At 72.0% G+C, this 57,671-nt stretch carries 38 protein-coding genes and 2 pseudogenes (1 of these 40 only partly in view); 14 read left to right on the top strand and 26 right to left on the bottom strand.

Translation table 11 applies throughout. The annotated features are described in order from the left end of the window. Both ACIRU3_RS34990 and ACIRU3_RS34985 read right to left on the bottom strand, forming a co-directional pair. Window positions 1-12,075 carry the 5' portion of an SDR family NAD(P)-dependent oxidoreductase gene (locus tag ACIRU3_RS34990; RefSeq protein ID WP_404065188.1) on the bottom strand. The gene continues 1,674 nt to the left of window position 1, outside the view, so the window shows 12,075 of its 13,749 coding nt (coding positions 1-12,075); it begins with the start codon at window positions 12,073-12,075; the stop codon falls past the left edge of the window. A gap of 165 nt (window positions 12,076-12,240) precedes the next feature. Further along, the gene (locus tag ACIRU3_RS34985) at window positions 12,241-13,965 is read right to left on the bottom strand and encodes a fatty acyl-AMP ligase (protein ID WP_404065185.1); all 1,725 of its coding nucleotides are present in this window, start codon (window positions 13,963-13,965) and stop codon (window positions 12,241-12,243) included. Window positions 13,966-14,399: 434 nt separating this feature from the next. Here ACIRU3_RS34985 and ACIRU3_RS34980 point away from each other — a divergent pair, with 434 nt between their 5' ends. After that, entirely contained in the window at window positions 14,400-15,494 is a 1,095-nt protein-coding gene (locus ACIRU3_RS34980) for a chemotaxis protein (RefSeq protein WP_404065183.1), read from the top strand. Window positions 15,495-15,564: 70 nt separating this feature from the next. Next, complete coding sequence (locus ACIRU3_RS34975) at window positions 15,565-16,590, top strand: Gfo/Idh/MocA family protein (protein ID WP_404065180.1); 1,026 nt, start codon at window positions 15,565-15,567, stop codon at window positions 16,588-16,590. On the opposite strand, the gene ACIRU3_RS34970 is transcribed toward ACIRU3_RS34975, so the two are convergent. Continuing rightward, window positions 16,580-18,601 (bottom strand): phosphocholine-specific phospholipase C, encoded by a 2,022-nt coding sequence (locus ACIRU3_RS34970; RefSeq protein WP_404065178.1) that lies wholly within the window; start codon window positions 18,599-18,601, stop codon window positions 16,580-16,582. The two genes, ACIRU3_RS34975 and ACIRU3_RS34970, sit on opposite strands and share 11 nt — an antisense overlap. A gap of 139 nt (window positions 18,602-18,740) precedes the next feature. Continuing rightward, entirely contained in the window at window positions 18,741-19,154 is a 414-nt protein-coding gene (locus tag ACIRU3_RS34965; RefSeq protein WP_404065175.1) for an SsgA family sporulation/cell division regulator, read from the bottom strand. Between the two features lie 346 nt (window positions 19,155-19,500). On the opposite strand from ACIRU3_RS34965, the gene ACIRU3_RS34960 reads away from it, so the two are divergent. Further along, window positions 19,501-20,934: a PP2C family protein-serine/threonine phosphatase gene (locus ACIRU3_RS34960; protein ID WP_404065173.1), complete on the top strand. Its 1,434-nt coding sequence runs from the start codon at window positions 19,501-19,503 to the stop codon at window positions 20,932-20,934. 116 nt (window positions 20,935-21,050) lie between these two features. On the opposite strand, the gene ACIRU3_RS34955 is transcribed toward ACIRU3_RS34960, so the two are convergent. Then, window positions 21,051-22,544: a hypothetical protein gene (locus tag ACIRU3_RS34955; protein ID WP_404065170.1), complete on the bottom strand. Its 1,494-nt coding sequence runs from the start codon at window positions 22,542-22,544 to the stop codon at window positions 21,051-21,053. Between the two features lie 282 nt (window positions 22,545-22,826). Between ACIRU3_RS34955 and ACIRU3_RS34950 the strand changes: the two genes are divergently transcribed. Together ACIRU3_RS34950 and ACIRU3_RS34945 are read left to right on the top strand one after the other, a co-directional pair. Further along, window positions 22,827-23,972, top strand: a complete 1,146-nt coding sequence (locus tag ACIRU3_RS34950; RefSeq protein ID WP_404065168.1) for an aminoglycoside phosphotransferase family protein — start codon at window positions 22,827-22,829, stop codon at window positions 23,970-23,972. Window positions 23,973-24,258: 286 nt separating this feature from the next. Beyond that, complete coding sequence (locus tag ACIRU3_RS34945; protein WP_404065165.1) at window positions 24,259-26,229, top strand: N-acetylmuramoyl-L-alanine amidase; 1,971 nt, start codon at window positions 24,259-24,261, stop codon at window positions 26,227-26,229. 17 nt (window positions 26,230-26,246) lie between these two features. Here the strand turns inward: ACIRU3_RS34945 and ACIRU3_RS34940 are convergent, their stop codons facing one another. The 7 genes from ACIRU3_RS34940 to ACIRU3_RS34910 form a co-directional block, all read right to left on the bottom strand. Next, the gene (locus ACIRU3_RS34940) at window positions 26,247-26,744 is read right to left on the bottom strand and encodes a hypothetical protein (RefSeq protein WP_404065162.1); all 498 of its coding nucleotides are present in this window, start codon (window positions 26,742-26,744) and stop codon (window positions 26,247-26,249) included. Window positions 26,745-26,853: 109 nt separating this feature from the next. Continuing rightward, window positions 26,854-27,756, bottom strand: a complete 903-nt coding sequence (locus ACIRU3_RS34935; protein WP_404065160.1) for a universal stress protein — start codon at window positions 27,754-27,756, stop codon at window positions 26,854-26,856. Between the two features lie 166 nt (window positions 27,757-27,922). Next, complete coding sequence (locus tag ACIRU3_RS34930; protein ID WP_404065157.1) at window positions 27,923-28,165, bottom strand: DUF397 domain-containing protein; 243 nt, start codon at window positions 28,163-28,165, stop codon at window positions 27,923-27,925. Window positions 28,166-28,247: 82 nt separating this feature from the next. Next, the gene (locus tag ACIRU3_RS34925; protein WP_404065155.1) at window positions 28,248-29,414 is read right to left on the bottom strand and encodes a thiolase domain-containing protein; all 1,167 of its coding nucleotides are present in this window, start codon (window positions 29,412-29,414) and stop codon (window positions 28,248-28,250) included. Beyond that, window positions 29,411-30,460: a thiolase domain-containing protein gene (locus ACIRU3_RS34920; protein ID WP_404065152.1), complete on the bottom strand. Its 1,050-nt coding sequence runs from the start codon at window positions 30,458-30,460 to the stop codon at window positions 29,411-29,413. The genes ACIRU3_RS34925 and ACIRU3_RS34920 overlap by 4 nt, the downstream gene beginning before the upstream one ends. Then, on the bottom strand, window positions 30,457-31,398 hold the full coding sequence (locus tag ACIRU3_RS34915; RefSeq protein WP_404065149.1) for a Zn-ribbon domain-containing OB-fold protein: 942 nt from the start codon (window positions 31,396-31,398) through the stop codon (window positions 30,457-30,459). The genes ACIRU3_RS34920 and ACIRU3_RS34915 overlap by 4 nt, the downstream gene beginning before the upstream one ends. A 15-nt stretch (window positions 31,399-31,413) precedes the next feature. Beyond that, window positions 31,414-32,214, bottom strand: a complete 801-nt coding sequence (locus ACIRU3_RS34910; RefSeq protein WP_404065146.1) for a crotonase/enoyl-CoA hydratase family protein — start codon at window positions 32,212-32,214, stop codon at window positions 31,414-31,416. Between the two features lie 181 nt (window positions 32,215-32,395). On the opposite strand from ACIRU3_RS34910, the gene ACIRU3_RS34905 reads away from it, so the two are divergent. Together ACIRU3_RS34905 and ACIRU3_RS34900 are read left to right on the top strand one after the other, a co-directional pair. Next, complete coding sequence (locus tag ACIRU3_RS34905; RefSeq protein WP_404065144.1) at window positions 32,396-34,006, top strand: acyl-CoA synthetase; 1,611 nt, start codon at window positions 32,396-32,398, stop codon at window positions 34,004-34,006. A gap of 174 nt (window positions 34,007-34,180) precedes the next feature. Next, a complete protein-coding gene (locus ACIRU3_RS34900; protein WP_404065142.1) occupies window positions 34,181-35,929 on the top strand; it encodes a sulfatase in 1,749 nt (582 codons plus the stop codon). On the opposite strand, the gene ACIRU3_RS34895 is transcribed toward ACIRU3_RS34900, so the two are convergent. Both ACIRU3_RS34895 and ACIRU3_RS34890 read right to left on the bottom strand, forming a co-directional pair. Next, the gene (locus ACIRU3_RS34895; RefSeq protein WP_404065140.1) at window positions 35,898-36,791 is read right to left on the bottom strand and encodes an alpha/beta fold hydrolase; all 894 of its coding nucleotides are present in this window, start codon (window positions 36,789-36,791) and stop codon (window positions 35,898-35,900) included. The two genes, ACIRU3_RS34900 and ACIRU3_RS34895, sit on opposite strands and share 32 nt — an antisense overlap. 68 nt (window positions 36,792-36,859) lie before the next feature. Then, on the bottom strand, window positions 36,860-37,315 hold the full coding sequence (locus ACIRU3_RS34890) for a bacteriocin immunity protein (RefSeq protein WP_404065138.1): 456 nt from the start codon (window positions 37,313-37,315) through the stop codon (window positions 36,860-36,862). A 142-nt stretch (window positions 37,316-37,457) separates the two neighbouring features. Here ACIRU3_RS34890 and paaK point away from each other — a divergent pair, with 142 nt between their 5' ends. Beyond that, on the top strand, window positions 37,458-38,753 hold the full coding sequence (gene paaK, locus ACIRU3_RS34885; RefSeq protein WP_404065135.1) for a phenylacetate--CoA ligase PaaK: 1,296 nt from the start codon (window positions 37,458-37,460) through the stop codon (window positions 38,751-38,753). A 21-nt stretch (window positions 38,754-38,774) separates the two neighbouring features. On the opposite strand, the gene ACIRU3_RS34880 is transcribed toward paaK, so the two are convergent. Continuing rightward, a complete protein-coding gene (locus ACIRU3_RS34880; RefSeq protein WP_404065131.1) occupies window positions 38,775-38,936 on the bottom strand; it encodes a hypothetical protein in 162 nt (53 codons plus the stop codon). A gap of 118 nt (window positions 38,937-39,054) precedes the next feature. Here ACIRU3_RS34880 and ACIRU3_RS34875 point away from each other — a divergent pair, with 118 nt between their 5' ends. Next, window positions 39,055-39,387 (top strand): ArsR/SmtB family transcription factor, encoded by a 333-nt coding sequence (locus ACIRU3_RS34875; protein ID WP_404065128.1) that lies wholly within the window; start codon window positions 39,055-39,057, stop codon window positions 39,385-39,387. Window positions 39,388-39,504: 117 nt separating this feature from the next. Then, window positions 39,505-40,398: a TIGR03620 family F420-dependent LLM class oxidoreductase gene (locus tag ACIRU3_RS34870; protein WP_404065125.1), complete on the top strand. Its 894-nt coding sequence runs from the start codon at window positions 39,505-39,507 to the stop codon at window positions 40,396-40,398. Here ACIRU3_RS34870 and ACIRU3_RS34865 read toward each other — a convergent pair. The 4 genes and pseudogenes from ACIRU3_RS34865 to ACIRU3_RS34850 form a co-directional block, all read right to left on the bottom strand. Continuing rightward, window positions 40,395-41,891 carry an acyl-CoA synthetase gene (locus tag ACIRU3_RS34865; protein ID WP_404065123.1) on the bottom strand — a complete coding sequence of 499 codons (1,497 nt, stop codon included), beginning with the start codon at window positions 41,889-41,891 and terminating at the stop codon, window positions 40,395-40,397. The two genes, ACIRU3_RS34870 and ACIRU3_RS34865, sit on opposite strands and share 4 nt — an antisense overlap. A 70-nt stretch (window positions 41,892-41,961) precedes the next feature. Further along, window positions 41,962-43,512, bottom strand: coding sequence for an acyl-CoA synthetase (locus ACIRU3_RS34860; RefSeq protein WP_404065120.1), 1,551 nt, complete (start codon window positions 43,510-43,512; stop codon window positions 41,962-41,964). After that, window positions 43,509-44,618 carry an NAD(P)H-dependent flavin oxidoreductase gene (locus ACIRU3_RS34855; protein ID WP_404065117.1) on the bottom strand — a complete coding sequence of 370 codons (1,110 nt, stop codon included), beginning with the start codon at window positions 44,616-44,618 and terminating at the stop codon, window positions 43,509-43,511. The genes ACIRU3_RS34860 and ACIRU3_RS34855 overlap by 4 nt, the downstream gene beginning before the upstream one ends. A 54-nt stretch (window positions 44,619-44,672) precedes the next feature. Further along, window positions 44,673-45,097 (bottom strand): annotated as a pseudogene (locus ACIRU3_RS34850) (transcriptional regulator); the annotation flags it as partial. Here ACIRU3_RS34850 and ACIRU3_RS34845 point away from each other — a divergent pair. Further along, a pseudogene (locus tag ACIRU3_RS34845) lies at window positions 45,096-45,317 on the top strand (SDR family oxidoreductase); the annotation flags it as partial. The pseudogenes ACIRU3_RS34850 and ACIRU3_RS34845 sit on opposite strands and share 2 nt — an antisense overlap. A 101-nt stretch (window positions 45,318-45,418) precedes the next feature. On the opposite strand, the gene ACIRU3_RS34840 reads toward ACIRU3_RS34845, so the two are convergent. The 6 genes from ACIRU3_RS34840 to ACIRU3_RS34815 form a co-directional block, all read right to left on the bottom strand. Then, on the bottom strand, window positions 45,419-46,987 hold the full coding sequence (locus tag ACIRU3_RS34840) for a phytoene desaturase family protein (RefSeq protein ID WP_404065114.1): 1,569 nt from the start codon (window positions 46,985-46,987) through the stop codon (window positions 45,419-45,421). Window positions 46,988-47,302: 315 nt separating this feature from the next. Beyond that, window positions 47,303-49,525, bottom strand: coding sequence for a tetratricopeptide repeat protein (locus tag ACIRU3_RS34835; RefSeq protein ID WP_404065112.1), 2,223 nt, complete (start codon window positions 49,523-49,525; stop codon window positions 47,303-47,305). A 120-nt stretch (window positions 49,526-49,645) separates the two neighbouring features. After that, window positions 49,646-50,494 (bottom strand): oxygenase MpaB family protein, encoded by an 849-nt coding sequence (locus ACIRU3_RS34830; RefSeq protein WP_404065109.1) that lies wholly within the window; start codon window positions 50,492-50,494, stop codon window positions 49,646-49,648. 389 nt (window positions 50,495-50,883) lie between these two features. Then, window positions 50,884-51,318 carry a septal ring lytic transglycosylase RlpA family protein gene (locus ACIRU3_RS34825; RefSeq protein WP_404065106.1) on the bottom strand — a complete coding sequence of 145 codons (435 nt, stop codon included), beginning with the start codon at window positions 51,316-51,318 and terminating at the stop codon, window positions 50,884-50,886. 101 nt (window positions 51,319-51,419) lie between these two features. After that, window positions 51,420-52,274, bottom strand: a complete 855-nt coding sequence (locus ACIRU3_RS34820; RefSeq protein ID WP_404065105.1) for a glycoside hydrolase family protein — start codon at window positions 52,272-52,274, stop codon at window positions 51,420-51,422. Between the two features lie 354 nt (window positions 52,275-52,628). After that, the gene (locus tag ACIRU3_RS34815) at window positions 52,629-53,351 is read right to left on the bottom strand and encodes a chitinase (protein WP_404065102.1); all 723 of its coding nucleotides are present in this window, start codon (window positions 53,349-53,351) and stop codon (window positions 52,629-52,631) included. A gap of 602 nt (window positions 53,352-53,953) precedes the next feature. On the opposite strand from ACIRU3_RS34815, the gene ACIRU3_RS34810 reads away from it, so the two are divergent. Then, on the top strand, window positions 53,954-54,328 hold the full coding sequence (locus ACIRU3_RS34810) for a hypothetical protein (RefSeq protein ID WP_404065099.1): 375 nt from the start codon (window positions 53,954-53,956) through the stop codon (window positions 54,326-54,328). 80 nt (window positions 54,329-54,408) lie between these two features. Here ACIRU3_RS34810 and ACIRU3_RS34805 read toward each other — a convergent pair whose 3' ends face one another. After that, entirely contained in the window at window positions 54,409-54,813 is a 405-nt protein-coding gene (locus tag ACIRU3_RS34805; protein ID WP_404065097.1) for a winged helix-turn-helix transcriptional regulator, read from the bottom strand. Between the two features lie 262 nt (window positions 54,814-55,075). Here ACIRU3_RS34805 and ACIRU3_RS34800 point away from each other — a divergent pair, with 262 nt between their 5' ends. Then, complete coding sequence (locus ACIRU3_RS34800; protein WP_404065095.1) at window positions 55,076-56,407, top strand: FAD-dependent oxidoreductase; 1,332 nt, start codon at window positions 55,076-55,078, stop codon at window positions 56,405-56,407. A gap of 217 nt (window positions 56,408-56,624) precedes the next feature. Then, the gene (locus ACIRU3_RS34795; protein WP_404065093.1) at window positions 56,625-57,485 is read left to right on the top strand and encodes an SDR family oxidoreductase; all 861 of its coding nucleotides are present in this window, start codon (window positions 56,625-56,627) and stop codon (window positions 57,483-57,485) included. Window positions 57,486-57,671 lie beyond the last annotated feature (186 nt).

Raw genomic sequence — 57,671 nt, 5'->3', positions numbered from 1 at the left:
TTCGGTCGCGGTCTGCGCGTCCAGGATGTCGAGGTTGTGGTCGAGCCGGACGGTTCCCGAGTCCGGGGTCATGGTGATCATCAGGTCCAGGTCGGTGTGGCCGACACCGGCGGGCAGCACCTCCAGACGGGTCAGCCGGCCCGAGAAGCGGACGTAGTTGAAGTACACCTCGACGAGCGGGGCGTTGGCGCGGTGCAGGCCCTGCCGGGCGAGCGTGGCGAGGACGTCGGAGAACATCGCTCCCCTCGCCAGGATCTGCCGCAGCCGGTGGTCGGTGCGGGCCAGCACGTCCGCGACCCGGTCCCCCGCCGCCGCCTGGGCGGGGAAGGGCACGGGGACACCGAAGAAGCCCACCGCGCCGGACGCGTCGGCGTGGATGCGGGTGTCCACAGGCACGGCGAGCGCGAACCGCTCCCGTTCCCGCTTCCTGGCCAGCAGCACCGTGAGGGTGCCGAGGCAGAATGCGGCAGGGGTGACGGCCATCCCGCTCGCGGCGGCCGAGATCCGCTCCATGAGCCCGTCGGGGACGCTCACGGTGACGCTTCCGGAGCGGTAGGAGCGGGTTTCCGGACGCGGGCGCGCAAGGGTCAGGTCGAGCCGTGCGCTGCCCTGGAAGGCCGCGCGCCAGTCGTCCCCCGGGCCGTCGCCGCCATCGTGCTGGGCTTCGATCAGCAGGTCGATGTCCCGGTTGGTGACGGTGCCGTCCAGCGGGGTGCCGGCCAGTTCGGCGTCGATCTCGGCGGCCACGAGGAGCAGGGACTGCAGGTCACTGACGGAGTGGTGGGCGCCGAACACCAGGATCTGGCCGCGCGGGCCGCCGTCGGCGAGCTCGAACCGCCACAGCGGCGGTACAGCCAGATCGAACGGCGGCTCCAGGAGCAGCCGCAGCCGTTCGGCGGGGTCCGCCTCCGTGGCCTCGGTCCACCGCAGCAGCGGCGCGGGGGGCCGCCGGTCCACCCGCAGCTGCCGGCCGCCCTCGGCACCGCTCACGACGGCCGTGCGCAGGGCGGCGTGGCGGGCGGCGAGCCGGTCGAGGATGCCGGTGAGGGCTTCGCGGGTGGTCGGCGCGGTGAGCCGTACGGCCAGGCCGACGCCGTGAGCGGCGTGGGGCATCCCCGGCTGGGCGCTGCGCAGGAGGCGTACGACATCCCGGGTCGCGGGCCGCAGTTCGGTCTCGGGCACCTCCCGCGCCGGTGCGCTCTCGGCCCGCTCGGCCGGCGCGGCACGCTCGGGCAGGGACTCGCCGAGGGCGCGGGCGAGGCCGCGGAGGTCGGCGGCCGAGAACATGTCGGCGGCCGGGAGGTCGACGCCCAGTTCGCGGGCGAAAGTGTTGCGCAGCCTGACCAGCATCAGCGAGTCCAGGCCGAGTTCCTTCAGGGCCGTGGTGGCGTACACGTCCACCGCACCGCCGGAGACCTCGCCGACCCGGGCCCGCACATAGGTCTCGAGCCACTGGTCGCGCTCCTGCCCGGTGGCGGCCGCGAACACCTTCTGCACGAGGTCGTCGGTGCCCCCGCCTGCGGCCGGGGCGGTGACCAGGTCGGCGAGCAGCGGGCGGCTGCGTGCCGCGTCCGGGTCGAGGGCGAGCAGGTCCCAGTCGAGGGCGATCGGGGCGAGCTGGCGGCGCGCGGTGGTCAGCACCCGTTCGAACATCTCGCCGCCGTCCTGCGGGGAGAAGGCGACCAGGCCCGAGCGGCTGGTCTCGGCGGCCCGGGTGCCGGACCCGGCGACCATGCCGACGCCCGCCCAGGCGCCCCAGTCCAGGCTCAGCGCCCGCCGGCCGGATCGGGAGAGGTGGTGCGCCCAGGCGTCGAGGAAGGCGTTCGCCGCCGCGTACGGGCTCTGGCCTGCCGAGCCCAGCAGACCGGCCGCGGAGGCGAACAGGACCAGGTTCCCGGCCTCCGGGACCAGTTCGGTGAGCAGGGCGGTGCCGAGCACCTTGGGCGCGAGGACGCGCCGGACGCGCTCCTCGGTGAGGTTCGCCAGGGTGGCGTCGTCGAGGACACCGGCGGCGTGGACCACGGTGACGACGGGGCCGGCTTCGCGGCGTACGGCGTCCAGGGCGGCGGAGAGGCCGGCGCGGTCGGCGACGTCGGCGCGGGGAAGGTGGACGCTGACACCGCGCTGTTCGAGGCCCCGGATCCAGTCGGTGGCGGCGGCGTCGGGCGTGCCGCGGCTCAGCAGGGCGAGCCGCCGGGCGCCCCGGCGCACCAGCCGTTCGGCGACGACCCGGCCGAGGCCGCCCAGGCCACCCGTGATCAGGTGCACACCGTCCGGCAGTTCGGGGTGGTCGCCGTCGTCGGGGCGGGTGCGGGCCAGGCGCGGGACGAGGCGGGCGGCGCCGCGCAGCGCGACGAGGCGTTCGTCGTCCGCGTGCCACAGCTGCGTCCACAGGGCCTCGGTACCGCCCTCTGCGGGGAGGTCGACCAGCGTGGTGGCGAGTTCCGGGTGTTCCTGGGCCACGGTGAGTCCGAAGCCCCAGGCGAGGGCTTGCTGCGGATGGGTCACCGCTGTGCTGTCACCGGCGGCCTGGCTGCCGCGGACGACGACGAACAGGCGCGTCGTCCGGCCTGCGGGCCGCTCTCGTTCGGTGAGGGCCCGGACCAGGTGGAGGGTGGTCAGGCAGCAGAGCCGGGCGGCCTCTTCGGCGCTGCGGTCGTCGGAGACCGGCGGGGCGTCGAGCGCGGACAGCTGGACCACACGCTCGGGCGGGGCGTCCGCGAAGGCCTCGTCCAGCAGGCGGGTCAGCTGGGCCGGGTCGGCCGGGTCGAGGACGTAGCGGCCGGGCCCCTCGGCGCCGTACGCGGTGCCCTGGCGGGCGACGACGTGCGGTGTCAAGTCGCCGAACCGACGGGCGAGTTCGTCGGACACGCCCGTTTCGTCGGCGAGGATGAGCCAGCCGCCCGTGGCCGGCGGTTCCTGTGCTTCGGGCCGGGGCTGCCAGCGGGTCTCGAAGAGGGCGCCGTCCAGGGGGGAGAGTGCGGCGAGCCGGAACTCGTCGGCCGCGAGGACGAGTCGGCCGTCCTCGTCCCACAGGCGGAGGTCGAGGACGGCGGTGTCGCCGTCCACCGCGCGCAGGTCGCAGCTCACCCAGGCGGGTGCGGTGCGCAGTCCGGTGAAGCGCACGTGTCCGGCACCGGCGGGCACGAACGCCCTTCCCTCCGGGGCGGCCGCGGGCAGCGCGGCCGTGTGGAAGGAGGCGTCGAGCGTGGCGGGGTGCAGCAGGTGACCGGCGGCGGGCCGGGCGGCCAGGCGGGCCACCGCTGTCGTGCCGCCGTCCCGGTGGCCCTCCTCGAGGCCCCGGAAGGCGGGGCCGTAGTCGATGCCGAGGGCGGCGAGGCCGGCGTAGACGGCGGGCAGGTCGACCCGCTCGGCGCAGCGCTCGCGCAGGGCGGCCAGTGCCCCGGCGGGCGACGTTCGCCCGTCGAGCGTCGCCCGTTGGGGCACCGGGTCGGTGCCCGCGTCCGTCAGGGGCTCGGGTGCGAGGGCGAGGCGTCCGGTCATGTGCCGCTGCCACCGAGGCTGTCGCTCGCCTGCGGCGGCCGACGCGACGGAGAAGTCCCTGTAGCCGTCCTCGGCGGGCCGCAGCACCAGCTGCAGCCGTACGGGCCGGTCGGCGTCCAGTCGCAGCGGCTGGACGAACCGGACGTCGGACAGCTGCGCCTCGTCGCCGTCCGAGAGCGTGGTCGCGGCCTCCAGAACCATGTCGAGGAAGGCGGCGCCCGGCAGCCACACCTCGCCCGTGACCTGGTGGTCGGTCAGATAGGCGAAGCGGCTGTCGTTCAGGTCGAGTTCGCTCTGGAAGAGGTCCCGGCCGGGTTCGTCGCTGGCCTGGACGTGGGTGCCGAGCAGCGGTGAGCCGCCGGTGGTGCCGGCCTGGACGGGGGCGAGCCAGTGGCGTTCACGGGCGAAGGCGTAGGTGGGCAGGTCGGTGCGGCGGCCGTGCGGGAACAGCGCCGTCCAGTCGGGTGTGTGCCCGGCCGTGTACAACTCCCCCAGCCTGCCGAGCAGTACGTCGTGCCCGTCCCGGCCGCGGCGCAGCGAGCCGACGCCGACCGCGTCGATTCCGGCCTCGGCCGCGACGGCCTCGATCGCCGAGGTGAGCGAGGGGTGCGGGCTGAGTTCCACGAAGTAGCGGTAGCCGTCGTCCAGCATCCGTGTGATCGTGTCCGCGAAGCGGACCGGACGGCTCAGGTTCGCGAACCAGTAGCCGGCGTCAAGGCCGTCCCCGGGGACCGGTTCGGCGAGCACCGACGAGTAGAGCGGGGTCGGTGTGCGGGTGCCGCGGATGCCGGAGAAGCGGTCGAGGAGTTCGGCGCGCAGCGGTTCCATGAGCGGGGTGTGCGAGGCGAACGGCGTCGACAGGACCCGGGTGGGGATGCCGCGCTCCTCCAGTCGGCGGTGCAGTGCGGTGAGCGCCTCCGCCTCGCCGGAGACGGCGGTGGCGCCGGGGCCGTTGACGGCTCCGACGAACAGCCGGCCGGCGTAGGGCTCCAGCAGCTCCTCGACGTCCGCGAGCGGCAGCTCCACGGCGAGCATGCCGCCGTGCCCGACGAGCGGGACGACCGCCGCGGCCCGGCCGGTGACGGCCGTCACGGCGTCGTCCAGGGTGAGGGCGCCGGCACTGTAGGCGGCGGCGATCTCGCCGAGACTGTGGCCGACGACCGCGTCCGGGGTGACGCCGAGCTCCCGCCAGGCGGTGGCGAGGGCCGCGTTGAGGGCGAAGAGGACCGGCTGGAGGTATTCGGTGCGATCGAGCGGGGAGAACTCCTCGGGTGCGCGCAGTACGTTGAGCACCGACCAGCCGGCCTGCCGCTGGACGGCCGCGTCGATGCGGGTCAGCTCCGCCCCGAAGGCCTCGGAGTGGGACAGCAGCTCCAGGCCCATGCCGGTCCATTGGCCGCCGTGCCCGGCGAAGACGAAGGCGACCTTGCCGGTCTGGTCCTCGCGGGGCGCGGGCACGGGCTTGCGTCCGCTGCCCAACGCCTTGAGGGAGGAGAGCAGTTCGTCCCGGTCGCCCGCGACGACCGCGGCGCGCCACTCGAAGTGGCTGCGGTGCCGGGCCAGGGTGTGGGCGACGTCGGGGAGGGTGGTGCCGTCGGTGACATGCCGGGCCAGCCGGGACGCCTGCCCGCGCAGCCCTGCCGCGCTGCGCCCGGAGAGCACGAACAGGCGCTTTCCGTCGGGGAGTTCCGCCTCCTGCGGCGCCCTGGCCGGGGCCTCCTCCACGATCACGTGGGCGTTGGTCCCGCTGATGCCGAAGGCGCTGACGCCGGCCCGCCGCACCCGCTCCGCCGTGGCCGGCCAGGCGACCGCTTCCTTGAGCAGCCGCAGCCCGCTGCCGTCCCATTCGACGTGCCGGCTCGGCGTGTCCGCGTGGAGGGTGGGCGGCAGGGTCCGGTGGCGCAGCGACTGCACGACCTTGATCAGCCCGGCGACGCCCGAAGCGGCCTGCACATGGCCGATGTTGGACTTCAGCGAGCCCAGGTGCAGCGGGCGGTCCTGGGGGCGGGAGCCGGCGAAGACCTCGGCCAGGGCGTTGGCCTCGATCGGGTCGCCGAGGGTGGTGCCGGTCCCGTGCGCCTCGATGTGGTCGATGTCGGCGGGCGCCAGCCCGGACAGCTCCAGCGCGCGGCGGATCACCTGTTCCTGGGCCGGGCCGTTGGGCGCGGACAGGCCCTGGCTGCGACCGTCCTGATTGACGGCCGTGCCACGCAGCACGGCGAGCACCTCGTCGCCGTCCCGCTCGGCGTCGCCGAGCCGCTTGAGGACGAGCATGCCCGCGCCCTCGGCCCAGATCGCGCCGTCGGCGTCGTCGGAGAAGGAGCGGCAGCGGCCGGTCGGGGAGAGTCCGCGCAGCCGACTGAACTCCACGAAGGTCTGCGGGGTCACCATCAGCGTCACGCCGCCGGCCAGGGCGAGGTCGCACTCGCCGGAGCGCAGCGCCTGGACGGCCAGGTGGGTCGCCACCAGGGAGGACGAGCAGGCCGTGTCCACGGTCAGCGCCGGTCCGTGCAGGCCGAGCGCGTACGCCAGCCGGCCGGAGGCGACGCTGAGCGCCGAGCCGGTGCCGACGTAGCCGTCGAGCTGGTCGAGGCGGGAGCCGGCCAGGTAGTCGCTCCCGAACATGCCGACGTACACGCCGGTGGTGCTGCCCGCGAGCCGGGCGGGCACGATGCCTGCGCGTTCCAGCGCCTCCCAGGCCGTCTCCAGCAGCAGCCGCTGCTGGGGGTCCATGGCGGCGGCCTCCTTCGGGGTGATGCCGAAGAATCCCGCGTCGAAGGACTCGATGTCGTCCAGGAAACCGCCCTCACGGGCGTAGGACTTGCCGAGGGCGTCCGGGTCGGGGTCGTAGAGCGCCTCCACGTCCCAGCGTCCGGCCGGGAACGGGCCGACCGCGTCGCGGCCGTCGGCGACCAGCCGCCACAGTCCCTCCGGGTCGCTGACCCCGCCGGGAAGCCGGCAGGCCATGGCCACGATGGCGATCGGTTCGTCGACCGCCGCCCGGTGGACGCGCTGCGGCTGGGGTGTGTCCCGGCGCGCGGTACGGCCGAGGGCGTGCGCGAGGAGGTACTCGGCCAGCCGGTCGGCGCTGGGATGGTCGAAGAGGAGGGTGGCGGGCAGACGGGTGCCCAGGCGGGCGCTGATGCGGTTGCGCAGTTCGACGGCGGTGACGGAGTCCATGCCGAGGTCGCGCAGTGGCTGGTCGGGGCGTACGGACTCGGCCGAGCGCAGGCCGAGGGCGCGGGAGGCCTCGTCACGGACCAGGGCCAGGACGCGTTCGGCCCGCTCGGGCTCGGGCAGCCGGGCCAGGCGGTCGGCCAGGGCGTCCCCCGCGTCCGGCGTGGTGCGCTGCGGGGGCAGCAGCGAGCGCCACAGGGCGGTGTGCGCGGCGTCCGACGAGCGCAGCCGAGGCAGGTCGAGGGCCCAGGCGACCAGGTGCGGGGCACCTCGCCGCAGGGCCAGCGCGACGAGGTCGAGGCCCTGGTCCGGGGTGAGGGCGCGGTGGCCGAGCCGGGCCATGCGGTCCAGGTCGGCGTGCGCCGCGGCGAGGCCCTCACCGGCCCAGGCGCCGAAGGAGACGGAGAGGCCGGGCAGTCCCAGGGCCCGCCGGTGGTGGGCGAGTTGGTCGAGGAGGACGTTGGCGGCCGCGTAGTTGCCCTGGCCCGCGTTGCCCACCACGCCGGCGGCCGAGGACACCAGCAGGAACAGGTCCAGCGGGGCGTCGGCGGTGAGCCGGTGCAGATGGAGGGCCCCGTCGGCCTTGGGCCGCAGCACCCGCTCCATCCGCTCGGGCGTCAGCTCGGCCACGACCCCGTCGTCGAGGATCCCGGCACAGTGCACGACACCGCGCAGCGGGAACTCCTCGCCGACGCGGGCGAGTACGCCGGCGACGGCGGCCGGGTCGCTGACGTCGCAGGCGACGACCTCGGCCGCGGCGCCGAGCGCGCCCAGCTCGGCGAGCGTCCCGGTGGCGCGGGGGTCTTCGGCGCCCTTGCGGGCCGTCAGCAGGAGCCGGGGAACGCCTCGTCGGGCGAGAAGGTGGGCGAGGTGCCGGCCGACGGCTCCCAGACCGCCGGTGATCAGGACGGTTCCGTCCGTGGGGATGCGGCCGGCGCCGGGTTCGCCCGGCGGGCCGGTCGGCTCGTCCTGGTCCTCCGCCGGCCCGCGCCGGGCGTCCGCCGGCCGGGCGCGCACCAGCCGGGGTGCGAACAACGTGCCGTCTCGAAGGGCAAGTTCGGGTTCGCCGGCCAGACCGGCGGCGGCCAGGAGCGCGGACGTGGGGTCGGTGCCGTCGAGGTCGAGCAGCGTCAGCCCGAGGTCCGGGTGTTCGGCACGGGCACTGCGGGCCAGGCCCCACAGCACCGACTGGGCGTGCCCGGTCACCGGGTCGCCCTCCGCGACGGCGACCGCGCCGTGGGTCACCCACACCGTGCGGGCGGGTGCCTGGTCCTCGGGCAGCGCGATGAGCCGCTGCAGCTCGGCGAGCGCGGCGGCCGCCGATTCGTGGGCGGTGGTGACCGGTTCGGCTTCCGGAGCGGGGCGCGGCCAGAACCGTACGACGACGTCGGCGTCCGTCTCTCGGCGGCCCAGGTCTGCCAGAGCCGCCTCGGCCCGCGGGTCGGCCGGGTCGCCGGCCACGGCCCAGGTGCTGTCCGGTGCGGCGGCGGGCGCCTCCTCGGTGACGGCCGTCCAGGCAACCTCGTACAGGTGCCGCGCGTTCTCCGAGCCGGCGTCGAGGTCGGCCGGGTCGGCGGCGCGCAGGCGCACGGCCTCCAGGCGTCCGGCGGGCAGTCCGTCGGCGTCCCACAGGGTGACGTCCAGGGTGACGTCCGTGGCGGAGCCGCCGGTGCGCCGCACCTGTGCGGTCAGGTCGCCCGCGCCGCCGGACGGCAGGACGCAACGGCCCACGGCGACGGGCAGCAGGGCGCGTCCGTCAGCGGGGCCCAAGACGGCGGTCACATGCAGGGCGGCGTCCAGCAGGGCGGGGTGCACCGGGTACGGGTCGGCCAGGTCCCGGGCGGTGGCGGGCAGGGTGAGGCGGGCGAGGAGTTCGCCGTCGCCGGTCGTGACCGCCGACCGTACGGCCTGGAAGGCGGGTCCGTAGCCGAGGCCGAGGGCGGCCAGACGGCCGTACGTCTGCGCGGTCCAGGCCTCTTCGGCGGCTTCCGGCCACTGCGGGGGACGGCCCGCGGCGGGCGGGGCCGGCTCGGCGGCGGAGGCGGTGGCGTGCAGGGTCCAGCCGAGGGCGTCCTGGCCGCGCGGGCGGCTGTGCACGGTGATCTCGGGGACGGGAGCGGCGGTGACGACCTCGACGGAGACCTCGACGGTGCCGGACCCCGGCAGGACGAGGGGGCTGAGCAGGAGCAGGTCGGTGACGTCGGCCGGGTCGTCCGGGCGGGCCACGGCGAGCGCGGCACGGCACAGCTCCATCAGGGTGGTGCCGGAGACCACGGTGCGGCCGAACACGGTGTGGTCCGGCAGCCAGTCGGCGGTGGCCGGTGACCACTCGTTGCGGAAGGTCCAGCGGGTCTCGTCGGCGGACTGGAGCTGGATGCCCAGGAAGGGGTGCGCGGCCCGGTCGAACAGGGTGGGGCCGCCGCCGGCGGTCTCCGGTTCGATCCAGTGGCGCTGCGGGTCCCAGGCGTAGGTCGGCAGATCGGCGCCGGCCCCGTCCGGGACCAGCCGGCGCCAGTCGATGCGCCTTCCGTGGACGTGGAGTTCGGCGGCGGCCCGGTCCAGGCACGCGGGCCCGTCCGCGTCGCGGCCCAGCGAGGCGACGGCGGTCAGGTCGTGGCCGGTGTCCTCGCCGATGGTGCGCAACGCGGTGAGCAAGGAGGGGTGCGGACCGAGTTCGACGAAGTGGCGGTAGCCGTCGGCGAGCATGCGCTCGACGGTGGGCGCGAAGCGGACGGTTTCGCGGAGGTTGGTGTACCAGTAGCCGGCGTCCAGTTCGCCGGTGACCGGTTCGGCGGTGACCGTGGAGTACCAGGCGATGTCCGTCGGGTACGTCGTGACGCCGTCGAGTTCGTCGGTGATCCGGTCGCGGACGGGCTCGACCTGGGCACTGTGGGAGGCGTAGTCGACGTCGAGACGGCGGACGAACACCTGGCGCGCTTCCAGCCCGGCGAGCAGCGCCTCCAGCGGTTCGACGGCACCCGCGACGACGGTCGCCCGGCCGCTGTTGAGGGCGGCGACCGAGACGGATCCGTCGAGGTCGTCGAGCGCGGCCCGCACCTCGGTGTGGGGCAGCGCGATCACGGCCATGCTGCCGGTGCCGGACAGGCCGGTCAGCGCCTGGCTGCGCAGGGCGACCACGGCGGCCGCGTCGTTGAGGCTGAGGGAACCGGCCACGCAGGCCGCGGCGACCTCGCCCTGGCTGTGCCCGATCACGGCGTCCGGGCGGACGCCCCGGGCCCGCCACACGGCGGCCAGCGACACCATCACGGCGAACAGGGCGGGCTGGACGACGTCCACGCGGTCCAGGGACGGGGCACCGGTGTCGCCGCGCAGCACGGCGGCCACGGACCAGTCGGTGAACGGGCGCAGGGCGGCGTCGCAGCGGTCCAGTTCGTCGGCGAACACGGGGTCCCGGTCCAGCAGGTCGCGGGCCATCCCGGTCCACTGGCTGCCCTGTCCGGGGAAGACGAAGGCGAGCTTCCCGGCGGAGGCGCCCTGCGCGGGGCCGGCGGTGCGGTCGGGGTCGGGGTTCCCGTCGGCGAGGGCACGCAGACCGTCGAGCAACTGCGCCCGGTCGGCTGCCTGGACGACGGCCCGGTGGCCGAAGTGGGTGCGGTGCCGGGCGAGGGTCGCCGCGACGGCGGGGAGCGGCAGCTCCGGGCGGGTTTCGAAGGCGTCGAGCAGCCGGGCGGCCTGGCGCTGGAGGGAGGGGAGGTTGCGCGCGGAGAGCGGGTAGAGGGTGGGGGCGGGCTGCTCCGCGGGGGTGGAGCGGGCCGGGGGTTCGGGGGCCTCCTCCAGGACCACGTGCGCGTTGGTGCCGCTGATCCCGAAGGCGCTGACGCCGGCCCGGCGCACCCTGTCCCCGGTGCGCGGCCAGACCTGTCCGGCGCTCTGCACGCGCAGGCCGCTGCCGGACCAGTCGATGTGGTCGGTGAGGTGCTCGGCGTGCAGGGACGCGGGCAGGTGCTCGTGGCCGAGTGCGAGGACGGTCTTGATGACGCCGCCGATGCCCGCGGCGGCCTGGGTGTGGCCGATGTTGGACTTCACGGAGCCGATGGCGAGGGGGCGATCGGCCGGGCGGTCCGGGCCGAACACGTCGGCCAGCGCCCGGAGTTCGATGGGGTCGCCCAGCCGGGTGCCGGTGCCGTGGGCCTCCACGTGGTCGAGGTCGTGCGGGGTGAGGCCGGCCGCGTCCAGGGCGGCGCGCAGCACCCGTTCCTGGGCCGGGCCGTTGGGGGCGCTGAGGCCCTGGCTGCGGCCGTCCTGGTTGATCGCCGAGCCCTTGACGACGGCCAGGATCCGGTCGCCGTCCCGGCGCGCGTCCGCGTGCCGCTTGAGCAGGACGAGACCACAGCCCTCGGCCCATACGACACCGTCCGCCTCGGCGGAGAAGGGACTGCACCGCCCCGACGGAGACAGCCCGCGCAGCCTGCTGAACTCGACGTGTCCGCGCGGGGTGACGAGCAGCGTGGCCCCGCCGGCCAGGGCGAGGTCGCACTCCCCGCTCGCCAGGGCCCGTGCCGCCAGGTGCAGGGCGACCAGCGAGGACGAGCAGGCGGTGTCGACGGTCACCGCCGGTCCCTGCAGACCGAGGGTGTAGGCGATGCGTCCGGAGGCCACGCTGGCCGCCGAGCCGGTGCCGATGTGTCCGTCGAGTTGCGCGAGCGGGGCGGCGGCCAGGTAGCCGCTGTCGTACAGGCCGAGATAGACGCCGGTGGAACTGCCGTTCAGGGCCTCGGGGAGGATTCCGGCGCGCTCGACGGCCTCCCAGGCGGTCTGCAGGAGCAGCCGCTGCTGGGGGTCCATGGCGGCCGCCTCACGCGGGGAGATGCCGAAGAAGGCCGCGTCGAAGCGGTCGATGCCGCTGTCGAGGAAGCCGCCGCGCAGGGTGTAGGCCTTGCCGGTGGCCTCGGGGTCGGGGTCGTGCAGGCCGTGGGTGTCCCAACGGCCCGCCGGGACCTCGGAGATGGCGTCCTCGCCCGTGGCCAGCAGTCGCCACAGGGCCTCGGGGTCGTCGGCGCCGCCGGGGAAGCGGCACGCCATGGAGATGATCGCCACGTCGTCGCCGGCACCGGTCGGCGCCGCGGAGGGACGGGGTATCGGTGCCTGTGCCCGGGGCTGTTCGAAGACGGCGTCCGCGACGGCGGAGATCGTGGGGTGGTTGAAGACGAGCGACGGCTCCAGGGGGCGGCCGGTCAGTGAGCCGAGTTCGGCGGCCAGGGTCACCAACTGGCGGGAGCCGAGGCCGAACTCGGCGAGCGGCCGGTGCGGGTCGATGTGTGCCGGGTCGGTGCCGGCCGCCTCGGCGACGGCCGATGCCAGCCAGGCCCGGACTCCCTCGGAGGTCGTCAGGGACGGCTCGGGGGTCTGCTTCGGGAACTCGTTCGCAGGCATCTGGGCAGGTGTCCTCGTGAACTCGGGCTCAGGCTGGATTTCCGTGCCGCACGACGGGTGCGGCCACGGCGGAGCGGGCGCAGGGCTCTCAGGGGGCGCTGTACGCGGCGGCCGGGAGGGCGGCCGGGCCTCCGGCGCGGGCAGGCGTGCCGGAGGCGGGCGGTGTCATCCCACGGCGGGCGCGGTCAGCACGGAGAGGGTGCCGTCGAGGTACGCCGTGCGGGTGGCCCGGCGCTGGATCTTCCCGCTGGAGGTCTTGGGGATGGTGCCGGGCTCGACCAGGACGACGTCGCGCACGGACAGGCCGTGGGCCTCGCCGACCGCGGAGTGGATCCGGTCGGTGATCTTCTCGCACTCACCGGCGTTCTCCGGCGCGATCTCGGCGACGATCACGGGCTGTTCGCCCTCCGCTCCGCCGTCCGCGGAGAACGCGGCGGTGCAGCCGGGGCGCAGGGCCGGATGGGCGAGTTCGGCGGTCAGTTCCAGGTCCTGCGGGTAGTGGTTGCGGCCGTCGATGACGATGAGGTCCTTCAGACGGCCGGTGACGAACAGTTCGCCGTCCCGCTGGAAACCCAGGTCGCCTGTGCGCAGGAACCGGCCTTCGTGGCCCGGGAGTTGGGCGCGGAAGGTCTCGCGGGTCGCGAGGGTGTTGCGCCAGTAGCCCTTGGCGACGCTCGCTCCGCCCACCCAGATCTCGCCGACTTCACCCTCGGGCACTTCCTCGTGCCGATCGGGATGGACGATGGCCACGGTCACGCCGGGGCCGGGCCGGCCGCAGCCCACGGCGGCCGCGTCGGCCTCGCCGGCGTTCGGGGCACCGTCGGCGGCGGCGAGCAGCGTCGGCGGGGTGTCCGGGGTGCTGCCGGTGACCATCAGGGTGGCTTCGGCCAGGCCGTAGCAGGGGTAGAGGGCCTCGCGGCGGAATCCGGCCGGGCCGAAGGTGTCGGCGAAGCGGCGCAGGGTGGCCGCGCGCACCGGCTCGGCCCCGTTGAAGGCGACCTTCCACGAACTGAGGTCGAGGCCGTCGAGCAGTTCCGGGCCGGCGTGCTTGAGGCACAGCTCGTAGGCGAAGTTGGGGCCGCCGCTGGTGTGCGGGCGGTAGCGGCTGACGGCGTCGAGCCAGCGGGCCGGCTGCTGCAGGAAGTGCAGGGGTGAGAACAGGGTGGCGGTGACGCCGAGGTAGACCGTGTTCAGGACAGGGCCGATGAGCCCCATGTCGTGGTACACGGGCAGCCAGCTGACGAACAGTTCGTTGCCGTGTTCGGCGATGGTCCCGGGTGTGTGGCCCATGCGCTCGGTGATGACCCGCTCGTTGTCCAGCAGGTTGCCGTGGGTGACCGCGACACCGCGCGGGGCGGAGGTGGAACCTGAGGTGTACTGCAGGAACGCGACTGAATCCGCGGTGAGTTCGGGCTCGCGCCAGGCGGCGGCCACGTCGTCGGGTATGTCCTCCGTGGCGAGACGGGCTATCCCGTCGAGTTCGGGCAGCTGCGCGGCCATGCCGTCGAGCGCGGCGATCACGTCGCGGCCGCCCAGGATGACCTTGGCGTCCGCGTCGGCGATCAGACGCTTCATCCGGGTCAGCGCACGGTGGTTCTGCGCGCGGCCCTGCGGGGGCACGCCCGGTACGGCGACCACACCGGCCGAGAGGCAGCCCAGGTAGGCACAGATGAATTCCAGGCCCGCCGGATACAGCAGCATGGCGCGGGAACCGGCCAGTCCGCGTTCCTGCAGCCAGGCGGCGACCGCCCGGGAGCGGGTGGCCAGGCGGTCGTAGGTGAGTTCCTGGATCTCTCCGTCGCAGTCACCGGTGACGAGGTGGCGGTACGCGGTGCGCTCCGGATGGTTCGAGGCGTGCGCGGTCAGCAGTTCGACCAGGGAACGTGCCATAGGACGAGTCTTCACCTGTCTGAATGGGCGGCGAGTAAACGGGAGTTCGGTGCGTCGTGTCGCACGGACGCACGGAGTCGGCGTCGGCGTCGGCCCGGCCTCGTTGCCGGGTCGTTGGCCTCGACCCCTCGCACAGGGAACCGCGGGCCGGGACAGCTCTTCGTGATCCCCCCGCAGCAGCCTGCTACCGATGAGTAGGACCATAGCAAGGTCTCTTTGACCGAGATGCCGAACACACGTAAACGCTTCGTATCCAAGTGAGTTCGTTCAGCTGACGATCCGTGACGAACGCATGAACGGGCTGCGCACGCCCGGGTCGGCACGCCCCGTCGTGGGATGCGTCACACGCCGCGTTCACCTCGCCACAGAGAGCCAGGAAATATCAGGCGATCACCCCGAATGCCGGACAGGTGAATACGCCCTATCGTGCTGTCATGGAGCACGCACTGAGTCCCGCAACCCTCGCCGAACTGCGGCGCCCGCGTCCCTACCCGGCGGTGTCCGTCCTGACGCCGACGCACCGCCGTGAACCCGAGAACGGCCAGGATCCCGTCCGGCTGCGTAACGTCGTGGCCAAGGCCAGGAAGCGGCTGGAATCCGACCCCTCGGTGACCCGGGAGCGGCGCGCCGAGGTCGTGGCCCAGCTCGACCGCGCGCTGGCGGAAGTGGACCTGGCGCACGCCGAGGACGGCCTGGTGATCTTCGCCGCCCCGGGTGAGCACCAGGTCTGGTCGCTGGCCCGCACCGTCCCCGAGCGGGTGGTGCTCGCGGACACCTTCCTCACCCGCAACCTGGTCTCCGCGCAGGCGGCCGAGCGGCCCTTCTGGGTGCTGTCGCTCTCCGCGGACCGCGTCACGCTGTGGAGCGGCGGCCCGGACCGGGTCGTGGAGGAGCGTTTCGGCGGCTTCCCGCTGATCCACAGCAGGGAGAACTTCGACGCCGAGCGGCAGATGCAGATCGGCGACCAGCCGAGCACCTTCCGTGACGAAGGCACACGCCAGTACCTGCGCGAGGCGGACACCGCCATGAGCACCCTCCTGCGCGACCAGCCCCGCCCTCTCTACATCACCGGCGAGCAGGCGGCACTGTCCCTGATGGAGGAGGTCGGGACCATCGCCAAGTCCGGCGTACAGGTCCCGCACGGGGGCCTCGCCCACGCCGGACCGGAGGCCGTGTGGCAGGCCCTGCAGCCGGTCCTGGCGGCGGAGGCACGCAAGGACACCACCTCCGTGATCGCGGAACTGATCTCGGCACGCGGGCACAAGACCTTCGCGGCCGGGGCGGACGAGCTGTGGCAGAACGCCCGGGAGGGCCGGGTCCGGTTGCTCGCGGTCGAGGAGAACTACCGTGCGACCGTCCGCGACCAGGGTGACCACCTCGTCCCGGCCGAGCCCGGCGACCTGGACGCCCGCGACGACATCGTGGACGAGATCGTCGAGCAGTGTCTGGAAACCGGCGCCGACGTCCGCTTCGTGCCCGACGGCACGCTGGGTGACGCCAACGGCATCGCGGGGGTGCTGCGGTACTGAGGCACCCCCGGGCAGCGCTCCCTGCGCGGCGTACGCTTCGGCGTGATCGTCGGCGTAAGGGAGCGCGCGCATGGGTGACCTGCTGGGTGTGGCCGTACTGGGTGCCGGGCACATGGGAGCCGACCACATACGACGCCTCGACGAGGTGGTGAGCGGTGCCAGGGTGGCAGCCGTGGCCGACCCCGATGTCACACGGGCGAAGGAGGCGGTGGCCGGCCTGGACGGTGTCGCCGTGCACACGGACCCGCTGGCAGCGCTGGACGCGCCCGGCGTGGGAGCCGCGCTGATCGCCTCCCCCGGCCCCGCGCACGAGGAGGCGCTGCTCGCGGCCTTCGAGCGCGGTCTGCCCGTGCTGTGCGAGAAGCCCATGGTGCCGGACTCCACAGGGGCGCTGCGAGTGGTGGAGGCCGAGGCACGCCTCGGCCGCCGGCTGGCACAGATCGGCTTCATGCGGCGCTACGACGCCGAGTACCGGCGGCTGAAGTCGCTGCTGGACGCGGGCGGCCTGGGCCGTCCGCTGATGCTGCACTGCACCCACCGCAACGTCTCCTCCCCCGAGCACTTCACCAGCGCCATGCTGATCAACAGCTCCGTCTCGCACGAGATCGACGCGGCCCGCTGGCTGCTCGGGCAGGAGCTGACGGCGGTCACCGTGCTGCGCCCGGCGTCCTCGGCTGATGCGCCGCGAGGCCTGGTGGATCCGCAGTTCGTGCTGTTCGAGACCGAGCGCGGCGCCCTGGTCGACGTGGAGGTCTTCGTCAACAGCGGCTTCGGCTACCAGGTGCGCTGCGAGGCGGTGTGCGAGAGGGGCAGCGCCCGGATCGGCGACGAGCACACCATGGTGGTGACCTCCCGGGGCAGCGCCGCCGAGGAGGTGGCTCAGGACTACCTGGTCCGCTTCGCCGACGCCTACGACCGCGAGGTGCAGACATGGGTCGACGTCACCCGGCGCGGCGAGGTCACCGGCCCGAGTGTCTGGGACGGCTACGCGGCCTCCGTCGTGGCCGAGGCGGGAGTCCGGGCGCTGGAGCGCGGCGGCCGGGTGGCCGTCGAGCTCGCCCCGCGCCCGGACCTGTACGCCGAGGTCAGCCGCTGATGCTCGTGGCGCCCGTCTCCAGGTGCCCGGTGAACCGGCGCGACCAGGTCGCGTCGGAGTCGACGGTCACCGTGAAGTCGTACCAGCCGTTCTGGTACGCGACGGCGTTGAAGTAGTCCTCCTTCGAGGCTCCCGCGGCGACGGTGTAGGTCCAGGGGCCGTCGGTGCGGTAGTGGTTGGAGGTGATGGTGAACGTCACCGAGGACGCGCCCGAGTTGGTCATCTTGAAGTAGACCGCGAGCTTGCCCGTGCCGGGTTCGACGGCGTAACGGGTGCTCACCTCCACCGACTTGCCCGCCTTGGTGGCATCGCCCTTGAAGCGGCGCAGGAAGCGGTTGGGGCCGACCATGGTCAGGTCGTACTTGCCGGCTCCGTAGCCGGTGCCGATGTTGAAGTAGTCGGAGGCGGTGCCGCCCGCGTCGAGGGTGTACTGCCAGGGCGTGGTGTCGCGGTAGGCGTTGGGTTGGACGGAGAAGTGTGCCGCCCGTGCCGCCGGGCCGCCCTGGTTGGTCATGGTGAACCAGGCGAGGATCTTGCCCGCGGACCCGAACTCCAGGTGGTCCAGGTGTCCGCCCGGCTGGTACGGCAACGCGCGCGCCGGACGGCTGCCGGGCTCCTGGGCGGGCAGGGCGTTGTTCGTCGGCACGGGGTTGGGCAGCGGGCCGCAGGTGCCGATGCCGATGACGCTCGTGGCGGGCAGCGGGACGGGGCCGTAGACGGGGTTGGCGAAGTCGAAGACACCGGTCAGGTCGCCGCTCACCTTGCGCCGCCAGTCGCTGACGTTGGGGCAGCGGGCCGACTTGCCGAGGGCCGCCGTCCAGGTCTCCAGGAAGCGCAGCACCGAGGTGTGCTCGAAGACCTCCGAGGAGACCCAGCCGCCCCGGGTCCAGGGCGAGACCACGATCATCGGGACACGGAAGCCGAAGCCGTACGGCACCCCGTTGAGGAACTCGCCGGCGGTTCCGGCGGGCGGTGCCGGGGGCGGGACGTGGTCGAAGAATCCGTCGTTCTCGTCGTAGTTGAGGAACAGTACGGTGGAGTCGAAGACGTCGCTGTCGGCGGCGAGGGCCTTGTAGACCAGGTTCACGAAGTGGGCGCCGTCGCCGGGCGGGGCGTAGGGGTGCTCGGAGAAGGCCTGGTTGGGGACCACCCAGGAGACCTGCGGAAGGGTGCCGGCCAGGACGTCGGCCTTGATGGCGGCGGCGATGTCGTCCGGGGTCGAGCCGGTGACCTTCGGAACGGAGGACATGCCCCGGTCGTGGAGCGGGTCGCCCGCCTGGGCGTTCGCGAAATTCTTGAAGTAGGCGCAGCCGTTGTCGCCGTAGTTGTCCGCCGCGTTCTGGTAGACCTTCCAGGTCACTCCGGCGGCCTGCAGGGCCTCGGCGTAGTTCTGCCAGGTCAGGCCGGACTCGTCGCCGCCGTCGTAGCTGGAGGAGTCGACCTTGCCGCTCCACAGGTAGGTGCGGTTGGGGCCGGTCGCGCTGAGGCTGGAGCAGAAGTAGGCGTCGCAGACGGTGTAGTTGTCGGCGAGCGCGTAGTGGAAGGGGATGTCGGAGCGGTCCAGGTAGCCGAGCGAGCGGACGTTGCCGACACCCGAGACCCAGTTGTCGAGGCGGCCCTTGTTCCAGGCGGAGTGCTGCGAGGACCAGGAGTGCGGCAGGTCGCCGTTGCACTGGGCGAGGGTCTCGCCGTCCTTGCCGCCCGCGGCCGGGGTCGCGCTGAGCTTCCACGGGTATTGGCGACCCGCTCCGTTCGGCTGGTTGAAGACCGGGTAGCCGCCGCTCAGGGTGATGCCGCTGCGGTCGTCGAAGCCGCGGACGCCCTTGAGGCGCCCGAAGTAGTGGTCGAAGCTGCGGTTCTCCTGCATCAGGATGACCACGTGCTTCACGTCCTTGATCGTGCCGGTCGCCGTGGCGGCAGCGGCCGCGCTGCGGGGGCCGGCGCCCAGCGCCACTCCCGCCGCCACGGATGCGCCGAGCCCCACGAAGCCTCGTCGGCTGATCGGTGTCATTCGCCCCGTCCTCGTCGTCGGAGTGCCCGTGCGGCACACCGCGGGCCAGGGTGCACGCGGTGAAAGTCGAGGTCCAGAGCCATGTGGTGAGGCACGGATGAACAAAAGTCAAAGTCGCAACACCTGCCCCGGCAGGCCCTCACACTCCGCCGAACAGGGTGCTCAGCCCCCGCTCCACGACCGCCCCCACGTCCTCCTGCCCGGGCGCCACCACGGCGTAGGTGTTGACCAGGAACCGGCGCAGCGCCGAGGTCGGGAACTGGAGCAGCGCGAGGCCGCACGGCGAGTGGAGTTCAAGGACCGTCCGGGTGCGGCCGTACGGCCAGATCTGTACGTCCCCGTGTCCGGCCGGGGCGCGCAGGCCCTGCTCCAGCAGGGCGCGCCCGAAGGTCCAGGTGACGTCGTCGCCCCCGAGGGTGGCCTCGGGCGGGAAGTCCACGAAGACGGCCAGCGGATCGTCGGCCGTGTAGCGCAGCGTGGCCGAGACCGGGACCTCCTCGTCCTCGGCGGTGATGAGACGGGCATGGGCGGGCTGCTCGATCGTGATGTCCATGCCTTTAAGGAGTCCGCGGGAGCCCTTCACAGGACGTCAATTCCGGACAGAGTTGGTGCACATCGGCCGGTCGGCGTCATCATGGAACATCAGAGCGTCGAACAGACGACTGAGCCGACATCGAAGCGCTCCGACATCGGTCAAGTTCCGTAGAAGTCCTACGACTTGAACTCCCTCGCGCGTACGCCATCCGTACCCGCGGAACAGGCCGGGAAGACTCTGGCATATGCCGGAAGCACCACCGTATCGTGTGTTGCCAAATCCCTTACAGGGAGTCGCGGGCTGTGCGACAGTCGTAACGGTCCCTCCGTCCCCCTTCGCCGTACCGTCCCCATCGGAGTGCGTCATGCCGTCCCCAGTCTCCGCGGACCGCTCACCCGCCCAGCCGCCCGGGCGCGGCTCGGTCGAGGCGTTGATATCGCAGGCGCGGCGACTCAAGGGCGACGTGGACGCCGTACGGCGGGACGCTCACAGCGACGGTTCGGACCCGGAGGAGCGCTGGCAGCGAGCCCTCTACGACCTCGCACTGCACCAACTCAACGACCTGGACGCCCACTTGGCGCAGCTGCGGGACGGTCCGCAGCCCACCGCCGCTCGGCAGTCCGCCGGCGCCCCGGCCGTCCGGCCGGCGGCGGCCGGCGCCCCACGCGGCTCGCTGCTCAGCCGCGTCGGCAGCGCGGAGTGGAATCTGCTCACGGACGAGGCGAACTGGTCCGGGGAGCTGTACCAGATCCTGGGCCTCGACCCGGCCGGCCCCGCCCTCACCCTGGACGAGCTGCCCTCCCTGATCATCGAGGAGGACCGCGCCAAGCTGACCACAATGGTGACGGACTGTCTCGTCGACGCCAAGCCGATCGACGGCGAGTTCCGCGTCGTACGGCCCGACGCCTCCGTGCGCACCGTGCACATGATGGGCGAGCCCGTACTCGGCGGCGACGGCAGCACCGCCTCGATGTGGGCCGTGCTGCGCGACGTCAGTGAACTGCGGCGCAGCCAGCGGACGGTGCGCCAGACCCGTGACTCGCTGCACCGCCACCAACGGCAGGCCCAGACCGAGCACCGGCTCGCGGTCGAGCTGCAGGAGGCAGTGCTCCCGCCCTGGCGCGGTTCCCTGCGGCTCCCGCACCGGGGACCGCAGACCCTCGATCTCGCCGCCCACTATCTGCCGGCCTCGACGAGCGCTCTCATCGGCGGTGACTGGTACGACGCGCTGGAGCTGTCCGACGGCACGAGTCTGCTCAGCGTCGGCGACCTCACCGGGCACGGCGTCGCCGTCACGTCCGGCATGGCGATGCTCCTCGGTGCCGTGCGCGGCATGGCCATGGCCGGCACCCGGCCCGGTAAGCTCCTGGCCCTGCTCAACCAGTTACTCGACGCCACCGTGCAACCGGCCCTCGGCAGCGCCGTCTGCTGTCACTACCAGCCCGAGACCCGCACCCTGGTGTGGGCGCAGGCAGGACACCCCGCCCCGCTGCTGTACCGCGACGGGACGGGGCGCATGCTGAACGCACCGGACGGCGTCCTGCTGGGCGCCACCACGGGCGCCACCTACGGGCAGGCCGAAGTGGCCCTGGAGCCCGGCGACCTCCTCCTGCTGCACACGGACGGGCTGGTGTCCGGACACAGCGGGACGACCGCAGTCGACCGGCTGCTCGCCCTCGCCCCACGCTTCGGCGCGGTGCGCACCGCGCAGGAGTGTGTGCGGACGGTCGTGGAGGAGTTCGGCGGAGCCGAACGCGAGGACGACGCCTGTGTGCTCGTCGCCAGGGTCACCGGTTGAGCCGGACCTTCCGAGCCGGCTGAACCGGCCTTCCGGGACCGACGTTCCAGGAACAGCAGAACGACTCGGAGCAGAACGACAACGACTCGCAACAGAACGACTCGGCGTGCGGGCCCCTATGCCCGTGCGCTGTGGTCGCTCCTGCCCTTGGGCTTCGGCAGGGCGAGCCGGATCTCCTCCCGCAGTTCGTGAATCTTCGGATAGCCGGAGTACTCGGCGGTGAGCCGGTACATCTCCCGCAGCCGGTCCCAGGTCCGACGGGAGGAGTTCGAGCCCATCGACATCAGGGCCAACCGGGCGTAGCGGTCGGCCTGTTCCGGGTCATCGGCGATGAAGCACGCCGACGCCATGGACAGATGGTCGAAGATCTTCGACCGCTCCCGTCCGTCGATGCGCAGGGCAAGGGCCTTCTCCGCGTAGTACTGGGCGTGCGCGGCCGCACCCGGGTCGAACTCGGCGAGCGTGCGGTAGGCGAGGGCCTGCATGCCGTACAGATCCTCGTCCTTGAAGGTCTGCATCCAGTCCGGCGGGTCCACATCCTGCCGGTCGGAGACGAAGAGGTCCTCCGCCTGACCGAGGGTGCGGCGCATCGCCTGGCCCTTGCCCATGGATGCCTGCGCCCAGGCCTCGATGGTGTGGAACATCGCCTTCGTACGCGGCTGCAGACGCTCTCCCGAACCGGACTGGGCGAGCTTCATCAGGTCCAGCGCGTCGTCGGGCCGGCCCAGGTGCACCATCTGACGGGCCGCCCGGGACAGGGCTTCCCCGGCGCGTGGCCGGTCACCGCCCTCGCGGGCGGCATGGGCGGCGATGACGAAGTACTTCTGCGCCGTGGGTTCCAGGCCGACGTCGTGCGACATCCAGCCCGCGAGGACGGCCAGGTTGGCGGCGACGCCCCACAGGCGCCGCTGGAGATGGGGTGGGTGGTGGTAGGCGAGCATGCCGCCCACCTCGTTGAGCTGGCCCACGACCGCCTTGCGCTGAAGCCCGCCGCCACGGGCCGCGTCCCAGGCGCGGAACACCTCGACGGACCGCTCCAGTTCCTCGATCTCCTGCGACCCGATGGGGGCGGCCTCATAGCGGTCGAACCCAGCGGGGTCGGCGTGCAGGGGGTCGTCGAGGACAGGAGCGTCGGACTTCAGGGTCGGGTCGGTGTGCAACCAGTCGTACATGGCGCTGCTGAGTGTGGATCCCGCGGCGAGCGCGGCACCCGCGCCCACCAAGCCGCGTCGGTTGAGCATGAGGTCCATTCCCGTGAATTCGGTGAGGACCGCGGCGGTCCGTTCGGGCGCCCACGGCACTCCGTCGGGATGTTCCGCATTCCCGTCGCCCTGCCGTTTTCCCGTACGCCCGTGCCGTACCAGACCGAGGTCCTCAATGGTCACGACACGGCCGAGACGCTCGGTGAACAGAGCCGCCAGCACCCGCGGCACGGGATCGCGCGGGATCTCTCCCGTGTCGATCCAACGCCGCACCCGCGAAGTGTCGGTCGAGAGCTGGGGGTGGCCCATGGCCGCCGCCTGCTTGTTGACCAGCCTCGCGAGCTCGCCCTTGGACCAGCCGGCCAGGCCGAACAGGTCCGCCAGGCGGGTGTTGGGTTGTCCGTTCACATCAAGCCCCCAGGTTCTCGGCTGAGTTGACAGTAGCCCCGTGGAGGTTGCCGGGCGACTATTCGCCACGGTTCGCCAGGGTGCGCCAGATGGTGTGCCACTGGTCATCGGGTGTCAGGTAGGAAAGCGCCACCCCGACCCGGTCGCCGCACTGTGCGACGGATGCACTCCCCAGGGTGCATCCGGGCGCCCGGGCCGGGTGGCGTATCCACTCGAAGCCACCACTTCGAGTGTGGACTTACAGGCAGGCACCGCAGGCACACGAAGGGATCTGTATCTCCCATGTACGCAGCATCGTCCTCCGTGTCCGCTCCGCCCCGGCCGCTGCGTCCCCGCCCGGCGGGCGGCGGACCGTATCTCGACCCGGCAGCGCGGCCGGGAGCCCCCGTGCTGGGCGCGGGGCGGCCGCGGCGCGTTCCGGGACAGCCCGGTTCCCAACCGCTCAGCGGGAGACTCGACTTGTCCGGCCCCCAGGGCGCGCAGTTGCGCACCGCGATCGCCTCGGTGCACCGGATCTGTCCGGAGTTCGCTCCGGTGCAGGTCCTGCGCCGCAGCGGACGCTCCGTTCTCCTGGTCGGGACGACCGGGCGCAGCACGGCCGTGGCCAAGTGTCTCCTTGACAACTCGCCGGCCTGGGCGGAGCGGATCCGCCACGAAATAGCCGCATACCGCTCGTTCGTCCGGCACCGGCCGCCTGTGCGGGTGCCGAGGCTGATCGCGGCGGATCCCGACAACTGCACCCTGGTGATCGAGCGCATGCCGGGCCGTGTGGCGGCGCTCCAGCGGCATCCGATGGAGGCCCCGCCCCGGCCGGACATCCGGGCCGCGCTCGGCGCGATCTGCCGGCTGAACGCCTGGCGGCCCCCGGCGGGCACGTTCGACGCCCCCCTGGACTACGCGGCCCGGATCGCCCGGTATCACGAGCTGGGCCTGCTGACCGACCGGGATCTTGGCGACCTGCAGAAGCTGCTGCACGGCATTGCGCACGCGGCGGGCCGCCAGGGGATGGGCCAGTTCTGCCACGGCGACGCCCTGCTCTCGAACATCCTGCTCTCACCGGCCGGTCCAGTGCTGGTGGACTGGGAGCACGCGGGCTGGTATCTGCCGGGGTACGACCTGGCCACGCTGTGGCTGGTTCTCGGGGACTCGCCGGTGGCCCGGCGCCAGATCAGTCAGATCGCCCAGTCGGCGGGCCAGGCTTCCCGGGACGCCTTCCTGGTGAACCTGATGCTCCTGCTGACCCGGGAGATCCGCACGTACGAGACGGCCGTGCAGCGTTCGATGCACGATACGGCCCCGGCGGCACCGGGCACGGCCCACCCGGGTGCTGCGCCGTCCGGCGAGGAACAGCGGCTGCTGCTCAGGCGGCTGCACGACGACTGCCAGATGGCCCGGCGGGCCGTCCGAGCGGCGGTCGGCACTCGCTGAAGGGGACGATGGCTCCGCGGTGCGCCCTGAGCGGCGGCGCACCGCGGACCTTCGTGTCTTCGGCTCCGGCGGGCCTTCGTGTCTTCGGCTCCGGTCGCGGGCGGTCACTGGTGTACTCCACTGACGCTCCGCAGGCCCGTGCACCGCCGCCGCGAAACTCGCCGACCCCTTCGTGACATGGGAAATCAGAGGCCTGAGGGCATCATTGACGGATCGTCGGCACAGCCGGTACCACTGACCCAGCTCGGCGCCGCCCGCTCCGCTCCGCCCGTCACAGGAGGCCGCATTGCGAGGATCCGCCACCGACCCCACGTCCACACTCGGCCACAGACACTTGAGGCGGACCGCCGGCACGTTCGCCTCCGCGGCCCTGATGCTGCCGCTGCTCGGCGCGGCCCCGGCGCAGAGCGCCACGGAGTCCTCCGCCGGCGGGCTGCAACACGCCTTCGCCACCGCGGCCGCCGAGTACCACGTGCCGCAGAGCGTCCTGCTGGCCGTCTCCTATCTCCAGTCCCGCTGGGACTCGCATGCCGGGGCGCCCAGCGTGACCGGCGGCTACGGCCCGATGCACCTCACCGACGCCCGTACCGCGCTCGCCGCCACCGAACATCTCGCAGAGGGCACCGAGGACTCCCGCGGCGACAGTGCCCGCGCGGGCCTGCACCCCGACATCAAGGTGCCGGAGAGCGCGGCGCTCCCGGCCCGTCTCAAGACGCTGCCCAAAGCGGCCGAGCTGAGCGGACTTCCGGCGGCCGAGCTGCGCACCGACCCGGCTGCCAACATCGCCGGCGGCGCCGCCCTGCTCGCCGCCGCCCAGAAGGAGCTGGGCGAGCCGGCGAGCGCCGACCCGGCCGACTGGTACGGCGCGGTGGCCCGCTTCTCCGGCGCGGACGACACGACGACCGCGGCGGCTTACGCGAACGACGTGTACAACGTGCTGCGCAGCGGTCAGGAGCGCACCACGGACGCGGGCCAGCTGGTCTCCCTCGCCGCCCAGCCGCACCTGGCCGCCGACACCGCCCAGCTGAAGCGGGCCGGTCTGCGCACGGTCCGGGCGGACGGCGCCGAATGTCCGCAGTCGGTGTCCTGCGAGTGGATCCCGGCGCCGTACGCCGAGTTCGGGGACAACGACTACGGCAATCACGACCTCGGCGACCGTCCGGTCTCGCAGCGGATCAAGTACATCGTCGTCCATGACACGGAGGGCGCCTGGGACGGGGTGCTGAATCTGGTCCAGGACCCGACCTATGTGTCCTGGAACTACACCATCCGCTCCACCGATGGTCTGATCGCCCAGCACGTCAAGGCGAAGGACGTGGCCTGGCATGCGGGCAACTGGGACATCAACGCCCGGTCCGTCGGCATCGAGCACGAGGGTTTCCTCGCCTCGCCGGACGCCTGGTACACGGAGGCGATGTACCGGTCCTCGGCGCGCCTGGTGAAGTACCTGTCCCGGAGGTACGGCATCCCGCTGGACCGGCAGCACATCCTGGGCCACGACACCGTGCCCGGCCCGACCACGTCCACCATCCCCGGTATGCACACGGACCCGGGCCCGTACTGGGACTGGCGGCACTACTTCCAGCTGCTGGGTCATGCCTTCAAGGGCACCGGCGGCAAGCACTCCTCGCTGGTGACCATCCTGCCGGACTACGCCTCCAACCGGCCCGTGTACACGGGCTGCACCACCAAGGGCGAGCCCTGCACGGCTCACGGCTCCAGCGAGGTGCGGCTGTACTCCGACCACGACGCGAACGCGCCGCTGATCAAGGACATCGGCCTGGGCACGGCACCGACCAACGGGGTGAACGACCTGTCCTCCCGGGTCTCCACCGGCCAGCAGTACGCGGTCGCCGACCGCTGGGGCGACTGGACGGCGATCTGGTACCTGGGGCAGAAGGCCTGGTTCGAGAACCCGCGCAGGCAGCCCACGGCAGTGCGGGCGTCCGGTCTCGTGGTCACCCCGAAGGACGGCCTGGCGAGCGTCCCGGTGTACGGCCGCGCGTACCCGGAGAAGGAGGCCTACCCGGCGGAGGTGCCCGCGCAGTCGGTGGTGCCACTGCCGTACACGATCCCGGCCGGGCAGCGGTACGTGGTCGGTGACGTGATGCCGGGCGAGTACTACTACGCGGTCACCTTCACCACCGACTCGCACCGGGTGGTGGTCGGCAAGGACCTGTACTACGAGATCCAGTACGGCCACCGGGTGGCGTTCGTGCGCGCCGCGGACGTCCGTCTGGAGGGGTCCGCCCGCTAGGCCCTGGCGGGAGGTCGTCAGCCCTGCTGGAAAAGCTCCGCCGGGAGTGGCTTCAGCAGGGCGTACAGGTCGTCCGTGATGGGGCGGTCCCAGGCGGCGATGGTCACCAGAATGCCGTCGCTGCGGTCGAACTGGACACAGGAGATCCGGCTCTCGGAGAGCTTCAGGCGGCGCACGATCAGCAGGTTGTCGCCCTGGAGGACCGGGGTGTCCTCGGTTCCGACGACGGTGACCTCCTCGTCGTTCTCCAGCGCCAGCAGCAGCTGGCCCACCTCGAAGGGCACCTCGTCCTCGGTGACGTCCCGGGCCGGGGAGCCCTCGGGAAGATTGCCGATGATCATGGCGGGGCCGCGGCCGCCGAACAGGTCGTAGCGCAGGAAGACGCCCTGGCAGGAGCCGTCGGGCGCGGGCAGCAGGCCCGCGCCGAGGTTGCCCGGCCAATCGCCGGGGTCCATGGCCAGCACGTCGAAGTCGGGTCCGGCAGGAGTGGCGCTGCGGCGGCGGAGGAACGACATGCGGCCATGGTACGTGCACGTGCGTGTTCGACGACGTGCGGACGCCCACTCGGCGGCGCCCGCGTCCCCCGGCCCGGCTACGCTGCGTGCCGGTTCAGGGGCGGGGCCGTCACTCCTCGGGCGGGGTCGGCGGTACGACCGCGACCGGGCTCGCCGCGTGCAGCAGGACCGCCTGGGTGACGGACCCCATCATGCGGGTGGGGGCGAGCAGCCGCCTCCGATGGCGGCCGACGACGACCAGCTCGGCGTCCCTGGAGGCGGCGACGAGGAGGCCGGCCGCGTCGCCGGGCAGGGCCTGGACGTCGGCGCCGACCTCGGGGTGCCGCTTGCGGTGCGGGGCGAGGAAGCCCTCGGCCAGGGAGCGGGTCTCGCTCTCGACGGCGCCCTCGTCGACCGGGGGCGGAAGCACCTGACCCGGGGCGGTCCAGGTCTGCACCGGCCACGGGTAGGCGGCGACCACCTGGACCCGGGCCTCGCGCAGGGCGGCCTCGGCGAAGGCGAGGCCGAGCGTGGCCTCGTCGGGGCTGTCGACGTGCAGGCCGACGACCACCCGGGGCCCGGGCTCGTCCGGTCCGTCCCCGTGCACCTCGCGGCCCGGCGGGGGTACGACGATCACCGGGCACTCGGCGTCGCGCGCCGCGGCCAGGCTGTTGGAGCCGAGCAGCAGGCTGGCGAAGCCGCCGCGGCCCCGTGAGCCGAGGACCAACAGCTGGGCGTCCGTGCCGATTTCGGTCAGCGCCGCACCCGGTACGCCCTCCAGGGCCACGTACTCCACGGCCGGCGTGTCCGCACGGTCCCGCAGCTGCACACGCACCTCGTCGAGCACCGGGTCGCCCTCCGCGTCGGGCGGCCCGGCGACCAGGACGTCGGCCTGCCCCCAGGCGGCGTACTGGCGTACGTGCACCACCCGCAGCGGTGCCGCGCGGCGACGGGCGGCGTCCAGGGCCCACTCCAGGCCACGCTGGCTGCCTTCGGAACCGTCGACCGCGGCGATGACCGGCGCACTGCTCATCTTTCCTCACCTCCGGAACACGACCTTCCCCGTGCCGGGGCCAGCCTCGCTCAGGCGTGGGCCCCGACAGGGCGCTGTTGATCGCGTGTCCGGAAATCCGCTCGCAACACCCCCGGATCGGCTCCCGAAGCCGCCTGGACATCGCGCGTGCCCCGGGAGAGGGCGCTCAGGTCAGGTCGAACTCGCCTTCCCGTGCACCGAGGACGAAGGCACCCCACTCCGCGGGGGTGAAGATCAGGGAAGGGCTTTCCGGGCGGCCGCTGTTGCGCATCGCGATGAACCCCTCCACAAAGGCGATCTCGACATCGCCCAGCCCTCGGCTGCTGGACTGCCATTCGGCACTGCTGAGGTCCAGCTCCGGCTTGTCCCAGCCCACGAGCGGCTGCTGCTGGATGGTGCTCTCGGCCACGTCCGTGCTCCTCCCGGTTCGTCGTCCGCGGTCAGCCTAGCGACCGCTTCCCACGGCGGACAGGCCGTGTCATGAGGACCTTTCAGGAGTCGGGGGGCTCGGAGCCCACCAACCACATGGAGAAGAACTGGGAGCCGCCCCCGTAGGCGTGTCCGAGCACCTTCCGGGCGTGGCCCAGCTGGTGTTCTCCGGCCTGGCCGCGCACCTGCAGTGCGGCCTCCGCGAAGCGGATCATGCCGGATGCGCCGATGGGGTTGGTGGACAGCACACCGCCCGACATGTTGACGGGCAGGTCCCCGTCCAGCTCGGTCACCCCGGACTCGGTGAGCTTCCAGCCCTCGCCCTCCTCGGCGAAGCCGAGGTTCTCCAGCCACATGGGTTCGTACCAGGAGAAGGGCACGTACATCTCGACGGCGTCGATGTCCCGGCGTGGGTCGGCGATACCCGCCTGCCGGTACACGTCGGCGGCGCAGTCCTTGCCGGCCTGCGGGGAGACGAAGTCCTTGCCCGCGAACAGCGTCGGTTCGCTGCGCATGGCGCCGCCGAGCATCCAGGCCGGCGGCCGGGGTGCCCGGGCGGCTCCGGCGCGGTCGGTGAGGACCATGGCGCAGGCGCCGTCGGAGGACGGGCAGGTCTCCGAGTAGCGGATCGGGTCCCACAGCATGGGCGAGGCCTGGACCTTCTCCAGGGTGATGTCGTGCTCGTGGAGGTGGGCGAAGGGGTTCTTCAGGGCGTTGCGCCGGTCCTTGTAGGCGACGAGGGAACCGACGGTGTCGGGGGCGCCGCTGCGCCGCATGTACGCGCGCACGTGCGGGGCGAAGAACCCGCCCGCACCGGCGAGCAGGGGCTGCTGGAAGGGGATGGGCAGGGACAGGCCCCACATGGCGTTGGACTCGGACTGCTTTTCGAAGGCGAGGGTGAGCACCGTGCCGTGGACGCGGGCCGCCACCAGGTTGGCAGCCACGAGGGCGGTGGATCCGCCGACCGAGCCGGCGGTGTGCACCCGTAGCATGGGCTTGCCGACCGCGCCGAGGGCGTCCGCGAGGTACAGCTCGGGCATCATCACGCCCTCGAAGAAGTCGGGCGCCTTGCCGATGACGACGGCGTCGATGTCGGCCCAGGTCAACTCGGCGTCCTGGAGGGCACGTCGAGCGGCCTCCCGGACGAGCCCGGCGATCGACACGTCCCGGCGGGCGGCCACGTGCTTGGTCTGGCCGATTCCTACGACGGCCACGGGCTCCTTGCTCATCGTGGATCCCCTTCGAGTACGGCGACCAGGTTCTGCTGCAGGCAGGGGCCGGAGGTGGCGTGGGCGAGGGCGCGGTCGGACTCGCCGCGGTGGATGCGGGCGGCGGCCTCGCCTATGCGGATGAGTCCGGCGGCCATGACCGGGTTGGCGGCGAGTGCGCCCCCGGAGGGGTTGACACGGACGCCGTCGCCGAGCCGGAGCGCCTTGCGGAGGACGACCTCCTGCGCGGTGAACGGCGCGTGCAGCTCGGCGGTGTCGACGGGCCGTTCGAAGGCACCTGCCTTCTCTGCGGCCAGCCGGGCGGAGGGCGAGTCGGTGAGGTCGCGCACGCCGAGGGAGTGGGCCTCGATGCGGTGGTCGAGGCCCCGGATCCAGGCGGGCCGCTCGCACAGCTCCCGGGCCCGCTCCCCCGCCGCGAGGATCACGGCGGCGGCGCCGTCGCCCACGGGCGGGCAGTCGCCGGTGCGCAGGGGGCGTACGACGTAGTCGCCCCGGGGCACCGGCCCCTTCTGCTGCGCATGGGGGTTGGCGGCGGCGTCGGCCCTGCTGCGGGCACCGACGGCGGCAAGGGCGGCCTCGTCGGTGTCCCCGGCGTCGATGAGGGCCTGCGCCTGGAGGGCGGCCAGGGCCACGGAGTCGGGCCAGAGGGGGGCCACGTAGTACGGGTCGAGCTGCCGGGTCAGTACGTCCCGTACCGAGCCGGGTGAGCATTTGCCGTAGGAGTAGACGAGCGCGGTGTCGGCGTCTCCCGTGAGCAGTTTGGTCCACGCCTCGTACAGCGCCCAGGCGCCGTCCATCTCGACGTGCGACTCGGAGATCGGCGGCCAGGCGCCGACGCCGTCGAGGGCGAGGGTGAAGGAGAAGGCGCGGCCCGCGAGGTAGTCGCTGGAGCCTGAGCAGGTGAAGCCGATGTCGGGGGTCTTCAGCCCGGTCTGTGCCAGGACCTGGTGCAGTACCGGCATGAGCATCTCGACCTCGGAGGACTCCTGGGTGGAGCGCCGATGATCGGTCTGGGCGAAGGCGACGACCGCGATCTCCCTTGTCACAGCAGCTCCTTGTAGGTGTCGTAGTCGGCGTCGGGTTCGCCGGCCGGCCGGTAGTGATCGGGGTAGCGCGCGCCTTGGGTCCACACCGGCTCGACCCGGAGGCCCATGCGCACCTCGTCGTAGGGGATGCCGCCGATCCGGGCGTGCAGGGCGAGGTCCGCGCCGTCGAGGGCGATGTGCGCGTAGACGTACGGCACTTCGATGTCGAGGTTCTTGGCCTTGATGTTGACGATGCAGTAGGTGGTCACTGTGCCCCGGGGGCCCACTTCGACGTGTTCCGACGTGGCCACGCCACATGTGGGGCACGCACCCCGGGGCGGGACGTACACCTTGCGGCAGGAGGGGCAGCGCTCGCCGACGGTGCGCTGTTCGGAGAGGGCGTCTATGTAGTCGGACTGGGCGCGGCCGGGCGAGTAGGTGTAGTCGAGCCGGGCGGGGGCGACGATCCCGGTGAGCGGGTCCTCGAACTCGCCCGTGTGGCCGCCCGGTTGTTCCGGTTCGCCGTCGTAGGGCTCGAAGCAGGCGATGTCGGTGATGGCGCCGGTGCGTTCTCCGGCCCACCGGATCCGCACCCGCATGCCGGTGCGGACGGCGTCCGGGCCGGGGGCGTCCAGGGCGTGCAGCAGGCCGGTGTCGGCGCCGTCGAGCCGGACCAGGACCCAGGCGAAGGGGGTGGCGAGGGGCTGGCCGCGGCGGGGCTCGTGGTTCCAGGCCCAGGTGGTGACCGTGCCCGTGGGAGCGACCTCGACGAGGTCGCGGATCTCCTCGGAGGTGACGGGGTCGTACTCCACGGGCGGGACGAGGGTGCGGCCGTCGGCGGCCTTCACCCCGAGGACCAGGCGCTCGCGCAGTCCGGTGAGGAAGGCGCTCTGGACGGGGCCGAGGGACCGGGTGAAGGGGAACTCGACCACGAGAGGGGCTTTGAGGACTTCGGGCATCGGGGGCTCCTCGGGTCAGGCGCGCTTGTAGACGGGGGGCCGCTTCTCCGCGAAGGCGCGGGCGCCCTCCTTGGCGTCGGCGGTGTCGAAGACCGGCCAGCCACAGGTGAGTTCGGCGGCGAGTCCGTCGGTCTCGGTCATCTCGGCTGTCTCGTACACCGATGCCTTGACGGCCTCGACCGCGAGCGGCCCGCAGGCGTTGATCAACTCGGCGATCTCCAGCGCCCTGGCGAGCGCGGTGCCGTCGGGGACGACGTGTCCGATCAGCCCGATGCCGGCGGCCTCCGCCGCGCTGTACGGCCGTCCGGTGAGCAGCATCTCCAGGGCGTGGGTGCGCGGGATCTGGCGCTGCAGCCGGACGGTCGAGCCGCCGATCGGGAACAGGCCGCGCCTGACCTCGAACAGGCCGAAGGTCGCGGACTCGCCCGCGACCCGGATGTCGGTGCCCTGGAGGATCTCGGTGCCGCCGGCCACGCAGTGCCCCTCGACGGCGGCGATCACCGGTTTGCGGGGGCGGTGATGGCGCAGCATGGCCTTCCAGTGCAGGTCGGGGTCGGCCTTGAGCCGGTCGCGGTAGTGCTGGCCGGCCATGCCGCCGCCGGCCAGCGCCTTGAGGTCCATCCCGGCGCAGAAGGCGCCCCCGGCCCCGGTGAGCACGATCGAGCGGATCTCGTCGTCCTCGTCGGCCTCGATCCAGCCGTCGTGGAGGCCGACGAGCATCGGCAGCGAGAGCGCGTTCTTGGCGTCGGGCCTGTTGAGCGTGAGCACCAGTGTGGCGCCTTCGCGCTGCACGGTGAGGTGTTCGGTCCCACCCATTTGCCCATCTCCCCTCGGTAAGAACGAGAACAGGTTGCAGTAGGCGGGGAGGCACTTCAAGGGTTTTCTGACAGGCAGTCAGATTTATTCGCGCGGACCCTTCACAGTTGCCGCGCCCTTTGCTCTGATGACCGGCGAACCGGCGGATGCCAGGTAGGACTGCCCGGGGTCAGGAGGAGCGGTGGAGTACAACCTTGCCGATCTGTTCGAGTCGGTCGTCGACGTGGTCCCGGACCGCGAGGCGCTCGTGTACCTCGACCATCCCGGCACCGGCGCGGAACGCCGCCTGACGTACGCGGAGCTGGACGCGGCCGCCAACCGCGTGGCCCATCATCTGATCGCCGGCGGGATACGCCCCGGGGAGCATCTGGGCCTGCACCTGTACAACGGCGTCGAGTACCTGCAGACGGTCCTGGCCTGCATGAAGGCTCGGATCGTCCCGGTCAACGTCAACTACCGCTATGTCGAGGAGGAACTGGTCTACCTCTACCGGGACGCGGATCTGGTCGCGCTGGTCTTCGACGCGGAGTTCGGCGACCGGGTGGCGGCGGCACTGCCGCGCACGCCCGAGCTGCGGCATCTGCTGCGGGTGGGCGGTCCGGCCGAGGTGCCCGGCGCCGTCCCGTTCGCCGAGGCGGAGGCGTCCGGATCGCCCGAGCGGGGCTTTCCCGTCAGGTCGGGCGACGACCAGTTCATCATCTACACCGGCGGCACGACCGGCATGCCCAAGGGGGTGATGTGGCGCCAGGAGGACCTGTTCTTCGCCGGCCTGGGCGGCGGGGCGCCGACGGGTGAGCCGGTGAAGACGCCCGAGGAGCTGGCCGAGCGGGTCGCGGCGGGCGGGTCGGGGATCACCTTCTTCCCCACTCCCCCACTGATGCACGGCACATCCACCCTCACCGCGTTCATCGGCTTCAACTTCGGCCAACGGGTGGTTCTCCACCGCAAGTTCGTGCCGGAGGAGGTGCTGCGGACCGTAGCGAAGGAGAAGGTCACCAGCATGTCGCTGGTCGGGGACGCGATGCTCCGGCCGCTGATCGACGCGCTCGGCGGGCCGATGAAGGGTACGGACTGCTCGGCACTGTTCAGCGTCTCCTCGTCGGGCGCGATCATGTCGGAGACCGTGCGCCGGCAGTTCCGGGAGCTGGTGCCGGGCGCCCTGCTGCTGAACAACTTCGGCTCCTCCGAGTCCGGTTTCAACGGTACGGCGACGGAGGACTCGGGGCCCGAGCGGGGATTTCGCATCCGGGTCAACTCCCGTACCCAGGTGGTGGATCCGGCGACGTACGAGCTGATCGGCGCGGGTGACATCGGCCGGGTCGCGCAGTGCGGCCATGTGCCGCTCGGCTACTACAACGACCCGCGCAAGACCGCCGAGACGTTCTTCGAGAAGGGCGGACAGCGCTGGGTGCTGCTCGGGGACATGGCGACGGTGGACGAGGAGGGCGTCGTCACCGTCCTCGGCCGGGGCTCGCAGTGCATCAACACCGGGGGCGAGAAGGTGTACCCGGAGGAGGTCGAGCAGGCGCTCAAGGCGCATCCGGACGTGTACGACGCGCTGGTCGCCGGGGTGCCGGACGCCACCTGGGGCAACCATGTGGCGGCCGTGGTGCAACTGCGCGAGGGGGCCCCGCAGCCCTCGCTGACCGACATCCAGGACCATTGCCGCACCCGGCTGGCGGGATACAAGGTGCCGCGGCAGCTGGTGATCGCGGACTCCATCCAGCGGTCCCCGAGCGGCAAGGCGGACTACCGGTGGGCGCGGGAGGTGGCGGTGGCGGCGGACCGGTAGGGGCGAGGGGGTGTCCCCTCGCCGTCGCGCGGCCCCGGCCGCGTACGCTGTGCGCCACGGTTGAACGGACGGTGACGGCCGGCCGTACGGGTGATGACGGCGCCGCCTCCTGCGCGCGGCCCGTCGCCACCAGCACCGGGCCACGCACGGAAGGACCTTCGGGTGTCGCACCTCATGCCTCGTCAACTGCCGGACCCCGCGACGGAGTCGGACACCGACGACGCGGGGAGCGGCGAGGCCGCCGGGCGGGACTCCCCGCAGAGTCCCCGCTCCGGCCGGTTCGGCGGGCTCCGGCGCCACCCGCGCCTCGCGCGGGGCGTGACCGTGGGGACGACCGTCCTCGCCGCCGCCCTGGTGCTGGGCGCGCTGCTGCTGCCGAACCAGCTCGACCGGCTCACCCTCACCGCGTTTCTGCGCATCCCCGCCGAGGGGATCCTGCTGGCCGGCCTGCTGCTGGTGCTGCCGCCCCGGGCCAGGCGCATCACGGCGGTGGCCACGGGCCTGCTGCTCGGGCTGCTGACCATCCTCAAATGCATCGACATGGGCTTCTACTCGGTGCTGGTCCGGCCGTTCGATCTGGTGCTGGACTGGGTCCTGCTGGACGACGCTGCGGACTTCCTGCGGGAGTCGTTCGGCCGGACCGGCGAACTGCTCGCCGTCACCGCCGTCCTGCTGCTGGCGGTCGCGGTCCTGCTGTTCACCACACTCGCCGTGGTCCGGCTGACCGGCCTGATGGTCCGGCACCGCGAGGTGGCCGCCCGGAGCACCCTGGTGCTGGGCACCGCCTGGATCACCTGCGTCACCCTCGGTCTGCAGATCGGTGACGCGCCGATCGCGTCCAAGATCGATGCCGAACTCGTGGACAACCGGGTCCAGCAGATCCGCGCGGGCCTTCAGGACGCCCAGGTCTTCCGCGAGGAGGCCGCCGTGGACGCCTTCGCCGGCACACCGCGCGATCAGTTGCTGACCGGCCTGCGCGGCAAGGACGTCCTGTTCACCTTCATCGAGAGCTACGGCCGTACGGCGATCGAGGACCCGGCGATGGCGCCGCGGATCGGCACGGTGCTCGACGAGGGCACCGCATCGCTGAAGGCGGCCGGTTTCGAGGCGCGCAGCGGCTGGCTCCGGTCCCCGGTGACGGGCGCGGGCAGCTGGTTGTGCCACTCGACCTTCCTGTCCGGACTGTGGATCAAGAACCAGCAGCGGTACCGGAACCTCACCTCCAGCGACCGGATGACCCTCACCCGGTACTTCCGCGAGACCGGCGCCTGGCGCACGGTCGGCATCGTGCCGGGCGTGCGGCGGGCCTGGCCGGAGGGCAAGTTCTTCGCCCTGGACCACATCTACGACTCCGAGCACCTCGGATACCACGGTCCGTACTTCAGCTGGACGCCCGTGCCGGACCAGTTCAGCCTGGAGGCCTTCAACCGGCTGGAGTTCGGCAAGAAGGACCGGGACCCGCTGATGGCGGAGATCATCCTCGCCTCCAGCCACAACCCCTGGGCGCCCGTCGCCCACATGATCGACTGGAAGGAGCTCGGCGACGGCTCCGTCTTCCATCGCATCAAGAAGGAGGGCAAGGACCCCAAGGAAGTCTGGAAGAACCCGGACAGCGTGCGCACCGAGTACCGGAACGCCATCGAGTACTCGCTGCACAGCCTCATCGGGTTCCTGCAGCGCTACGGCGACGAGAACACGGTCATGGTCTTCCTCGGCGACCACCAGCCGGTGCCGACCGTCACCGCGGGCAGCCCCCGCAAGGACGTGCCCGTCACCATCGTCGCCCGCGACCCCAAGGTGCTGGACCGGGTGTCCGGCTGGGGCTGGACCGAGGGCCTCAAGCCGGCGGCGGACGCGCCGATCTGGGCGATGAACAAGTTCCGCGACCGCTTCATGCGGGCGTACGGCCCACAGGCGGGCTGACCGCGCCGTCCCCAGTGGCGCCCTTGTCCCCGTCGAGGAAGGCGAGGGTGCGCCGGACGAAGTGCTCCGAGTCGTCCAGCCAGGGGTAGTGGCCGGCGCCGGGCTGGACGGCGAACTCGGCGCGGGGGAAGGCCTCGGCGGTGCGGCGGGCGAGGTAGGGGCGGGGGCCGCCGTCGCATCCGCCCGCGTACACCAGGACCGGGGCGGTCAGGGCGGCGAGCGCGGTCCGGGTGGCGTCCGGGGTGAAGGCGCCGTCGGCGAAGTACCGGTCGCCCGCCTCGTCGTTGGACTGCTCCTCGGTGGCCGCGTCATGGGCGCGGGCGGCCTCGTCCCAGCGGCCGTAGTAGAAGGGCATGAAGACCTCGTCGAATTCGGCCTCGCCCGCCAGCCACGCCTCGAACGGGGGGAACGCCTCCGCGAACCAGGGCTCGTCCGCGCGCAGCCGGGCCGCGGCCAGCCGGTCCTCGGGTGTCGCCCGCATGCCGAGGGCCGAGGGATTGGGGGTGATCAGCACGAGCCGCCGAATCCGCTGCGGGTAGCGGGCCGCGTAGAGAATGGCGAGGCTGGCGGCCGCGGAGTGCGCGAGCAGATCCATGTGCTCCAGACCCATGTGGGCCCGCCACACCTCCACGTCGTCCACCAACCGGTCACAGCGGTACGTGGCCGGGTCGGCCGGTACCGCGGAGTCCCCGGTGCCCCGCAGATCGAGCAGGGCCAGGCGGCGGTGAGCGGTGAGCCCGCCCAGGTCGCCGAGGTAGGCGGAGGCGCGCATGGGCCCGCCGGGCAGGACCGCGAGGGTCTCGCCCGCACCGCGGAGGTGGTAGGCGAGCCGGGTTCCGTCGGCTGTGGTGAACGTCGGCATGCGAATGATCATCCGGGTCCGTCCCGTCGTGATGCAACACCGTTGCGGTCAGGGCGGGAGAAGCGCGCTCACAGAGCGAAGGGCCGGTGTGCCTGCAGTTCCTCGACGATCCGCTCCGGCGCTGCGTCCGCCAGATGGGCGGGCGGGTGGAAGAGCAGGTCGGAGGCGCGGGGATGGGCGACGTTGGCTTTCAGCACGAGCAGGTAGTGGTCGGTGTCGGGATCCGCGTGCATGATCCGGCGGACGATCTCGGCCAGTTCGTCGCGGGTGACGTCGAGCACGCGAGGCCGCGCCGGCCGGGCGGCCTCGAGGGCGAAGTCGTGCAGATCGCGCGCCGCGCTCCAGTACAGGAAGTCCGACGGTTCGTAGGCGTGCCCGGTCGCCGCGTTGAAGGCGTCGACCGCCCGGCGCCCGGCCTCCCGGTCCTCCCGCAGCAGGCTCTCGATCCGCTCGATCTCCTCGCCCGACTCCGCGAGCCGCGCGGCCGGCACAGCCGGGGGCAGCAGTTCCCGTCGTAGCTCCACCCGGCCATTCTGGGCGACGTCCCGCCGGAAAATCCGACCGGACCCCTTGTCTGGAGCCGGATGGCCTGAATTACTGGCCCCGAACAGATCGACCGAATGATCGGTCGTCCGGAATGTGCGGCAGACGAGGGAGAAGGTCCCGATGGCGGATGCGACGGACCTGCTGGACGCGGGCGAGAAGCTCGGGCCCGAGGAACTGCGTGGGCTCCAGCTGGAACGGCTCCGTGCCTCGCTGCGGCACGCCTACAACCACGTGCCCTTCTACCGGGAGTCCTTCGACAAGGCAGGGGTCCGCCCGGAGGACTGCCGTTCGCTCGCCGACCTCGCGCACTTCCCGTTCACCACCAAGACCGACCTCCGGGAGCACTACCCGTACGGCATGTTCGCCGTGCCCCGTGAACGCATTCGCCGCCTCCATGCCTCCAGCGGCACCACGGGACTGCCCACGGTGGTCGGCTACACGGAGAACGACCTCTCCATGTGGGCCGACATGGTGGCGCGGTCGATCCGGGCGGCGGGCGGGCGGCCCGGTGACACCCTGCATGTGGCTTACGGCTATGGGCTGTTCACCGGAGGCCTCGGCGCCCACTACGGTGCCGAGCGCCTGGGCTGTACGGTCGTCCCCGCGTCCGGCGGCATGACGTCCCGCCAGGTCCAGCTGATCCGGGACCTCGAACCCGGCGTCATCATGGTCACCCCGTCGTACATGCTGACGCTGCTGGACGAGTTCGAGCGCCAGGGCGTGGATCCGCGCGGCACCTCGCTGCGGGTGGGCGTCTTCGGCGCCGAGCCCTGGACCGAGCAGATGCGGCGCGAGATCGAGGAGCGGTTCGCGATCGATGCCGTCGACATCTACGGGCTGTCCGAGGTGATCGGCCCGGGGGTGGCCCAGGAGTGCGTCGAGACCAAGGACGGTCTCCATGTGTGGGAGGACCACTTCTATCCGGAGGTCGTCGACCCGATCACGGGTGAGGTGCTGCCGGAGGGCGAGCGGGGCGAGCTGGTGTTCACCTCGCTCACCAAGGAGGCCATGCCGATCGTCCGGTACCGGACCCGGGACCTGACCCGGCTGCTGCCCGGGACGGCGCGGGTGTTCCGGCGGATGGAGAAGGTCACCGGGCGCAGCGACGACATGGTGATCCTGCGCGGGGTCAACCTGTTCCCGACCCAGGTCGAGGAGATCGTGCTGCGCACTCCGGGTGTGGCGCCGCACTTCCAGCTGCGGCTCTCCCGCGAGGGCCGCCTCGACGCGCTCACTGTACGTGCCGAGGCCCGCCCCGGCGCCACGCCCGAGGTACGGGAGGCGGCGGCCCTGTCCATCGCCGCGGCCGTGAAGCACGGCATCGGCGTGTCCGTGGACGTGGAGATCGTGGAGCCGGAGTCACTGGAGCGGTCCGTGGGCAAGATCCGCCGGATCGTGGACCTGCGACCGCGCTGACGCGGGCGACCGCTCCGGCGCTCACCCGTATGGCACCGGCCCGGCCGGTATGGCCCCCTCGGCGGCTTCTGCGGCCTCGGGCGCCGTCCGGTCCCGGGTCGGGTGCCGGACCGAGGCGATCGCCGCCGTCAGCGCCACCGAGCCCGTCACCCGGGCCGACCCCTGCTGCTGCTCCAGGGCCACCTAGGGACACCTGCGGAAACCACGCGAAACTTGACGCACCCCCGTGGCAGGGCACGACCTGGGCCCCGCTTGCATCGACGTACTTCGAAATGTCGACGGCAACCTATACTCCGGATGCATGACGGACACCGCCCTCTCCCCGGATCCGGACGTGGTCGGCGCCTTGCGGGCGCTGTCCAACCCGATGCGGCTGCAGATACTGCAGTGGCTGCGCGAGCCCGAGCGGCACTTCCCGATGGAGACGGCGATCGCCGATCCGGCCGAGGTGGGTGTGTGCGTGAGTCACATACAGGCGAAGGCGGGGCTGGCCCAGTCCACCGTGTCCGCGTACATGGCCGAACTCCAGCGCGCCGGACTGGTGCGCGCGACCCGCGTGGGCAAGTGGACCCACTACAAGCGGGACGAGCGGCGCATCGCCGGCCTCGTCGCGGAACTGGGCCAGACACTCTAGCCACTCGCGCCCCGGCCGGCCCGGGTCATCCCTTGTCCTTCATATCGATATTCTGCGATATTTCGATCGACCGATGTGATGTGTGGTGTGGTGATCCAATCCATGAGGGAGCGCACGATGACCGGCGGGAAGCGTCTGGGGCTCGGCACGTTCGGGATCTACACCTTCGACTTCGAGCACCAACCGGCCGCCATGATCCGGGACGCGGCCCAGGAACTGGAGGAGCTGGGCTGGCGGGCACTGTGGATCCCCGAACTGCTGGGGCGGGACGCGTTCAGCCACGCCGGCTATCTGCTCGCCTCCACCGAGCGGCTGAGTGTCGTCAACGGCATCGCCCGGATCTGGTCACGCGAGGCGCGATGGACGTACGGCGCCGCGGTGCTGCTCGCCGACGCCTATCCGGAACGGCATGTCCTCGGTCTCGGCTTCGGCGGTCAGCCGCGCCCGGGGGTCAAGCCGCTCGCCGCCATGTCCGCGTACCTGGACGAGCTGGACACGCTGGAGACCCCCAACCCCCGCCCCCGGGGCGCGATTCGGCGCCTGCTGGCCGCGTACGGCCCGCGGATGCTGGAGCTGGCCCGCGAGCGCGCCGACGGGGCCCAGACCTACCACGTGAACGTGGCCCACACCGCACAGGCGCGAGAGATCCTCGGCCCGGAGGCCTTCCTGGCCGTCGAGCACCCGGTGCTCTTCGAGACCGACCCCGGCCGGGCCCGGGCACTCGCGCGCGAGCACCTGCACGGCTACCTCGAGACCCCCTACAACCTGGCGAAGTTCCGCAGGCTCGGCTACACGGACGACGAGATCACCGGCGGCGGCAGCGACCGGCTGGTGGACGACCTGGTGTTCTGGGGCGACCCGGACACCGTGGTACGGAAGCTGCGGGGCCACGCCGAGGCAGGCGCCGACCACGTGGCGGTGCAGGTGATCGGCGTCGAGCGGGGCGGCTCGGCGCTCCCGCAGTGGCGGCTGCTCGCCGACGCCCTGCGGGAGCGCCGGGGCCGGGGCTAGCCGCTGAACCGGTCCCGCAGTTCCCGCTTCAGGATCTTTCCGCTGGCGTTGCGCGGCAGTTCGTCCACGAACAGCACCCGCTTGGGGGCCTTGAAGGAGGTGAGTTTCTCCCGCACATGCGCGACGAGCTGCTCCTCCGTCACCTCACCGCGTGGCACGACGACCGCCGTGACGGCCTCGATCCACCGCTCGTCGGGCAGACCGATCACGGCTGCCTCGGCGACGGCCTCGTGGGTGTAGAGGGCGTCCTCGACCTGGCGGGAAGCCACCAGCACACCGCCGGAGTTGATGACGTCCTTCACCCGGTCCACGATCGTGAAGTAGCCGTCCGCATCGCGCACGGCGAGGTCCCCGGAGTGGAACCAGCCGTCACGGAAGGCCTCGGTGGTCTCCTCGGGCTTGTTCCAGTAGCCCTCGCACAACTGCGGTGAGCGGTAGACGATTTCACCGGGCGTGCCGGCGGGCACGTCCTCGCCCTTGTCGTCCACCACCCGTGCGTCCACGAACAGTACCGTCCGGCCGCAGGAGTCCAGCCGGCCCTCGTGCTCCTCGGGCCCCAGCACGGTGGCCAGGGGGCCGATCTCGCTCTGCCCGAAGCAGTTGAAGAAGGCCAGCCCGGGCAGGCGTTCACGCAGCCGCTGGAGCACCGGCACGGGCATGACCGACGCGCCGTAGTAGGCCTTGCGCAGGCCGCCGAGGTCCCGGGTGGTGAAGTCGGGCCGGCCGGCCAGGCCGATCCATACGGTGGGCGGGGCGAACAGGCTGTCCACGTGGCCCGCTTCGATCAGGTCGAAGAGGCGGTCGCCGTCGGGCGCGTCCAGGATGATGTTGGTGGCGCCGACCGCGAGGTACGGCAGCAGGAACACATGCATCTGGGCCGAGTGATAGAGCGGCAGGGCGTGCACGGGTCGGTCGCCGGCGCTCAGGTCGAGGGCGGTGATCGCGCTCAGGTACTCGTGCACCAGCGCCCGATGGGTCATCATCGCCCCCTTCGGCAGGGCGGTGGTGCCGGAGGTGTACAGCAGCTGGACCAGGTCCTCGGTGCGCGGTTCGGGCCCCTCGTACGACGCCGCCTCCGCCTGCCGTGCGAGGAAGGAGTCGCCGGCGTCCCGCAGGGGCAGCACCCGTACGCCTTCAGGCAGTCGGCCGGCGAGGTCCGGGTCGGCCAGTACCAGCGTGCTGCCCGACTGGCCGAGGATGTAGGCCAGGTCGTCGCCGGTCAGGTTCTGGTTGACCGGCACATGGACCAGGCCCGCGCGGGCGCAGGCGAGGAAGGCGATCAGGTAGGCGTCGGAGTTGTGCCCGTAGGTGCCCACCCGGTCTCCCGGGGCGAGCCCCTCGGTGAGGAGGAGGCCCGCCGCACGGGAGACGGCGGCGTCGAGTTCCTCGTACGTCCAGGTGCGTTCGCCGTACTCCAGCGCGACGCGCGCCGGGGTGCGCCGGGCGCTGCGCCGCAGCACCCCGTCGACCGTGCTGCCGTGTCCCTGCGTCATGACAGCCGATCCTCGGCCCGCCGGACGCGCAGGTCAAGAACCCGGGACCCGACGGGGGCGCTCCTGCGGGTCACACCTGCCTGGTGCGGCCTTCCCAGTAGGGATCCCGCAGCCGCCGCTTGTACAGCTTGCCGTTGGGGTCGCGGGGCATCTCGGTGATGAAGTCGACACTCTTGGGCCGCTTGTACCCGGCGAGCCGCTCGGCGCAGTGATCCAGCAGGGCGGCGGCGAGGGCCGGGCCCGGCTCGTGCCCGGGGGCGGGTTCCACGACGGCCTTGACCTCCTCGCCCCAGTCGTCGTGCGGTATGCCGAAGGCGGCGGCGTCGGCGACGGCGGGGTGGGCGAGCAGCGCGGACTCGATCTCGGCCGGGTAGATGTTGACCCCGCCGGAGATGATCATGTCGATCTTGCGGTCGCGGAGGAAGAGGTAGCCGTCCTCGTCCAGGTAGCCGAGGTCGCCCACGGTGAAGAAGTCGCCGATGCGGTTCTTCTTCGTCTTGGCCTCGTCCTTGTGGTAGGAGAAGCCGCCGGTGCTCATCTTCATGTAGACGGTGCCCAGTTGCCCGGGCGGAAGCCGGTTGCCGTCGTCGTCGAAGATCGCGAGTTCGCTGATGGGCCAGGCCTTGCCGACCGTGCCGGGCTTCTTCAGCCAGTCCTCGGCGGTGGCGAAGGCCCCGCCGCCCTCGCTGGCCGCGTAGTACTCCTCCACGCAGTTCCCCCACCAGTCGATCATGGCCCGCTTCACATGGTCGGGGCAGGGGGCGGCGCCGTGGATGGCGTGCCGCATGGACGAGACGTCGTACGACCGCCGCACGTCCCCCGGCAGCGCGAGCAGCCGGTGGAACTGGGTCGGGACCATATGGGTGTGCGTGCACGCGTGGGCGTCGATGACACGGAGCATCTCCTCGGGCGTCCATTTGTCCATCAGCACCAGGCGGTGGCCGATGTGCAGGGACGCACCCGCGAACTGGAGGACTGCCGTGTGGTAGAGCGGGGAGCAGACCAGGTGCACGTTGTCGTCGTTCGGCTTGATGCCGAAGATGCCGAGGAAGCCGCCGAGGTAGGCCTCCTCGGGGCGCCTGCCGGGCAGCGGGCGGCGGATGCCGCGCGGGCGGCCGGTCGTACCCGATGTGTAGTTCATGACCCAGCCGAGCTCGCGGTCCTCGGGTGCCGACTCGGGCTGTCCGTCGAGGAGTTCGGCGTAGGGCCGGAATCCCTCGACCGTGCCGACGGCGTAGCGGTGGGTCGCCGGGAACCCGGCCTCTTCGGCCGCGTGGCGGGCCGGTTCGGCGAACCGCTCGTGGGCGACGAGCACCTTGGCGCCCGAGTCCGCGACGATCCAGGCGATCTCGGGGCCCACGAAGTGGTGGTTGACGGGGACGAGGTAGAAACCGGCCTGGCTGGCGGCAAGGTACGCGGTGAAGAACTCGATGCCGTTGGGCAGGACGACCGCGAAGGCGTCCCCGCGCTCAAGGCCCGCGGCGCGCAGGCCGTGGACGAGGCGGTTGGCGGCTGCGTGCAGACGTCCGGCGGTCCACTGCTCGCCGTCCGGCGCGACGAGGACCGTGCGGTCGGGGTCCTGGGTGGCCTGGACCCAGAATCCGGCGGGGGGTGTGCTCACTGGCCGCTCCTTCCGGCGATGCGGTTGATGCGGTCCACGGCCTGCTCGAAGCCGCGGGTGAGGTCGTCGAAGACGGCCTGGACACTGCGTTCGCTGTTCATCCGGCCGACGATCTGGCCGACGGGGGTGCCGAGCAGCGGATCGACCTCGTACTTCTGGATGCGCGAGACGGCCTCGGCGACGAGCAGGCCCTGCAGGGGCATCGGGAGGGTGCCGGGTCCGGCCGGGTCGTCCCAGGCGTCGGTCCATTCGGTACGGAGCTGGCGTGCGGGTTTCCCGGTCAGGGCACGGGAGCGGACGGTGTCGCCGGAGCCGGCTGCGAGCAGCTTCCGGATGAGCTTGGGCGAGGGAAGTCCGGCCTCGGTGGTGGTCAGCCAGAGCGACCCCAGCCACACGCCCTGGGCACCGAGGGCGAGGGCTGCGGCGACCTGCTGCCCGCTGCCGATGCCGCCGGCGGCCAGCACGGGCAGGGGATCCACGGCGTCCACAACCTCGGGGGTGAGCACCATGGAGGCGATCTCGCCGGTGTGGCCGCCGGCCTCGTAGCCCTGGGCGACGACGATGTCGAGGCCGGCCTCCGTGTGCTTTCGCGCGTGCCGGGCGCTGCCCGCGAGCGCTGCGACCAGCACGTTGTGCTCGTGGGCGCGGGTGACGACGTCGGCGGGCGGGGAGCCGAGGGCATTGGCGAGCAGGCGGATCGGGTAGTCGAAGGCGACGTCGAGCTGGGTGCGGGCGACCTGCTCCATCCATCCGGTGATGCGCCAGCCGGATGCCTCGCCCTCGGCGAGTTCGGGCACGCCGTGCTTGGCGAGGGTGTCCTTGACGAACTGCCGGTGTCCGTCGGGGATCATCGCCTCGACGTCGGCCTCCGTGACACCTTCGACCTTCTTCGCGGGCATGACCACGTCCAGGCCGTACGGCTTGCCGTCGACATGCGCGTCGACCCAGTCGAGGTCGCGCTTGAGGTCGTCGGGAGCGGTGTAGCGGACCGCACCGAGCACGCCGAAACCGCCGGCCCGGCTGATGGCCGCGGCGACGGCGGGGAACGGTGTGAAGCCGAAGACGGCGTGCTCGATTCCCAGTTTCTTGCTCAGCTCCGTCTGCATGGGCGCAGAATGCCGCAGTCCTCCGGACGACGGAAGGCCTATTCTGATGCTCCGTCAGATTTCTTGCCGGCCGAGCGGTTGTGCCGTACGCCGGGAGCCGATCACCGCCGGCAGCCGCGGTGCCTCGTCGGACGGCGAGCCCGGGGTGGCGGTGTAGACGACGCGTTGATCCTGGTCGGTGATGTCCAGGACGTCGCAGTCGGCGGTGACCGGCCCGACGAACGGGTGGTCGAAGGTCTTGCGGAGGGTGGGCCGGGAGGCCACCTGGTGATCGGCCCACAGCCGGGCGAACTCCTAGCTTCCGGCTTCCGGCTTCCGGCCAGGGGTTCGCCGATCGGCGCGGTCAGCTCGGGGTCGTCGAGACAGCGGGCCGCGGCGGCGCGCAGCTGGGGGACCGACGTCCGGGCGAACGCGTCGGCGTCCGAGACACCGTAGAGGCGCCCGCCCTCCGGGTGCGGTCCCAGGAAGACGCGGCGGATCCCCGTCAACGCCGTCGCCCCGGGGCTCACCCTCACCGAGACGGTCGACGACTGCGAGCGGAATTCCCCCGGCATCATCGAGCGGATCACCGCCCAGAACCCGCTGGGCCGGGCCGCCGACACGGACGAGATCGCACAGGCGGCGGCGTGGCTGCCGAGCGACCACGCGTCCTACGTCACGGGCGTGATCCTGCAGGTGGACGGAGGCCTACGGGCCTGAGCGCGGCACCGGCCGGCACGCTCACCGACTCGGCGCCGACGCACCGGCCCCTCAGCCCCTGCAGCGTGCTCGCCGCCCTTGAGTCCCGGCTCGGCCGTCCCTCAGTCGCCGCCGCCCTCCAGCACCGCCATCGCCGCGTTGTGCCCCGGCACCCCGCTCACCCCTCCCCCGCGCACCGCGCCCGCCCCGCACAGCAGGACGTTGGCGTGCCGGGTCTCCACGCCCCAGCGGCCGGTGTCCTCCTGGGCGTAGGGCCAGGCCAGCTCGCGGTGGAAGATGTTGCCGCCCGGCAGGCGCAGGTCGCGCTCCAGGTCGAGCGGGGTCTTCGCCTCGATGCACGGGCGGCCGTCGGCGTCGGTGGCCAGGCAGTCGGCGAGCGGCTCGGCGAGGTGGGCGTCGAGCTGGGCGAGCGTGGACTTCAGGAGTTCGTCGCGTACGGCGTCGTTGTCCGGGTCGAAGAGCCGGGCCGGGGTGTGCAGGCCGAAGAGGGTGAGGGTCTGGTAGCCCTGCTCGACGAGGTCGGGGCCGAGGATCGTCGGGTCGGTGAGCGAGTGGCAGTAGATCTCGGAGGGCGGGGCGCTCGGCAGCACACCGGCGGCGGCCTGCGCATGGGCGGTGGCGAGGTCGGTGTATCCCTCGGCGATGTGGAAGGTGCCGGCGAACGCCTCGCGCGGGTCGACGGACTGGTCGCGCAGCTTCGGCAGCCGCTTGAGCAGCATGTTCACCTTGAGCTGGGCTCCCTCGGCGGGGGTGGGCGGTGCGTCGCCGGTCAGCTCCGCGAGGGCCTGCGGGGAGGCGTTCACCAGGACGTGGCGGGCGGCGGCGACGCCCTCGCCGTCGGAGGTGCGGTAGGTGACCTCCGCGGTTCGGCCGTCCGTCTCGATGCGTACGGCCTCGTGTCCGGTGGCGACGACGGCGCCCGCGTCGCGTGCGGCCGCGGCCAGGGCGTCGGTCAGGGCGCCCATACCGCCGACGGGGACGTCCCAGGCGCCGGTGCCACCGCCGATGACGTGGTAGAGGAAGCAGCGGTTCTGGGCCAGCGAGGGTTCGTGGGCGTCGGCGAATGTGCCGATCAGGGCGTCGGTGAGGACCACGCCCCGCACGAGGTCGTCGGCGAAGCGGTCCTCGACCGCGACGCCGATCGGCTCCTCGAACAGGTTCCGCCAGGCCTCCTCGTCGTCGACCCGTCGGCGCAGCTCGTCGCGCGACGGCAGCGGTTCGGTGAGCGTCGGGAAGACCCGCTCGGCGAGCCGGCCGGTCATGCCGTAGAACCGCTGCCAGGCCTCGTACTCGCGGTCGGAGCCGGTGAGCCGGGCGAAGGCCTCGCGGGTGCGCAGGTCACCGCCGCCGACGAGGAGTCCGGTCGGCCGGCCGGCCCGCTCCACGGGGGTGTACGAGGAGATGGTGCGGGCACGGACCTGGAAGTCGAGGCCGAGGTCCCGCACGATCTTCTGCGGCAGCAGGCTGACCAGGTAGGAGTAGCGCGACAGCCGTGCGTCGACGCCGGCGAACGGGCGTGTGGAGACGGCGGCGCCGCCAGTGTGGTCGAGCCGTTCAAGGACCAGCACGGACCGTCCGGCCCGGGCCAGGTAGGCGGCGGCGACCAGGCCGTTGTGGCCGCCGCCGACGATGACGGCGTCGTACGTCCGGGTTCCCTCGTTGGCAGGCATGGTTCTTCGTAACACGTGATGATCTACGACGGCCAGAGGCGTGCCGACCGGACGGGTCCGGTCGGCCGGCCGTCCGGTCCGTCTCCTCCGGGAACCGGCGCTGCCCGACAGACCGTTGTGGTCCTGGAGGCTTTGAACATGCCATGCGTCGGGAGGTACGGGTACAGGATCCGGCGGCGGCCTGGCGCGACCCGTTCCCGCGGACGAAAGTGAGCCTGAAGGTCGAGGGCCCAGCCCCGCTCCCCCGGCCGGCCCGGGACCGGGCCCGTCCGATCCGCCGAGCGCGGTGCGGTCCCGGAGGCCGGCCGGCCCGGGTCAGTGTCCGCCGGACGCCCGCTGCCGGCTCAGGACGGCGACCCTTCGGTACAGCTCCACGGCCTCGGCGCCGCGGCCCAGCTGTTCCAGGCAGTGGGCCTCGTCGTTGCGGCTGGCGAGGGTGTCGGGGTGGTCGGGGCCGAGGACGTGTTCGCGGGCGGCGGCGACCCGCCGGTACTCGGTGAGCGCGTCCGCCCAGCGGCCGAGCCAGCCCAGGGCGACCGCGACCTCGCGGCGGCTGACGAGCGTGTCCGGGTGGTCGGCGCCGAGGACGCGTTCGCGCAGCGCGCACACGTCGCGGGCCTCGGCGAGGGCCTCTTCCCAGCGGTCGAGGCGGCCCAGGTTGACGCCCAGGCCGTGGCGGGCGCGCAGGGTCTCGGGGTGGGCGGCGCCCTGGACGCGGGTGCGGTCCTCGATCAGGTCGCGGTAGAGGCGGAGGGCGTCCGCGCTGCGGCCCAGGCGGCCGAGGCTGATGCCGGCCTCGTAGCGGGCGGCGAGCGTGTCCGGGTGGTCGGGGCCGAGGGCCCGGGCGCGGGCCTCGGCGACCTCGCGGTAGGTGCGAAGCGCCTCCTCCCAGCGTCCCAGCTGGCCGAGTGCGTAGGCGACTTCGTAGCGGGTGACCAGGGTGTCGGGGTGGTCGGGGCCGAGCACCCGGGCGCGGGACGCGGCCACGTCGAGGGCCATGCGGTACGAGTCGTCGAGACGGCCGAGCCGACTGAGGTTGAAGGCCAGATTGTGGCGGCAGCGCAGGGTGTCGGGATGGTCGGCGCCCATGACGCGCATCCGGGCGGCCAGTACCGAGGTGTAGCCCTGGTGGGCCTCGAAGTGGCGGCCCAACTGTCCGAGGACGTAGGCCGTTTCCTGCCGGGCGGCCAGCGTGTCCGGGTGGTCGGGGCCGAGGACGTGTGCTCTGGCGTCGGCGACGTCGGTGTAGGCGCGCAGCGCGTCGGCGGCTCGGCCGGTGCGGCTGAGGGTGAAGGCGGCCTCGAAGTGGCTGGCGAGGGTGTCGGGATGGTCGGGGCCGAGAAGTGCGCCTCGTTCGGCGGCGACGGCCAGGTGAACGTCGCGGGCCTCCGCCCAGCGGCCGCGCCGGGCCAGGCCGAGGCCCTCGTGGTGCCGTGCGGTGAGGGCGGCCACGGCGGCCGGCGACGGCCGGGACAGGACGGCCACCTGGGCACCGGCGGCGGCCGGCCAGGCGGTCCACGAGCCGGTCAGGGCCGCTCCGGGGTCGGGTGTGACGGGGTGCAGTCCGGCACCGACCGCCTTGTGGCCGGTGGTCATGCCCTGGGTCCAGGCCGGCAGGTGCGCCTGGTGCGTGGCCGCCTGGCCGGCCCACGGACGCGCCGTCACGACCGTGGGCAGGTAGGCCGGAGCCGTACGGACGGCGGCCAGGCGAGTCCCCAACTCGCCCGCGTCACACGGTCGTTCGTCGGGGTGCTTGGCCAGTAGGTCGAGGACGACCCGCTCGAAGTGGGCCGGGAGTTCGGGACGGTGGGCGCGCGGCGGACGGGGCGGGGTGTCGCGGTGGCCGATCAGGATCGCCCAGGCGTCGTCCAGGTCGAACGGCGGCGCTCCGGTGGCGATCTCGTACAGGACGCAGCCGAGGGAGTACAGGTCGCTGCGCTGGTCGACCTCGGTCCCGCCGATCTGCTCCGGGGACATGTAGTGGGGGGTGCCCATGGCGATGCCGGTCCCGGTCAGCCGGGCGGTGAAGCCGATGTCGTGGCCGAGTCGCGCTATGCCGAAGTCGCAGATCTTCACGGTGCCGTCGGTGAGCCGGACGATGTTGGCCGGCTTCAGGTCTCGGTGCACTATGCCCTGTCGGTGGGTGTAGGCGAGGGCGGCGGCCACCTGTTCCGCTATGTCGATCACCTCGTCCACCGGCAGCGGATGCCCTTTGTTGTCCTCCAGCAGCCGGCTCAGATCGCGTCCCTCCAGCAGCTCCATGACGAGGTACAGGACGCCGTCGTGCTCGCCGAAGTCGTGGACGACGGTCACTCCGCGGTGCGAGAGCGCGGCGGCCACTCTGGCCTCCCGGCGGAACCGTTCCCGCAGGACACGGGTGAAGGACGGGTCGTGGTGCGGGCCGAGCGGCTTGAGGCACTTCACCGCGACCTGCCGGCCCAGCGACTCGTCGCGGGCCCGCCACACCTCGCCCATCCCGCCCCGCCCGATCAGATCGAGCAGCCGGTACCGGCCCTGAATCAGCCTGTTCTCCCCCATCGCGCGCCGTCGCCCCCGTCGCTGTCCGCCCCGCCCCCTGGGGGACCCGGCCCCGGCCCGCTACCGCGCGGAACGCGGCCCGATCCGTGACACACCCCCCTGCTCGTCCAGTATGGCGACTTATCGCCCCAGTTTGTACGGTGCCGGTCGTGCGCCGGGGCCGAGCCTCTCCATGGCCCGCAGGATGTGTTTGGGCGGCAGCTGCCAGCGCAGACGTGCGGGAATGCACCGCAGCAGGGCGCCCATGGCCCTGAGCCGGCGGGTGACGGCGGCGGGTGCGGGGGCCGGCCTGCCGTACAGCTCTTGGGCGTACGGGGGCAAGGAGGCGTAGGCCAGCTGCGCCACGCGCCGCCACAACACCTCGCGCGCCGGGACCAGAAGGGGGTGCGTCGGCGGACGGAGGAGGAAGTCGTCCACCTCGCGTGCCTCGCGTCCCGCTGCCAGTTCGGGTCGCACCTTCTCGAAGTAGGCGGCCAGCTCGGTCCGGTCGGCCGGAACGGCGTCCGGGTCGAGGCCCACCAGGCGGGCGCCGGCACGGTGTTCGGCGATGTAACGGTCGGCCTGGATGCCGGTGAGGGGGAAGCCGGAGCGGCGCAGGACGTGCAGGTAGGAGTCGATCTCCGCGCAGTGCACCCACAACAGCAGCTCGGGCTCGTCGATGCCGTACCGCTCGCCGGTGTCCGGATCCGTCGCGGTCAGCATGCGGTGGATCCGCCGCACCCGGGCGCCGGCCCGCTCGGCCGCCTCGGTGGTGCCGTAGGTGGTCGTGCCGACGAAGTTCGCGGTACGCATCAGCCGGCCCCAGGCGTCGCGGCGGAAGTCGGAGTTCTGCATGACCCCGCGGACCGCACGCGGGTGCAGGGCCTGGAAGTAGAGCGCCCGGACGCCGGCGACCCACATCATGGGGTCACCGTGCATCTGCCAGGTCACCGAGGAGGGGCCGAACAGCCCGGGGTCGGCATCGGTCATGGGGTCACCTCCGCCCTGCGACCACGATGCCACGGCGGCCGAGCCGAGCGATACCGCCGGTTGCAGATCGTGCCACGGCACGGTGTGCTCCGGGCCTGTGGCACGGGGTGTGCATCACGCGGAGCCCGCCGGATCCGGCGATCGTGCCGGCGTCGGCGGAGGCCGTCGCCGGGCCGGGACGGGTCAGGGCCGGCGGGCCGTGGTCGACGCGGGTGTGCAGGAACAGGGCAGTGAACTCCTTCGCCACCCGGGGAGCGACGATCCGGCCCCGTGGGCCGCACAGAACGGACCGAGCGCCCATCCCCGCGAGCGGGAACGGGCACCGCACCCGTCCGGGTGGTCCGGCCCTCCCGGCAGGGTGCACGGTCAGCCGAACGCCGCGAGGGTGATCACCTGAGCACCTTCTGCCGGACGACTATGTGGCCGGCGTCGGGGTTCAGGCTGCCGCCGAGCCGGCGGAAGGCGCCGTCGGTCAGGTCCAGGCACAGGGGCACCTGCTTCGTCCGCTCGAAGGTGCCCCGGTCGTTGACGCGCACGACCAGGGACTTGCCGTTCGCCACGTTGGTGACCTTCACCCTGGTGCCGAACGGCAGCTGGTGCCTGCGGCTCAGCGAGGTCGCCGCGGTGTTCTTGCTGTTGTCGAAAATATCGCCGTTGGCCGTCTGGCTGCCGGCGGGCATCGGGCCGTAGTGCGTCGCCCAGCACGTCCTCTTGTGCGCCGACGCGGTGCTGGGCGCGGCCGAACTCGCCGGGGCGAGCGCCACCACCGCGGTGAGCGCGGCGACTCCGGCCGCCAGGGCGGCGTACCTGGTCCGCTTGCTCATGTTCTTGCCTCATTTCATTTGTCGTCAAAATCGGGAATGGGGAGTGAGTGGCTCTTCTGCGCGGCCGGGTGCGGAGACCGGTACGGTGCCGACTGTTCCGCTCAGCCCGCCGCGCGGTAGGCGGCGCCCACCCGGTTGGCCTTCGCGCCGTGGTAAAGACCGGTGCGGTCGCCGCGGTTCATGGAGAGGGTGAACCACGCATACCGTCGGACGTAGGGCAGTTTCTGCAGCATGGCTGTCGATCTCTTCACGAACGCGGCCTGCTGGGCCGGCGTTGGATACCGCGGGGTGCCGACAGAGAAGTCGGTCAGTGCGTATTCGGTGAGCCAAACCGGCTTCTTGTAACGCTTGTGCACGGCCTGGAGGTAACTGCGCAGCTGACCGGTCGCGCGCTTGGCGTCGAAATCCGCGCCGTACCAGTGCAGGGGAATGAAATCGACCTTGTAGTGACGGGCGGCGGCGCCCTTCATGAACCGGTCGAGCCAGCCACCGGCCACCTCGCCACCGGTGGCCACCGCGGGAGCGCCGAGCCGCATACGGGTCGACTGCAGCCGGGGCCACAGGTCGAGCGCCTGAGGCACCGTCATGTGCGCCTGATCCGACCTGTCGGGCTCGTTGAAACCGAGCAGGGTCCTGCCCTGCTTCTTCGCCAGGTCGAGGTCGGTCCTGGTCACGGAGCCCACGTCATGGATCATGGGTACGAACTCGACGCCGGCCGGAGGCCTGATCCGGCCCCTGCTCGAGGACCAGGTGTAGAACCAGCCGACATCAGAGTCGGCCAGCGCCTTGGTGACGCCGTGGAACTGCCAGGCGCTGACGCCTTTCTTCTTCGCCGCGGCAGTGGACGCACCGGCGTGGCCGCCGGCCGCGACCGCCGCGGACTCGGCGCCTTGGCCGCCGACCGTAAGCACGGCTGACAGCGCAAGCAGCGGGGCGATGGCTCGTATTCTTCGCATGACGTCTCCCAATGTTCTTGTCCGGCCCTGTCCGTGAAGCGTCGTCCGCGGCCGTGCGTGCGTCGTGGCACGCGACGGTGATCAGGAGGGCGAGGAGAAGTGACGGTTCCTACGCCGGAGCTGTCGGCGTGCGCGGACGGCCGGCCGCTCGCAGGCGGTCAGCGGCGGGCTCCGTACAGGGCGCTCAGACCCTTGTGGCCGCCGGCCGCCGACGTCCGCTTCGAGGTGTCGCAGGGGCCGACGGCCGACGTCCTGGTCTCAGGGCGGACAGCCCGAGGGCTGGAGGGGGGCCGGGGGCGCCGGTCTCTCCGGCTCGTCAGGGTGCCCGCTCCTGCCGCCGTGGCCGTGCGGTCGTCAGCAGCTGAGGTGCTTCCCCCGGCTGACGTTGAGCATCTTGGTGAACTTCTTGTACTTCGCGATCCGGTCCTGCACCTCGGCCGGGTTGCCACCGTTGCACTCGACGGCGCCGTTGATGCTGCGGATCGTCTCGCCGAAGCCGCCGTTCTTGACCATCGCGTGGTGCGACGTCATGGTGCCCGGGCCGGACTGGGTCATCCAGTACCAGAGCGCGAGCTTCCACGTCACGGTGGAGTTCTTCGCCGCGAGGTTCGGGTGGTGCAGCAGGTCGACGTGGAACGCGTCGCCGGCGGCCTTGTAGTTGTAGTTCCAGCTGATCTGGAGCGGGCCGCGGCCGTGGTAGGCGGACTGGCCGGCCGGGCAGCCGTACGGCTCCTCGGCGCAGTAGGTGGGCCAGGCGGCCTTGTTCTGCTCGTTGATGTAGATCAGCCCGCTGGTCTCGTGGCTGACGTTTGCGAGGAAGGCGGCCGCCTCACGCTTCCTGGTCTTGGCATCGCCCTTGTGCGCGAAGGCCGGGAACGCCTTCATCGCCTTGACCAGGCCCTCGTACGTATAAAGCTTCTTGTGATGCGGGAACATCTTGTTGTACTGCGCCTTGCTGACGACGAAACCGTCGCCCTGCTTGGGGGCGGCCGATGCCGTGGTGGCAGTCAGGTTGATCGCTGCGGCCGCCATCAGTACGGCGGCCAGCACGGCATGGACAAGGCGTAGCCTTCGCATACGGGGAACTCCTTGGAATGAGCGTGAATCACTTGACGGGAATGCAAGCGGCGTTGTGAGAACCGATCGGGCGAGGTCATGGCTGTGGCGTGCTGTCGCGACAGCCGGGCTCTCCAGGGGCGGCATGATTGTGTCGTCGAGCACCCGACAAAACTCACTGCGGATTACTGCCGGGGCAGCGCCCGACATCCTCGCCTCGGGTAGAGGGACGCCAATGGTCCGTGCCTGTCCTGCGATCCGGTTGTGTCCCCTCGCCGCTGCTCGGCAATGAATCTACCTGTTGACGCCCAGCGGCAGTTGTTCAAAATTGCGGGCGGAGCGGCAGTTGTTGCTCAGGCCGGCCCACCGGTGAAGCCGACGACGTCGGTCGGCGGAGCCATCACCCGGCCGGTCACCGCGCACCGGACAGCCCGCGGATGCGTCTCACCGCCGTATGCGGGCAACAATCGTCGCTCTCACAGCAATTATTCCTGACTCGTCTGACGCGTCGCCAGGTAATTTGAACGCGCAGTGGGCCACCAGCGGCTCATATTGCTGGAATTCAGCTCTTCACGAAGAGGAGTCTCATGACAAGCAGGAAGCGTATGGCAACAGTTGTATGGGTGACGCTCGCGGCAGGATTGGGAATCGTGGCCTCGTCCACTCCGGTCAACGCAGCGACTCCCGTGAAGCCGGTGATTCACCGGTGCGACGCAGAGCACCTCACCCCGGGAACCCATCTCTACATTCCGGCGGTGTCACGTGGATTCTGCGTCACCGGCCAGGGAACCCTCTGCGACTTCCGGGCCATGGATGCGGAACCCGCCGGGCGTGCCGTCAACTTGAAGCCGGCCGAAGGCAAGCCCGTGAAGGTACGCATCGTCTATTACGTGGGCGGACTGGGCGGAACTCGCCAGGCAAAGGTACTCGACCACAAGAACGAGTCCGTGGACATCAGTTACGCGGTGTTCGAGGAGATCACCGTCAAGCCCTCCTGACACCTGAAGCACCGGTCGGCGGGTCGCCCGGTCCCTGCGTCCCAGCCACCGCCCGGCCCCGACCCACTGCGAAGCGGCTCTCAGTCCCCCGGCTCGTGTGAGGCGCTACCGATGCGCCGGTCATAGACGGCCCGCGCCGCCAGGACCTCATTCATGTGGTCGATCGACCACAGCTTCAACGCCCTCAAAGGCTCGCGCAGCGTTGCACCGAGTTCGGTGATCTCGTACTCGACCCGGGGCGGAATCTCTGGATGGATGGTCCGGCGGACCAGACCGTCGCGTTCCAACGCCCGAAGGGTCTGGGTGAGCATCTTCTCGCTCACGCCGTCCAGCTTCCTGCGCAACGCGGTGTACCGCTTGGCGCCGGATTCTGCCAACTCCCCCAGGACAAGCACGGTCCACTTGTCACCGATGCGGTCGAGAACCTCACGAGAGGGACACCCGCTCGCGTACGGGTCCCAGTCGGCCTGCGGCGCTGTCGCCATCTCCTCGTTCCTTCCCACGTGCCCACTCCCTGCCAGGACGCAGGCCCGTTCAGGGAACGGAACCTTCCACAGCGGCGGAAGCTCTCCATCGGAGAGTTACGCGACCCGAAGGTGTCTACTTCCGGAACAGTAGCCCCTCCTGTCCACTCCGGAGAAGGGGCTGATCGTCCCGGACACGCGAACGTCCGTCCCACAGGCGGCTCCGCCGGACCGGCTCCTCTGTCACGACTCACCCTCACAACTCGCAAAAGGAACACCGAGAATGAGTGCCACATCCTCCTTCGATGTCGTGGTGGCGGGCGGTGGTGCCGCGGGCATCGCCGCCGCCGTCGGTGCCCGGCGGGCAGGAGCGGACGTCCTCCTCGTGGAGCGCTGGCCCTTCCTGGGCGGCGCGTCGACGATCAGCTCCGTGCTCACCTTCTGCGGCTTCTTCGACCAGCGCCACGAGCAGGTCGTCGCCGGCGTCGGCGCCGAGGTGCTGCAGCGACTCAAGGACTACGACGTCTACGAGGAACTGGCGGGAACCTCGGCCGAGGGCGACGCCACCCATGCGCTCGCCGACAGGATCGTCACCGTCGACCGCGACGCACGCCTCAACACCGGCTGGACAGGCAACCACTTCGTCCTGCTGGATCTGGAGACCACCAAGCACCTCTACGACGGCCTCGTCACCGAGGCGGGCGTGACGGTCCGCCTGCACAGCACCGTGACGCAGGCGGTTCGAGACGACGAGGGCCGCGTCCGCGAGATCACCGTCAACGACCGGGGCGGTGACGAGCGGATCACAGCATCGGCTTTCGTGGACGCGAGCGGCGACGGCGCGCTGTTGGCCGCGGCCGGAGTCGGCGTCCGCGTCGAACCCGCAAGCGCCCGGCAGACAAGTACTCTCGTGTGCCGCGTCGGCGGAGTGGCACAGGACGCGGACCTGTCGAACCGAGGCATCGAGCAGGCACTGACCCTGTTCGCGGAGAGCACCGGTCTCCGGTTTGCGCGCACGCGCGGCATCGCGGCACGTCTGCCGGTCACCGGCCAGATCTTTCTTCTGCTGATCGACGAACAGGTCGATGCCCTGGACGCAGCGGCGCTCACCCACAGCGAGATGAGCGCACGGTGTCAGGCCCGGCAGTACATGAACGCCTTCCGTCGTCACCTGCCCGGCTGGCACGGCGCGCACCTCGTGGAGACCGGGCCCCAGATGGGTATCCGCGAGACTCGACACCTGCGCGGTCGCGCCTCGGTGACCGGGGACGACGTGATCAGCGGCCGCAAGCGGCCGGGTGACTCGATCGCGCGCTGCGGCTGGCCGATCGAGGACCATGCGGCACCCGGGTCGACCCGCTACCAGTCGATCGCGGGCAACGGCTGGTACGACATCCCCTACGGTGCGATCACGTCGGCCGACACGGACAACCTGTGGGCAGCGGGCCGGCTGACGGCTGCGGACAGCGCCGCGTACGCCTCTCTGCGCGTCATGGGCACGGCTTTTGCGACCGGTCACGCCGCTGGTGTCTCCGCCGCGCTCTACGTTCACCACCAGCGCCACGACATCGAAGCCGTCCGCGCGGAACTCCGTCGGCAGGACGCCTTGATCTGACCATCTGACCGGCTGCCTGTGGCGGTGGGGGTCACCATGTTCGCCCAGCGACCGCCTACAACTGCGCTTTGGCGCACCAACTCTCAGCTGACCTGCTTGCTCTCTGATGGAAAGTTACCAAACCAAAAAGTGGTCACTTCCCGTCGGGGAGTTCCTCGGATCTACTGCTGCCGAGGCGTTCAAGCCCTCTCAGAACTACCTGAACCAGGAGTAGGACATGTCCATTGCCGTTACCGGCGCGACGGGCCAGCTCGGCCGACTCGTCGTGGAGGACCTGCTGCGCCGCGGAGTGGCGCCGCACCACATCATCGCCACCGGGCGGGACACCGACAGGCTGACCGATCTGGCCGAGCTGGGTGTCCAGGTACGGCGAGCCGACTTCGCCGACTCCGGCAGCCTGGCGGAAGCGTTCAAGGGGGCGCGGCAAGTCCTGCTCGTGTCGACGACAACCGTCGGTAAGCGGTTCGGCCATCACGCCCGTGCCATCGACGCGGCCAAGGTCGCCGGTGCCGAACTGATCGTCTACACGAGCACGCTCAACGCGCGCACGGCCCAGATGCTCCTTGCTGACGCCCATGGGAGGACCGAGCAGTATCTGCGCGACAGCGGCGTACCCTTCGTCATCCTCCGCAACGGCTGGTACCTGGAGAACTACACGTCGCAGTTCCCGCTCTTCCTGGAAACCGGAGTCGTGCCCGGCAGCGCCGGCACGGGCCGGGTCAGCGCCGCGTCGCGGGGCGACTACGCGGAGGCGGCGGCCACCGTTCTGACGTCCGAGGGGCACGCGGGTTCCGTGTACGAGCTGGGCGGGGACACCGCCTTCACGCTCGCGGAGCTGGCCGCCGCGCTGTCCAGTGCCACGGGCCAGGAGATCGTCTACAGCGACCTGCCCGCCGAGCAGTACCGGGGTGCCCTGCTCGACGCCGGACTGCCCGCCGAACTCGCCGAAGTCCTTGCCGACTCGGACCTCGGCCTCAAGCGCGGCGAGCTCTTCACCGATTCCTCGGAGCTGCGGCGGCTGATCGGCCGCCCCACGACAAGCCTCACCCGGGCGCTCACCGGCGTGTTCGACTCCTGACGTGCCGCGGCCGGCCGAACAGTGCGGCGCTCTGCCGGCTTCGCCGAGCTCCCGCCGGCCGGTCACTCCTCGCTCCTTCCCGCCCGGGCGGCCCCCCCCCCCCCCCCCCCCCCCCCCCGGGGGGGGGGGGGGGGGGGGGGGGGGCCCCCTGCGCCCCAAATAAACCCCAAGGGCCCCCAACCCGCG

It is taken from the genome of Streptomyces sp. NPDC101151 (genome assembly GCF_044768335.1).
In the GTDB taxonomy this organism is placed as follows: Bacteria; Actinomycetota; Actinomycetes; order Streptomycetales; family Streptomycetaceae; genus Streptomyces.
Note: the sequence above shows the minus strand (reverse complement) of the source record. Positions and strands in the feature narration are given on the sequence as shown.

What these genes read in the sequence shown, in the direction of transcription:
- ACIRU3_RS34985 (WP_404065185.1), bottom strand. Translation starts at nt 13,965, where the DNA reads ATGGCACGTTCCCTGGTCGAACTGCTGACCGCGCACGCCTCGAACCAT.
- ACIRU3_RS34980 (WP_404065183.1), top strand. Translation starts at nt 14,400, where the DNA reads ATGGAGCACGCACTGAGTCCCGCAACCCTCGCCGAACTGCGGCGCCCG.
- ACIRU3_RS34975 (WP_404065180.1), top strand. Translation starts at nt 15,565, where the DNA reads ATGGGTGACCTGCTGGGTGTGGCCGTACTGGGTGCCGGGCACATGGGA.
- ACIRU3_RS34970 (WP_404065178.1), bottom strand. Translation starts at nt 18,601, where the DNA reads ATGACACCGATCAGCCGACGAGGCTTCGTGGGGCTCGGCGCATCCGTG.
- ACIRU3_RS34965 (WP_404065175.1), bottom strand. Translation starts at nt 19,154, where the DNA reads ATGGACATCACGATCGAGCAGCCCGCCCATGCCCGTCTCATCACCGCC.
- ACIRU3_RS34960 (WP_404065173.1), top strand. Translation starts at nt 19,501, where the DNA reads ATGCCGTCCCCAGTCTCCGCGGACCGCTCACCCGCCCAGCCGCCCGGG.
- ACIRU3_RS34950 (WP_404065168.1), top strand. Translation starts at nt 22,827, where the DNA reads ATGTACGCAGCATCGTCCTCCGTGTCCGCTCCGCCCCGGCCGCTGCGT.
- ACIRU3_RS34940 (WP_404065162.1), bottom strand. Translation starts at nt 26,744, where the DNA reads ATGTCGTTCCTCCGCCGCCGCAGCGCCACTCCTGCCGGACCCGACTTC.
- ACIRU3_RS34935 (WP_404065160.1), bottom strand. Translation starts at nt 27,756, where the DNA reads ATGAGCAGTGCGCCGGTCATCGCCGCGGTCGACGGTTCCGAAGGCAGC.
- ACIRU3_RS34925 (WP_404065155.1), bottom strand. Translation starts at nt 29,414, where the DNA reads ATGAGCAAGGAGCCCGTGGCCGTCGTAGGAATCGGCCAGACCAAGCAC.
- ACIRU3_RS34915 (WP_404065149.1), bottom strand. Translation starts at nt 31,398, where the DNA reads ATGCCCGAAGTCCTCAAAGCCCCTCTCGTGGTCGAGTTCCCCTTCACC.
- ACIRU3_RS34910 (WP_404065146.1), bottom strand. Translation starts at nt 32,214, where the DNA reads ATGGGTGGGACCGAACACCTCACCGTGCAGCGCGAAGGCGCCACACTG.
- ACIRU3_RS34900 (WP_404065142.1), top strand. Translation starts at nt 34,181, where the DNA reads ATGCCTCGTCAACTGCCGGACCCCGCGACGGAGTCGGACACCGACGAC.
- ACIRU3_RS34895 (WP_404065140.1), bottom strand. Translation starts at nt 36,791, where the DNA reads ATGCCGACGTTCACCACAGCCGACGGAACCCGGCTCGCCTACCACCTC.
- paaK (WP_404065135.1), top strand. Translation starts at nt 37,458, where the DNA reads ATGGCGGATGCGACGGACCTGCTGGACGCGGGCGAGAAGCTCGGGCCC.
- ACIRU3_RS34875 (WP_404065128.1), top strand. Translation starts at nt 39,055, where the DNA reads ATGACGGACACCGCCCTCTCCCCGGATCCGGACGTGGTCGGCGCCTTG.
- ACIRU3_RS34870 (WP_404065125.1), top strand. Translation starts at nt 39,505, where the DNA reads ATGACCGGCGGGAAGCGTCTGGGGCTCGGCACGTTCGGGATCTACACC.
- ACIRU3_RS34865 (WP_404065123.1), bottom strand. Translation starts at nt 41,891, where the DNA reads ATGACGCAGGGACACGGCAGCACGGTCGACGGGGTGCTGCGGCGCAGC.
- ACIRU3_RS34855 (WP_404065117.1), bottom strand. Translation starts at nt 44,618, where the DNA reads ATGCAGACGGAGCTGAGCAAGAAACTGGGAATCGAGCACGCCGTCTTC.
- ACIRU3_RS34840 (WP_404065114.1), bottom strand. Translation starts at nt 46,987, where the DNA reads ATGCCTGCCAACGAGGGAACCCGGACGTACGACGCCGTCATCGTCGGC.
- ACIRU3_RS34835 (WP_404065112.1), bottom strand. Translation starts at nt 49,525, where the DNA reads ATGGGGGAGAACAGGCTGATTCAGGGCCGGTACCGGCTGCTCGATCTG.
- ACIRU3_RS34830 (WP_404065109.1), bottom strand. Translation starts at nt 50,494, where the DNA reads ATGACCGATGCCGACCCCGGGCTGTTCGGCCCCTCCTCGGTGACCTGG.
- ACIRU3_RS34825 (WP_404065106.1), bottom strand. Translation starts at nt 51,318, where the DNA reads ATGAGCAAGCGGACCAGGTACGCCGCCCTGGCGGCCGGAGTCGCCGCG.
- ACIRU3_RS34820 (WP_404065105.1), bottom strand. Translation starts at nt 52,274, where the DNA reads ATGCGAAGAATACGAGCCATCGCCCCGCTGCTTGCGCTGTCAGCCGTG.
- ACIRU3_RS34815 (WP_404065102.1), bottom strand. Translation starts at nt 53,351, where the DNA reads ATGCGAAGGCTACGCCTTGTCCATGCCGTGCTGGCCGCCGTACTGATG.
- ACIRU3_RS34805 (WP_404065097.1), bottom strand. Translation starts at nt 54,813, where the DNA reads ATGGCGACAGCGCCGCAGGCCGACTGGGACCCGTACGCGAGCGGGTGT.
- ACIRU3_RS34800 (WP_404065095.1), top strand. Translation starts at nt 55,076, where the DNA reads ATGAGTGCCACATCCTCCTTCGATGTCGTGGTGGCGGGCGGTGGTGCC.
- ACIRU3_RS34795 (WP_404065093.1), top strand. Translation starts at nt 56,625, where the DNA reads ATGTCCATTGCCGTTACCGGCGCGACGGGCCAGCTCGGCCGACTCGTC.